The sequence below is a fragment of the Flavobacterium sp. SLB02 genome, assembly GCF_009664855.1.
Taxonomy (GTDB): domain Bacteria; phylum Bacteroidota; class Bacteroidia; order Flavobacteriales; family Flavobacteriaceae; genus Flavobacterium.
Genome location: NZ_CP045928.1, coordinates 2,523,062 through 2,580,732, shown reverse-complemented (window position 1 = coordinate 2,580,732; position 57,671 = coordinate 2,523,062). Strand labels below are relative to the sequence as shown.

The following is a 57,671-nucleotide window of genomic DNA, read 5'->3' as shown; positions in this document are numbered from 1 at the left end:
TCGCCATGGTTAACGAGAATTGCCTGTAGAAAACCCCAACCGGACCGCTCAGGAAAGCTACAGGAATAAATACGGCAGCCATAACAATAGTAATGGCAATAACGGCTCCGCTAATTTCTTTCATGGCGCTGATCGTGGCGGGCAGAGGATCCATATGTTCTTCGGAAATTTTTACGTGAACGGCTTCGACGACGACAATGGCATTATCGACCACAATTCCGATAGAAAGAACTAGAGCAAAAAGAGTTAACAGATTGATCGAGAATCCCATCATCGACATAAAAGTAAACGAGCCAATTAAGGCAACGGGAACGGCCAAAACCGGAATTAAAGTCGAACGCCAGTCTTGCAGGAAGATAAAAACTACAAAAGCCACCAGAATAAAGGCTTCGATAAGTGTTTTTAAAACTTCGTCGATAGAAGCATCAAGGAAACGCGAAACGTCATAGGCAATATTATAATCCATTCCCGGAGGAAAAGAAGTTCCTTTTAGTTCTGCCATTTTTTCTTTTACACTGGCAATAACTTCAGAAGCATTAGAGCCCGGACGCTGTTTCAACATAATAGAAGCCGAAGGTTTTCCGTCGGTTTTAGAAACCATTCCGTAGCTCATCGAACCAAATTCAATGTTCGAAATGTCTTTTAATCGTAAGATAGTTCCATCTGAATTGGCTCTTAGTGGAATTTCTTCATATTGTTTGGGTTCAAAGAATTTTCCGCCGTATTTAATTACATATTGCAGCTGATTGTCCAATTGTCCTGATCCTTCACCCACTTTACCCGGAGCGGCAGAAATGTTTTGTTTTTGAAGGGAACTGATCACTTCATTTGCCGAAATATTATACGAAAGCATCTTTTGCGGATCCAGCCATACACGCATGGAATATTCTTTTTGCCCCATAATTTCAGCACGTCCGACACCATCAATACGTTTTAATTCCTGAAGAATATTAATATCCGTAAAATTGAAGATAAACTGTTCATCCTGAGTTTTATCGGTACTGGTAATATTCAGATACATCAGCATACTGTTTACCTCTTTTTCGGTGGTAACTCCGGCACGAATTACTTCTTCGGGAAGTTCGTCAAGTATTGTCGTTACACGGTTCTGAACGTTTACAGCCGCTAAATCGGGATCGGTTCCTACTTCAAAGAAAACCTGAATCAGTGTTAAACCATCGTTTGAAGTTACCGTTGACATATACGTCATTCCGGGAACACCGTTTATGGCACGTTCCAGCGGAAGCGCCACAGCATTGGCAGAAACCTCCGCATTGGCTCCCGTATATTTTGCCGTAACCGTTACAGACGGCGGTACAATATCCGGAAACTGGGTAATAGGAAGCTGAAACAAAGCCAGTAATCCTAAAAGTACTATCATAACCGAGATGATTAATGATAATATTTTTCTTTTGATAAACATTTCTATCATTGTGAAATCTTTTAAATATGTATACTAATTACAGGGTTGCGTTTTGGGTTTCTTTTATATTGATTTTATCTCCGTCACGCAAAGACTGAATGCCTTCCTGAACAATTAAATCGTTATTTTTTAGCCCTTTGTTTAAAATGTATACATCGTCAAGAGTACTTCCAATGGTGACGTTGGTCATTTTTACAATGCCTTCTTTGCCCACCAGAAATACGAATTGTTTATCCTGAATAGAAAAAACAGCTTTTTGCGGAATTATAATCGCATTGGTTTTGGGTTCTGAAATAATCAGTTTTCCTGAAGTTCCGTGTTTGATAAATCCCTGCGGATTATGAAATTTTGCTTTGTATTGAATAGAGCCTGTTTGTCTGTCAATATCTCCGTCGGCGGTTTTTAGTTCTCCTTTTTGATCGTAAACTATTCCGTTGGGCAATACAAGTTTTATATCACCTTGTGTATGAAGGGTTTTGTCTTCCATCATCTGGAAATAGGTATTCTCAGGAATAGAGAAATACGCGTAAACATCGTCTAATTGTGAAACAGTTGTAAGTAAAGATCCGTTTTCGACCAGACTTCCTTCTTTAAACGGAATTCGGTCCACTGTACCGTCAAACGGCGCACGTATTGTAGCAAAACTAATCTGTTGGGTGATCGCTTTTTTTTCCGCGGAAGCGTGAGCTACTTTGGCAGAAGCCGCATCATGTTTTGCTTTAGATAATTCTAATTCCTTATCAGCAATTACCTTTTTGTTAAAAAGCGTCTGAGCTTGTTCCAGCTCTACGGTTGCGATTCTTAAATCGGCCATACTACTTTTGTAAACAGCCTGGGCTTTTAAGAGTTGTATTTGAAGTTCTACATCGCTTATTTGAAATAAAAGCTGGCCTTTTTTTACTTTTTGGCCTTCACTCACATATACTTTGTCGAGTAATCCCGGAATTCTAACGTGAATTTCTACATTGTTTTTGGCGTGCACATCGGCCACAAATCGGTTGGAAACGATGGTATCTTTTAAAGTTACCTTATAAACGGGAAGAGTTTTTATTTTGTCTGCATTCTTTTGGGTTTTATCTCCGCACGAGACTAAAACGAATAAGGATAAAATGGCGATAAAAAATAAATTGTTTTTAATTTTCATGATTAAATTTTAAAAAATGGTGTATAAATAGGTTCTCTTCCTGATCATTAATAGACAGGAAGACAAGGGAATAAGTATGGAAAATAATGGATGTGCCGGCAGAAGCCCTAAGAGCTATGCCATGTTTTTGAGAAATATTTTTATAAGTAATGTGGCCTTTATTAAAAATAAAAGACAATAGAACAGCGGTTCTTTACATTAAAAAATAAATTAAAATCTAGAAAAGTTGGTACAAGTGCAGGTGACTATGACACTGAATTTGATAAAACGTGGTTATACTATAAATTAGTTTATTTACTAAGATTTTGTAATGTAAGATCTTAGTAAAAAAAGGTGTTTTTAGTATAGTGCTATCCGAAGGTGTAGCCCTGTGTTTTATTTTATTTTTTACTATGAAATGAATTTCCAGATTTTTGGATAATGATAAATCTGAAGATAAAAAATACGGAATTTCATCAGCAGAAACATTATCCGGAGTACAATAATCAATAAGTTCTGGCTGATATCTATTAGACTCTGTACTTCTTATAAAAGAAAGCGAGAGTAATAAAACTAGACAAAAAAACTTAAAGTGTTTCATGAACAATATTCTTCGCCTCCTGAAAGGATTCATTAAAAAAGACAGGAGATAAATTTGATAGTGCGCCAAATATAGTAATTTGAAAAATAAGCAATTCTTAATTTTTTCTAAAAATGGTAAAAATTTAAGTTTTAATAACATTGAATGGAAGATAACTATTAGTCTGATTCTAATTTTAAAATGCCCTATTAATTTAAGAAGTTTACTTAGGGTTCGCTTTAAATCTTCAGAAATAAAATAGTAAATATTTGATCTTAAATCAGATATTAGCATTCTAAAATTTGACGGAGCGCTATAGAAAAACTAAAAAAAACAGGATAAATTATACAGCAAAGCTATTATCCAATTCTGGAATAAATTGGTAAAAATAAGAGTGATAGTGCAGGTTATTTCAATTTAAAAGTCCGTTTTAAAAATAAAATAATGTAAATAAAAGAATAAACTTACATAAAAGAATTAAGGAAGTTACTTTCCTCTAACAATCAATTTTATTTAAGATTTTTTGCATGCGTTTTATGCGTAATAAAAGAACTAAAATTATTCTTTTGTAATTGAGAAACTAAAATTCTTAAAAAAGTTTACGAACGTAAATTAAAATTCTGTTCTTTGCCAACTAAAATTTTATTAAAAAAAGGTAACGAAAACCAAGTCTTAGCGACCAACTTAAAACACAATATTATTAGGTATTTTAAGTTAAGACTAATCATCGTATTTGCGTTTATGGACAACAAGAAGTTTATATTAAGTTTAAAAAAAGGTAATGAGGCTTCTTTCAAAGAAGTATATCTCAATTACTACGATAAACTGATAAACATTGCCAGACGTTTCGATTTTACAGTGCTGACCCCGCAGGATTTTGTTCAGGAAACTTTTTTAAGATTGTATAATAAAAGAGAATTACTTAATGAAGACGTTTTATTCGATAAACAATTGTTTACGATATGCAAGAATATCATTCTCAATCACGTTAACAGAGAAAATAAAATAATTCAGCTTGATCCCGGGTTCGAAAAAATGGAAACTGAGGATACAGAAACCATAATTTTTGAAGAAAGAAGAGAAAAACTGCATAATTTCATCAATCTTCTTCCGGAACAGCAACAAAAAATATTTACTTTACATAAACTGGAAAACCTTAGCTATAAGGAGATTGCAGCAATTACAGATCTTTCTGAAAAGACAATTGCCAATCATATTTACCTTGCCAGTAAATTTATTCGAAAAAAAATCGAAGAGCATTAGGAACTTTTGTGTTCTCGTTTGTTATACTAATAAACAGGAACATAAAATGCATATCGAATCGTATAAAACAGATGTTACAACCAAAGAAGATGCAAGCTTTATTGTAGTGCTTCTGCAGTTTATTATTTCTGATTGTATCATGAAATTCGACTTAGAAAATAATAATCATATTCTAAGAATCGAAACTAACAGAGATATCAAGGAAATGGTTTACGGTGTTTTTAATAAACAAGGATTTTATTGTCAAAAAATATAATGCCCCAAGCAATGGATGAAAAAAAAATAGAAGAAGAATTAAAAAAAATCTGGGACGAAACTCCCATTTCGCATTCTGATAGCGAAAAAGAGGTTTCCTGGCAACAATTCCAGGCAAAGGCGTTTGCTCCAAAAAAGCAGAGTAAGCCTTGGCGTCATTATGCAGCAGCGGCAGCCATTTTACTTTTTGTTCTGGTAGGAACCGGACTTTATTTTAAGGGTCCGTCTTTAGTAAATAATACCGATATAAGTATTGCCGGAAATACGATAGAAAATACCAGCTCTATCATCAAAAGTATTGTTCTCCCAGATAGTTCAAGGGTAGAGTTAAGCCCGAATTCTAAAATTGCTTATGCTGATAATTTTGCGGTTAACAGAAAAGTTGAAGTTTCCGGAGAAGCTTATTTCAAAGTAAAAAAAGACAAAAAACATCCTTTTCAGGTGCTTTGCAACGAAACGACAACTACAGTTTTAGGAACTTCTTTTACCGTTACAGGACATAACCAAAATGGAGTAGAGGTTGCCCTTTATGAAGGAAGCGTACAGATGAATGTAAAAAATCAGGATAAAAAATGGATACTGAAACCTGGAGAAAAATTTACTTACGGAAATGAAACCGCTGTAGTAGCCGGGTTTAACAGATTTATGGATTTTGATGATGAAAAACTAAGCAATGTAAGCCTATATATTGAGTCAAATTATGGTTACAAAGTAATGCTTCCGGCAGAATATAGTAATCAGAAAATTACAGTACGCATTAATAAAAAAGAAGATCTAAAAACGATTCTAGAATTAATATCAGAAATGTATAACCTAAACTTTGAAATAAATGAAGATTTAAAACAGATTACTTTTCAATAGAAAAGAAAAGGATGCACTAGCCGCGAAACTAAACATCCTCCTCATTGTCAGGATAGTGTGAAGCTATCCTATTTAATAATATTCAAAAATACAAAATTTCATGAAGCATATAATTTCAGCATGCTTTTTTTTATTCAGTTGGTGTATGTTTTCCCAAAACGTAACCGTAACGGTAGACCAGACTGTAACATTAAAAGAATTTTTTAAGCAGATAGAAAATCAAACCGATTTTAAATTTGCCTTTACAGATCAAATTAATACGAGTCAGAAATATTTTACCCAAAAACGTACATTTAACAATACCGAAATAAAGGAATTAATCAGTGAACTTAATAAGAGTGCATCGGTTCAATTCTCGATCGTAGGCAATAATATCTTTGTAAAGCAAAAAACTACGAAAGCGTCATCGGTTAAAAAAAAAAACAAGCTAACCGGTCAGGTTCTTGATGATGAGAGAGAGCCAGTTATTGGTGCTAATGTTTATGTAAGAGAAGCGGGTACTGGCGCTACAACAGATGCGAATGGATATTTTTCTATAGAACTCGACAATGGCACTTACACCGTTGAGATTAGTTATGTGGGTTTGAAAAATAAAGAAAAGCGTATTACGATTTCTGATGATGAAAGAATGAAATTTAACATGGAGTCAGACAGTCAGGAATTGGAACAGGTAGTCATCACCACAAGCAAGGCAGTTGATGTAAAGAATACTCAAATGAGTGTGAATAAACTTTCGATGGCCGAGATTAAAAGACTTCCGACTGCTATGGGGGAACCGGATCCTTTAAAATCATTATTGACTTTGCCCGGTGTTACTAACGCCGGCGAAGCTTCATCAGGTTTTAACGTGCGTGGAGGTGCCGCTGACCAGAATTTGATTCTTTTGGATGGTGCTCCGGTATATGGGGATTCTCATATGTTTGGCTTCTTTTCTATTTTTAATGCAGATATCGTAAACGGATTAGATTTATACAAAGGAGGGATTCCGTCTAAATTTGGAGGACGCGTTTCATCAGTTCTTGATGTCACTCAGCAAACAGGAGATCTTAATGAGTATAAAGTAAATGGAGGTATCGGACTTATATCCAGCCGACTTTTAGTACAAGGCCCTCTAAAAAAAGACGTTGGCTCGTTTATTATTGCAGGACGTGCTTCTTATGCGCATTTATTTTTAAAACTGACTGATATTACAAGTTCTGTGATGTTTTATGATATTAATGCCAAGTTTAATTATCGTTTAGGAGCCAATAATACAATTTCTTTTTCCGGTTATATGGGAAATGATTTATTCGATATTAATAATTTCTTTGCCAGTACTTACGGTAATACGATGGGAACGTTTAGCTGGAAACATAAATTTTCGGACAACTTAAATACGAACCTTTCTGTTTTTTACAGTGATTATAAATTTAACCTGCAAATACCATTTCAAAAATTTGAATGGGATAGTAAAATCACCAACTACGGGCTTAAATACAACTGGAACCACACGATATCAGACAATTTTAAACTGAACTATGGTATTGATGGTTTATACTATGATTTTAATCCGGGAACTGTACAGCCGTATGGTGTTGATTCGCAGTTTAATTACAATCAATTAGATAAAAAATATGCTTTAGAAACTTCGGCTTATCTTGATGTTGAAAATCAGGTCACAGAAAAGCTGAATCTTCGTTACGGTCTTCGTTACAGTACGTTTTTGCGTTTAGGTAACGAAACTATCAATACGTACGAAAATGGACAATCTGTAGTATACAATCCGTTATATCATATTTACGAAGAAGCAGACCCAATTGGAAGTAAATATTACGGAAAAGGAAAAACCATCAGTAAGTTCGATAACTTTGAACCGCGATTGGCATTATCCTATGCTTTTAATGATGAAACTTCAGTAAAAGCGAGCTACAACAGAATGGCGCAATATATTCATATGTTGTCTAATACCCGTGCTCCGTTGCCTATGACGATCTGGACACCAAGCGGACCTTTTACAAAACCGCAAATACTGAATCAGTATGCAGTAGGATATTTCAAGAATTTCAAGGAGCGCGAGTATTCATTTGAAGGAGAATTATTTTATAAAAAAATAAAAAACCGCATCGATTACATTGATGGTGCAAATTTATTGGGTAACAACAATATCGAGCAGGATATTCTTAATGGAGAAGCGAGATCATACGGTATGGAGTTATTGTTCAGAAAAAATACAGGTCGTTTTACAGGATGGGTTTCGTATACTTTGTCTAAAGCTGAACAAAGAACGCCGGGAAGAACTCCTGAAGAACCGGGTATCGCAAATGGCGGCTGGTATTTATCAGGATACGATAAATTGCATAATCTGAATATTACTGCCAATTACGAGTTCAATCCTAAATGGTCGTTTAATGCTAATTTTACCCTGCAATCAGGTCAACCGGTAACGTACCCAAACGGTTATTATGAATTTGGCGGAAGAAATGTACCTAATTATACCTTGAGAAATTCAGACAGACTTCCTGCATATCATCACTTGGATATTGGCGCAACTTATACGCCTAAACCGGATAAAAAACAAGGATGGCAAAGCTACTGGGTATTTAGTATTTATAATCTTTATAACAGACAAAATGCTGCATCGATTACGTTTTCTCAAAATGATACTACGGGAGCAAATGAGTCCAAACAACTGTCTATTTATGGTTTAGTACCTGGAGTTTCTTATAATTTTAAATTTTAATAGTATGTTACGATTAAAAAAATACAATTTAAAAAGTAAAGCTTTTACTTTATTTAGTCTTCTTTTTGTTTTACTTCTTTCATCCTGCGACAAGGTAGTTGAACTTGATCTGGAAACTGGAGATCCTAAAATCGTGATTGATGCCGAGATCATTTGGGAAAAAGGAACAAGCGGAAACGAACAGTCGATAAAAATAACCAGAATGGCTTCGTATTACAGTCCAACAACACCAAAGGTTTCAGGAGCACAGGTAAGAGTTGAAAATAGTAATGGAGATATTTTTACATTTAATGAAGCTGAACCGGGTTTATATAAGTGTACTAATTTTGTTCCTGCAATTGATATGGAGTATAAATTATTTGTACAAGTTGATGGACAAACTCTAACCGCTACCGAAAAATTAGTTTCTGTGCCGAAAGTTGAAAGAATAGACCAGGAATTTATGGCCGATGTAACAGGAGAAGATCTTATTGTGGTAACATTTTATTATAAAGACCCTGCTGATCAGGTCAATTATTATCTGACAGATTATAAAACGGATATTTTGCCTTATCCGGAATACACATCGACAAGTGATGAATTTTTGAATGGAAATGAAATCAATGAAAAATTTACAGATGAAGATCTAAAGCCGGGAAAAGTTCTTGATATCACACATCGTGGTATTTCTAAAAACTTTTATAATTACATGAATTTGATTTTAGAGGTTACAAATTCGAACCCTTTTGCTGCAGTACCGGGCAATATCAGAGGAAATATAATTAATACTACTGATGCTAACAATTTTGCTTTAGGTTACTTCAGGCTTTGTGAAGCAAACCGTATGTCGTATACAGTAAAATAAGAATTTAATTGGAGGTTGATTTGTAAATACATCTGGCATATAAATAATTATGTCAGATGTATATTTTTTTTATATAAAAGAGAACTTTATTCTTTCTTCAAATTCATAATCTCTTCAGCTGAAACTTTTATCACCGTGCCGTGGCGAGTTCCCGAAGGAAAACTAACCTGATCCGAAATATCCTGCCAGCCTTTTGAAGTTTGTTTTACAGCACCATATTTCTTCAGCGTATATTTGTCAAAATACACCACCCATTGATTGTCTATTTGAATTGCAGTTGGTCCTTCTGACCAATAATTTCCTGTAATAGGTTCGCTGGCTTTGCTGTAAGGACCTGTCAGATTTTTACTGAAAGCAGTTTTTAAATTTTTCTGCACCGGATTGCGCGTTTCATCTTTAAGATACATCACATATCCCTGATCCTGTTTTACGATCGAGGCATCGATAACATTAAAACCCGGTTCGTACAATAATTTTGTTTTTTCAAACTTTTTAAAATCCTTGGTAGTCGTGTAATAAATTCTGTGATTGTATCCTTTTTCTTCATCGGATTTCGTTTCCGGAAACTTTCCGTCAATTGTCGAAGCCCAATAAATCATATAGGTTTTATTTTTTTCATCGAAAGTAATTTCGGGAGCCCAGGTATTTCTTGTTTTTTCCTCGTGTGCCATTACAGGAATAAATTCCTGTTTCGACCAATGAATTAAATCTTTTGATGAAGCGTAACCAATTCCTTTATCTGTCCAGCTTACCGTCCAGACCATATGATACAATCCGTCACCGCCTTTTATAACGCAGGGATCTCTCATCAATTTATCTTTGCCAACCTCAGGCGTTAAAAACGAAGTATCATTTTTTAAAGCATTCCATTGATAACCATCTTCGCTGTAGGCCAGATGCAGGCCGTCTTCGCCATTTCCTTTAAAATAAGTAAAGACATACCCATCGGCTTTTAGCGTATAATTATTGGCGTTAAGCCATTTTTCACAAGCTTTTGGCCAGGTTGCATTCGTTCCTTTTACGCCTAAACCAAAACCGTGACCGCCGTTTTCATACAAATGCATTTCTGCCGAAACCTTTTCTTTCTTTAAAGCCAAATAATAATTAATGCTGTTTTCTACAGGAACGTCCTTATCATCAGTGGCATGAACCAAAAAAGCTTTGGGCGTTGCAGTATTTATTTGTTTTTCATTCGAATATTTTTCGATGGCTTCGCTGCTGGTATTTTTGCCAAGTAAATTATCCCTTGAACCTCCGTGCGTGATTCCGTTTTGCATGGAAATAACAGGATAAATTAAAATAGAAAAATTAGGTTTTGCACTGGTAGTATCAGTTGGCGTGTAGACTTTATCATTATAATGCGTGCTCAATGTCGCTGCCAGATGCCCTCCGGCGGAGAAACCCATAATCCCGATTTTGTTGGGGTTCAGTTTCCATTTCACAGCATTTCGGCGTACCAGTCTTACCGCTTCCTGAGCATCCTGCAAAGGCCCAACGGTTTTATTTTTCATGATCATATCACTTGGTAATCTGTATTTTAAAACAAAAGCATTAATCCCTAAACTATTGAACCATTCTGCTACTTTATAACCTTCTTTATTAATGGCCAGCATACCATAGCCACCGCCGGGACAAATAATAACAGAAGTTCCGTTTGATTTTTCAGGTGCAGCAAAATAGGCGGTAAGGGTAGGCAAAGTAACCATTCGGACACCTTCTGAAATGTCGCCTTTTCTGTCTGTTACTTCAGCATATCCGGTTGCCTGAATCTCATCAGGAATTTTATCCCATAACGGAATATCTTTTTTTTGTGCAAATGATGCAATACTCATCCAAAAGGATATAAAAAGGTATAAGGCTTTTAGCGTTCTCAAATTATTTAATTTTCTCATAAAATTCTATTTCAACAATACGTAATTGTCCGGTTGCATCTACTGATGTTTTATCTTTATATAAATCTAGTTCTTTTGTGGTATCTACTTCGACAATTTTAGAAAAAATATCTTTTTCTTTGCTTGCGCCAATCAATTCAATAGTGATCTTTTCAGCAAGAACAGGCTTCAGTGCAATAGTAATATAACCCAAACTTTGAGTTGTATTGCCTTTAAAAACCTCTTTACCATCGGCCAAAATACAAATAGGATATATTTTGGTTCTCCAGCCCGTCATTTTAACCACGCATTCGTTTACCACACTTGGTTTAGAAAGCGTGTAGGTTATCGATCCTGTATTGCTGTTTCCGTCATTTCGCCATTCGGTCAATTCATTGTCATCATAACTTTTATAAGTCTCATTATTATTCGATGGCGAAACAGCGTTCAGGATATTTAAGGCAATTCTTTTTTGCGTATAAGAAGGTGTTTTTGGCGTTGGTCCGCGCTCCAGATTCGAAGGAAGATTTATTCCTGGCAGTTCTTTCGAAATTGCGTTTGTAACCGTTATAGGCTTTGTTTCGAAAGTAAGTTCGGCTTCTTTTAGTCCTTTCGCATAAGCGGTAATCTTTATTTTTCCGGCTTTCGCCAAAGATTGAATCATGACTCTGTTGACGCCATTTTCGACCGGTATTTCCTTTGAAAGAATATAATTGTTAGGCCCTTGTGCAATTCCTCCAAGCCAGTTAGCAGGACCATCAACATGAAAACTGATCAAATCATTACTGATCGGGCAACGGTTACCATTTTTGTCCACTACTTCAACATCAATCAGAGCCACATCGGCACCATCAGCCAGTATTCCCTGAGGTTGAGTATGTAATTTTAATTGAATTGATGCTGGTTCGTCAGCCGTTATTTTAGAATCTTCACTTAAAATAATTCCTTTTTCATCATAACCAATGGCTTTAATTGTTCCTGATTGCCAGACTATATTTTCGAAAGTAAACAAGAATTCACTGCTTTGTTTTCCAAAACCCTGCGAAACACCATTCACAAATAATTCTACTTTAGAAGCTGTCGAAACTATGTAAATGTTTTTGACAACTTTATCGGTATAATTCCAGTGTCCCATAATATGAGTGCGGCGTTTTTCGATATCTACCCAGCCATCCCACATGACCTGATGTGCCCAATAACCATCTTTTGGAATACGCATGGCATCGACTTCGCCGCTTGTTCTGTAATTTTGTTCACCACGATGGTGCGTATTCGAATCTGAAAATATGATATTCACGCCACCGGAATTCACTCTTTTTCCGGTTCCGGGTCTTTCCCTGTAATAATCACACCAGCGTATAATATTTTCGATAGCATGACGATCCTGATTGTGATTGTAATCCTGAGCAGGATTGCCGCGATACAAAGGACCGTCGCCTTCTTTATGAAACGGAGGAGAGAATTCATCCCAATATTTGCGTAAACCTTCATCTCTTGAATATTCCGTTGCCCACAAAGGTTTTCTGGCGCTTTTATTAATATAAAGCATTTCTCCGCCATATTCCGCTTCCTGACTGTCCAGCATTTCACGGGAACCAATCGCACGTCCTCCAAAAGGATCATAGGTATCCCTGAGGCTTTTCATTTCATGCATATGCGCTTCACTTATCGATTCATTGCCGCTTTCATAAAAAATAATACTCGGATTGTTTCGGTTATAAATAATAGCATCGCGCATCAGGTTTACCCGTTGTTTCCAGGTATCGCCCTGCGCATCTTTTTCGGCGTCACCTGCAGGCATTGCCTGTAGTAATCCAACTCTGTCGCAGGATTCAATATCCTGTTTCCAGGGCGTTACGTGCATCCATCGAATCAGGTTTCCGTTGCCTTCAACAATGAGTTTATTGCTAAAATCGCTCAACCACGGCGGAATCGACATACCAATTGCAGGCCATTCGTTACTTGTTCTCTGTGCATATCCTTTTACCTGAAGTACTCTATCATTCAACCAAAATTGACCTTCCCTAAAATCGGTTTTTCTGAACCCCGTTTTAGTCGAAACTTCATCAGTAATTTTTCCATCCACTTTCAAAATGGTTTTTACCGTATACAAATAACCGTATCCCCAACTCCAGAAATGCAAATTTTCAACTAGTTTATTGGCTTTAATAATTTTAGTTTCATTAGGCAAAATAGTAGTTTTTTCACCAGAGTAATAAGCGATTTGTTTACCATCGATATCTTCAATTACCAATTCGTATTCCACTGTTTTGGCCGTATTGAATTCATTGCGAATTTGGGTTTCGGCATTTATTACAGCGCTTGAAGCGGCAATATCAATTTTAGAAGGATAAATATAAACGCCCGTAGTTTTTAGAAAAGAATAGAGGGGAAGCGTCTGGTATAATTTACTCGTAATATGCAAAAAGACGTTTTTTGGAATCCCGCCATAATTAGCATTAAAATTAATATTGTTCCATTGGTAAGCTGCTCCGGTAGCTTTCTCTTTGTATTTCCAGTCATTATCAATTCGAAGCGCAATAGTATTTTCTGACGGATAAGGTTTCATCAAATCAGAAATATCAAACCCAAAAGCCATCACTCCATTTTCATGAAGTCCCACTTTTTGTCCGTTTACATAAATTTCTCCCGCTTGACGGATGCCTTCAAATTCAATAAAAATTTTATTGTCCTTAATTCCTTTAGGTAATTTGAACTTTTTGCGGTACCAGACAATTCCTGTGGTGAGATGTTCGATATCTTTTTCAAAAGCTTCTTCCTGATTGTAAGCGTGTGGCAGCGTTACTTTTTTCCATGAATTATCATTAAAATTTACAGCCGCGGCATCTTTAAAATCTCCGGTTTTTAGTTTCCAACCCGCATTAAAATTGAATTTTTCCCTCTTAAATTCCTGAGAGAATAGAACAGAATTAAACAGGAGTATAGTAAAATATATAAAAGCCTTCTTCATTGCGATTGTTTATTTATAATATTTTGAACCAGTTAGAACACTAATTCAATTCAAACTTTTCAAAATCTGAAAAATTACTAAAGTAAAAGTAGAAGCATAGAGTCAAATTGCCATCCTGTAGCATCCTGTTTAGAGAATTAAATACGCAGTAAATTGTAGTCTTTGTTTTTCAATCCATAATTTTTTATAGAAATAAATAGGAATAGTAAAAAAATAAATAATTATTTTTTTTGATATGATATTTCAGCGTGATCCTGTTTAAATACTGGTTGTAAATCAAGCTGTTGTGGATTTTTTCTGTTAAGATAAATACAAAAAATAATATAAGATATTGAAAGCTAACAGGATACTACAGGATACAGAGCATGGAGGTTCTCGATAAATTTGGATTAACTAAATAATTAACCAAATTTTAACTTTTATGAAAAACAAGCTTAATTTTTTGCTGATTTTTGCTCTGTTTGCCTTATTGCATACTACAGCTTATTCGCAAAACAAAGTGGTTAAAGGAACGATCACGGATGTATCTGGTTTACCAATACCGGGTGCAAATGTGCTTGTTAAAGGAACCAAGACAGGAACTACCACTGATTTTGATGGCAAGTTTTCTGTAAATGCAACTCAGGGCCAGGTGTTGGTTTTTTCTTCAACAGGTTCTAAAACTCAGGAAATAACAGTTGGTACAAATTCAGAAATCAATGTAAAACTTGCAGATGATATAGCACAACTTAATGAAGTGGTTGTAGTAGGTTACGGTACGCAGAAGAAATCTGATGTAACAGGAGCAGTTGCAAGTGTAAGTGCAGAACAATTAATGAACAGGCCTGTTGCTAATGCACTTGAGGCATTGCAGGGAAAAGCTGCCGGAGTTGATATTACCAGCAACGAGCGTCCGGGATCTATCGGTACAGTACGTATTCGTGGTACGCGTTCGTTAACAGCAAGTAATAATCCTCTTTATGTTGTAGATGGAGTTCCTTTGTTGTCTGATTCATCAATTGAAACGCTGAATCCAAGAGATATTGCGTCTATCGATGTACTTAAAGATGCATCTGCGACTGCTATTTATGGTTCAAGAGGTGCAAACGGAGTTATCATTGTGACGACTAAACAAGGAAAATCAGGAGTTTTTAGTTTAAACTATGCAGGAACATTAACGGCTTCTCAAGTTGTAGATCGTGCTCCTTCAATGAATGCAGCTGATTTTATTCAGTTCAGACGCTGGGCGGCATATAATCTTAATTCTACAACTTATGCGCATCCGGACTCTCCGACTTATGCAAATGATAAATTAATTTTTGACAGTGCATTAGACGGTCAGACATCAAGAGATAATGTTTTAAAGGGATGGCAAAGCGGTACCTGGGATGCTTCTAAAGTAACCAATACAGACTGGGTTGATCTTGTTACACAAGCAGGAATCAGTAAAGAACACGTTTTAAGCGCCAGTGGTGGATCTGAAAAAGTAAATGCTTACGGATCACTTGGATACCTGGATCAGGAAGGAACTCAAAAAGGACAATGGTACAAACGTTATACTGCCAAATTGAGTACCAATATTAATCCGGTAGAATGGTTTAAATTCAATGCTTCGTTAAATGCTTCATGGAGTGAGCAGGATTTTGGTATGTCGACCCTACAAGCAAGAAGCGGAACAGCGCCTAATGCAATTTTAGGAGCAGCTAAAAGTATTTATAACATTGCAGTTCCTTATGATGCAAATGGTAAATTGATTATTAACCCGGGAGGTGAGTCAGCTGTATATACAGTGATGGACGAATGGGATAAAAGCACGCAAAGATCACAGACATTGCGTCTTTTAGGTAATTTTTCTGCAACAATTGACTTAGGTAAATTGGCCTCGCCTTTGGAAGGGCTTAGTTATAAAATAAATTTTGGACCAGATTTCCGCCATTGGAGAGAAGGTGTTTATGTTGATGGAACTTCATCACTTAAAATCAATGCTGATGGAAGTGCGGGCGTAAATTATGCGCGTCTGCAAAACCGTAGAGATCTTTCGTGGACTTTAGACAATATGATTACTTATGACCGTACTTTTGCGGCTAAGCATAAAATAGGAGCGACCCTGCTTCAGACAGCTTCATCATGGAATGTTGAAAATTCTTCTATGAATGCCAATAATATCCCAAACAAATCTTTTTTATGGAATGCAATGGGAACAGTCGATCTTACCAATCCGGCTAATAATGGCCGTATGAGTTCAGGTCTTACAGAACGTCAGTTAAGTTCTTATATGATCCGTGCGAACTATGGTTACGACAATCGTTATTTATTGACAATGTCAGGTCGTTGGGATGGTGCTTCGCAATTGGCAGAAGGGTATAAGTGGGATTTCTTTCCTTCAGCTGCTTTAGCATGGAGAATTAACAATGAAGAATTCCTAAAAGGTGTAAACTGGATTGAAAATCTTAAACTTCGTTTAGGATTTGGTACAACGGGTAACTCATCTGTAGATCCTTATAAAACAAAAGGACTTGTATCTTCTATATACCTTCCTTTCAATGGTATGAGCAACCAGATTGGTTATACTACAAATGAGCCTTATTATACAGATACTCAATTGTCATTGGCTAATAAAGCACTTGGATGGGAAAAAACCACACAATATAATCTAGGTATCGATTTTAGTTTCTTTAAAAATAGAGTAAGTGGGGCTATCGATGTTTATCAATCCTATACAAATGATTTATTAATGGCGGTAAAAATCCCCACGCTAACAGGTTTTCCTTCGACTTTTGCAAATGTGGGTAAAACAAGTAATCGTGGTGTAGAGGTAACGCTTAATTTAATTCCGATTCAGACAAGTGGCGGATTTACCTGGGAAACAAATTTAAATGCGGCTTGGCAGAAAGATGAAATTGAGGAATTAGCCTATGGTAAAAATGATATGCCGGATAATACATGGTTTATAGGCGAGCAAATTGCTGTTCGTTATGGTTATGATAATTTAGGTCTATGGCAAAATACGCCGGAAGATCTTGCTGAAATGGCTAAATGGGGTACGAGTTACAACTTTACTCCTGGAAATGTACGTCCGAAAGATCAAAATGGCGACTACAAAATGGATGCTGCAGACCGTGTAGTACTGGGCAACAGTAATCCAACCTGGACAATGGGATGGAACAATAACTTTACCTACAAAGGAATTGAGTTGGGAATCAATATTTACGGACGTGCGGGTTATTTAACCGAGAAAGTCGAAGAAGCTCTAACAGCACATAGTAATCAAAGAGAAATTGATTATTGGAGACCGGACAACACAGATGCTCAATATCAAAAACCTATTTTGGGTCAGGCATCATCAGGATCAGCAGATAAATTTTCCGGACTTCTTGGTTTTCCAAAAGCATCTTTTGTAAAAATTCGTAATATTTCATTAGGATATAATTTCTCCAGAGATTTTACAAAAAATATTGGTTTATCAAACTTTAAACTTTATGTGCAGGCAGTAAATCCGGGTAATATTTACCAATCATTAGACTTTTATGACTTAGATACAAACTCAACCTATTCTAATCGAAGTTTCGTTATGGGTCTTGAAGTTGGATTTTAAAAATAATGTGTTGTAACGGAACTAAGTATAACAAAAAAAGTAAAAAAATGAATAATATAAAAAATATAGGAATAGGACTTTTGATAATGGTAGGATTATCAATTTCCTCTTGTTCGAAAGACTTTCTTGACGAAGAACAAAATAGCCAGTATTCGACTGATTATTTCGAAACATCAGAAGGTCTTCAGGCCCTGACAGTATCACTTTATGGAAATATAAGATGGCATTTTGGGTTTGAATGGTCTTATGCTAATACATTGTACGGAACGGATGAGTTTACCAATGCAAACGATCTGACCAACGAAATGTGGAACACTTACGACAACCGTTTTGGACCAATTGGCGCTACAGCATCTACAGGTGCAGCAAACGGAAACGCAACAAATCCTGCAGCACTTTGGGATGAAATGTATTACGGAATTGCTTCTTGTAATACCATTATTGCCAATGCAGAAAAAATTGATGACATCGCTATTCGTAATCGCTGTCTGGCACATGCTTATTTTTTACGTGGCTATAACTATTATCGTCTTACCGCTCAATATGGTGGCGTTGTACTGCAAACTGTACCGGCAACTGGTGTTGTTCGTAATTTTACACGTTCTACCGAAGAACAATGTTGGGAGCAGGTAATATCAGATTTACGTAATTCTTATAATCTTTTTGCAGGTGAAGTTTTTACTTATGGAAAAGGAATTACATGGACAAAAGCCACGGCTGCGCATTTCCTTGCAAAAGCATTATTATTCCGCGCCTCAGAACGCAATGACAAATGGAATTCAGCTTACAAAGCAAAAGATCTTGATGAAGCAATTCAGGCTTGTAGTTATGCTATTTCTGCCCGTGGACCATTAACGAATAATTACAGTGATCTTTATGCCAACTGGACAGGAATTGACTGCCCGAATGAGCAATTAAGCGAAATTTTAATGGCGGCGGGACACAACGGAGATGCTGCAACAGTTGGTCGTTTCGGAAACCGTACTTATAGCTATTTTGCCCCGCAATTTTCAAGTTTCTCAGGCGGATGGGTAAAACGTGGTGTCTGGATTGGAAGTATGGACTTTCAACGTTGCCGTCCAACTGAATATGCTTATGCAGTTTACGATCACGTAAATGATGCGCGTATGTGGAAAACGTTTAGAACTGTTTATGGAGCCAATACAGTAGTAACTGCAAATGCAGGAGTAAAAATTGGAGATCCTGGTATTGTAATGATATTAAATACTAAAGATGACAATACATATAACGGTGCTAAATTTGGGGCAAGCGTTCAGGCTCCGACATGGACAGATGCAAATGGCCGTTTACCGGAATGGACAACAGGAAAAAGACAAACTGCTACAGCAGGAACTTTGGCAGCTATTAAAGGACAATATGTTCCTAACTCATCAGTATTGTACCAAAACGGGACTTACGTAGCGCCTACATTCAAAAATCAGCCTATTTGTAATTTCTTTGCCGGAATCAATAAAACAGAAGATGGTTCAAGAACTGCCGAGAGAGGAGATGCACACCGTGATGTAATTATGGCACGTCTTGCCGAAACGTATCTTGTACGCGCAGAATGTTATGCCCGTTTGCAGCAATATGGTAATGCAATGCAGGATATCAACGTGATTAGAGCAAGAGCACAATGGAAAAGCGGTGAAAACAGATCTTACTATAACGACGGTTCTCAGGCATTTAAAGCAAATGCTTTGAATACAGGAACTGCAGCGACAAACTTTGCGGCTTCAAATTTAGATATGAACACGTATTATTTATCTAATCCAACAATAGCGGTTACCACTGCGGCATCAGATTTAAGATTAACATCATTTCCTGCTAACCTGCCAGCTGAAGATGAAGCTATTATTGCTAAAGTAGGAGCTGCAAGTGACTACGAACGTGCCCTGAACTTTATTCTTAACGAATATACTCGTGAATTACTAGGAGAATGGCAGCGTTGGGAAACACTTTCCCGTACAGGAATGTTAATCAAACGTGCAAAAGCATTCAATGCAGAAGCAGCACCTAATATTACTGCCAATAAACACGAACTTCGCCCTATTCCGCAATCATTTATTGATGGATTGCTGAATGATGATGGTTCTAATTTATCAGATGCCCAAAAGAAAGAATGGCAGAATCCTGGATACTAATATCTTTTAAATTTTTGTTTTTGAAACCGTCTCAAAAAAGAGACGGTTTTTTTAGGATGTATCTTTTTGTAATCTTTTAAGCAGGAAAGCGCAGGATACCAATATCGTCTGAATGTTTTAATTTTAAAGTCTATCATTCAATATTTTTTTTATTGTAATTAATTGAATTGTAGTAGATATAGTAGAAAACACTTCAATTAATAATTTAATTATTAATAGTGGGTCAAAAAGATACAATTAGTCTCGTTTAAGTATAAAATTAAATAGAAAAAATGTCAGGAATCAACCTCAAATGTCTCTTGTTAAACCTTGTAATACTGCTTTTTTCTCTTTCTGTTTTCTCTCAAAAGGATGCAGAAAAAGAGAAATCTCATATTGCAGCCAAACCTTTATATCGGGATCCTGTTTTTGACGGAGCCGCCGATCCCACCATTATTTGGAACAATAAAGAAAAGAAATGGTTCATGTTCTACACCAATCGAAGAGCAAAAGATGCCACAGCCAAAGGAATTACCTGGGTACACGGAACCCGAATTGGTATTGCTGAATCTACAGATGGTGCAAATTGGAAATACAGAGATACCTGCAACATCAATTATAAAATTAAAGATGTAACACATTGGGCACCAGATGTAATTCAGTACAAAAACCTGTGTCATATGTATTTAACGATAGTGCCGGGGATTTTTAACGATTGGTACCATCCGCGAACCATAATTCATCTGACCAGTAAAAATTTAATCGACTGGAAATTCGAATCTCAATTGAAACTGGCTTCGGACAGATGTATTGATGCTTCTGTTTTTAAATTGCCAAACGGTTCGTGGAGAATGTTTTATAACAACGAAAACGACGGGAAATCAATTTATTGTGCAGATAGTAAAGACCTCTATAATTGGGTGGATAGGGGAAAGAAAATTGTAAAAGACAGGGGCGAAGGTCCAAAAGTATTTCAGTGGAAGGGAAAAAACTGGATGATTTCGGATTCATGGCGAGGGCTCAATGTATATTCTGCAGATGATTTCCTGAATTGGAAGCGTCAGGAAAAAAACATCCTTCAAATTCCCGGAACAGGAGAAGATGATAAAGTAATTGGTGGGCATCCCGATGTTATTGTGAATAACGACAGAGCCTATATTTTTTATTTTGCGCACCCCGGAAGAACACCGGAAAACAAAGGTATTGATAGTTATGAAACCAAGAGAAGTTCTATACAAGTGGCGGAGTTAGAATACATAAATGGAGAAATCGTCTGTAATAGAGATCGGTCAGTTTATATTAATCTTAAACATTAATTAAAATTATTTAAATATCTTATTTTCAATTAATTATATATTTATGATAGAAATTATCTATTGAAGTAAATCATTAAAAAAAAGTTTTAAAATTGAATTTTCACCTTAAATAAAAAAACAAATATGAACTATAACCTAACCAAAATTATAACCGTTTTCGCAATCGGAATCTGTACCAATATAATTGCCCAGACAAACGATGTAACGGCACCATTGCATTTAATGAAACCCGATTATATAACACCATATGTTATTCCGGAGAAAAACAATATCGAAAGCGTATTGAGCAGGGTTTATACTTTTCTCGAAGAAAATACAGCTTCAAAAGCGATTTATGTAAGCGATAATTCAGAAGTAAAAGATTTTAAAAAAGCGAAAGGAAAAATTGCATTTTCTCCCGGTGCTTTTAGATTGACTAGTTACGAATGGGGCGTTACCTATGCCGGAATGCTTTTGGCAGCCGATGCTACAGAAAAAAAAAAATATGCAGAATACGCCAATAAACGCTTAAAATTAATCGTAGACATTGCTACCAATTATAAAACAGAAAATATCAAAGATTCCCCGGTTCACAGCGTTTTACAGCCAAAAGCTTTAGACGATGCGGGTGCTTTATGTGCAGCTTTTATAAAAGCAAAAAAGAAAGATCCAAATGCCGCTTATGATCCTGTTATCAATAATTTCATTCAATACATCAGTGAAAAAGAACATCGCTTAAAAGACGGAACCCTGGCAAGAAACCGCCCGCAGGACAATTCGCTTTGGTTAGACGATATGTTTATGAGCGTTCCCGCTTTGGCTCAAATGGGAAATTATACCGGCGATGTCAAATATTTTGATGATGCTGTGAAGCAAGTCAATCAGTTTTCTCAGCGAATGTTCAACTCTCAAAACGGACTTTATATGCACGGCTGGGTGGAAGCGATGCAGGTGCATCCACAGTTTCATTGGGCAAGAGCAAATGGCTGGGCAATAATGACAATGGTCGAATTACTTGAAGTATTGCCTAAAGATCATCCGGGATATCCTCAGGTTTTATCCCAACTGCAAAAGCACATTGCCGGATTATTGCAATATCAGGATGGTACTGGTTTTTGGCATCAGTTAATCGATCGAAATGATACGTATTTAGAAACTTCGGCGACAGCCATTTATGCCTATTCAATTGCCAGAGCAATCAATCGCGGTTACGTTGACAAACTGGCTTATACGCCTGCAGTTCTACTAGCGTGGAATGCAGTAGCTTCAAAAGTAAATGCAAAAGGCCAGGTCGAAGGAACCTGTGTAGGAACCGGAATGGGTTTTGACCCCTCTTTCTATTATTACCGTCCCATAAATTTATATGCCGCTCACGGTTACGGCCCTGTTTTATTGGCTGGAGCGGAAATGATTTTATTACTAAAAAACAATCAGTTCGAAATCAATGACAGCTCGATACAATTGAAGGTTAGGAGTTAGGAGTTATGAATTATAAGTTATGAATTATGAATTTTTGAAAGCTGGTTAGAATTAATCTCGCAAAGGCGCAGAGACGCTTTTATAATATAGCTCTTTAATATTTCTTTGCGCCTCTGCGCCTTTGCGCGATTAATCGTCAAAGTATATCAAAAAAACTTTGCGCTTCCGCGCCTTTGCGAGATTAATAGACAAAGTAATAAATAAAAAAAAAACTTAGCGACTTAGTGCCTTAGCGGCAAATAAATCAACAGTATATGAAATTAAAACCAATAATAAACACACTTTTCCTGTTATGCACAATAACAGCTTTCAGCCAGATTGGAAAACGATTCCCCTCTGAAAAAAAGATCATAAAAGATCCCGTAACAGGTCAGGAATTAATTTTCTTAACCACAACATCAGCGGGCGATTCTAAAACCTACCCAACACATCCGCAATGGACATCTGATGGCGAATGGCTTATTTTCAGAACCAAAAGAGCCAATGGAGAAGCCGTGGCAGTAAATGAAAAATCAGGTATAATGGTTCAGGTTACGGAAGGCGGTTATACCGGAACGTTGTGCATGGCACAAAAATCGATGAAATTGTATTTTATGCGTAAAGCACTGCAAGATAAAATGCAAATTATGGAAGTCAATCTGGCCGATGTTTTTAAAGACAGTCAGACCGGAAAAATGAAATCCGTTGCAGCCTATGAACGAGTTTGCGGTACAGCAAGTCCAGAAATGGGTGCTTCGGGAGATATGGCTTTGGATGCAGATGAAGAAAAGGTTTATTTTAGAATAGGAAAAGAAGAAGCCGCAAAATATCTGGACCCCAATATTAAAATCGAAAAGAGTTTTGGTCCCAGAAATATGGGTGCAGGACCAGGCGGAATTAGCAGTATGAATTTAAAAACAGGCGAATTTAAACATGTGATTTCCGTGCCTTTTCAGGTAGGACATATCCAGTCGAACGTATGGAATCCCGGCGAACTGGTTTTTTGCTGGGAAACGGGCGGAAAATCACCTCAAAGAACGTGGACGGTCATGGCCGACGCATCGGGGTTAAGACCTTTATATCCAGAATCCGATTATGAATGGGTAACGCATGAAGCTGTAATTTCTAAAGATGAGGTGGCAATGGCGATCATGGGACATCGGAAAATTGATATCCATAAAGAAAAACCGGTAGAAGTTACAGACAGCAATGAAGTACGTAATCCTGAAAATCCCGGACAGGAAAGCAATTGGGGAAATTCAGGAACGCGAGAAAAACCAACTGGTCTGGCCATTGTAAATCTCAGAACAAGAGAAATGATTATTGCCGGACAAACCAAAAGCGGCAGCGGTTTATGGCACGTACACGGTTCATCAGACGGAAGATGGGCGGTAGGCGATGATTTCTCAAGAAGTTTGTATTTAATTGATCGAAAAACAAACGAAATGATGATGCTTACCACAGGCCACAAAGAAACCGCAGCAGACCACATTCACCCAACTTTCAACAGAGACGGAACAAAAATTCAGATTCAGTCGGCGATGCTTTCTAAAGATAATCGTACCATGAATATTTGTATTGTAAATGTGCCTAAAGATTGGTTAAGAAGGTTTTAGAAAGGTTCAAAGGTTCAAAGGTTCAGAGGAACAAAGGAACAAAGGAACAAAGGAACAAAGGGAATCGTAGAGGCGCACTGCAGTGCGTCTTCTCGTGAACCATAATAATCTCGCAAAGGCGCAAAGGCGCAAAGTTTTAATAGCCTCCAGCTTTAGCTGGAGGTAAAATAAGTTAAAAGTGATTGGCTTTAGCCAAATAGAATTTTAAGTAAAAAACTTTGCGCCTTTGCGCGATTAATTAACCCAGTAAAGAAAAAAACTTAGTGCCTTAGCGCCTTTGCGACAAAAAAAAACAGCGTAAATCCGCCAAATCCGTTCCATCCGGGGGCCATTTTAAAATAATTCAAAATGAAGAAAATAGCAGCATTAATTTTCACGATCGCGACTTTAAGTTCTTATAGCCAGAAAAAAGACTTAGATGAATTCTCTATTGTAGATTCCAATGCAACAACAACCATTTATATCGATAAAAATACCGATCCCCTGATTATTTGGGCCGTAAATGAACTGGCGGATGATGTCAAAGAACTAACCGGAAAACGACCGGAAATTAGCACAGCAAGCACAATTTCTAAAAAAGGTATTTATATCGGGCAGGTTTCTTCCTTTCTTTTTAAATCGAAAACAACTCAGAAAGAACTTTTAAATCAATGGGAAAAATTTTCCATCAAAAAAGAGAAAGACAATCTTTTAGTGGCGGGATCAGATGTGAGAGGAACCTTGTATGCTATTTTTGAAATAACAGAACGAATGGGCGTTTCTCCCTGGAAATGGTGGGCAGATGTTCATTTGATCAAAAAAGAAACTCTAACATTTCAACTTCCCCGAAAGGGAATCATTGCATCGCCCTCTGTACAATATCGCGGTATTTTTTTAAACGATGAAGACTGGGGATTACAGCCCTGGGCAGCCAAAATTTTCGAAAAAGAAACAGGAGACATTGGTCCTAGAACCTACGAAAAGATATTTCAACTGTTATTGCGCTTAAAAGCCAATACAATTTGGCCTGCAATGCATCCTTCTACAAAAGGTTTTTTTACTATTCGGGGAAATAAGGAGACAGCACAAAAATACCATATCGTTATAGGGTCCTCGCATGCAGAACCTATGCTTCGCAATAATGTAGACGAATGGAAACCAAAAATTCATGGTGATTATAATTATTTCACCAATAAAACACAGGTCGATAAATACTGGCAGGATCGTTTAGACGAATTAAAACTGGCTCAGAACGAAACCATTATGACATTGGGCATGCGAGGCGTTCATGACAGTAAAATGGAAGGCGCTAAAGATTTGGCAGAATCTATTGTCATGGTTGAAAAAATCATTGTCAATCAGCGTGAAATGCTTTCGACTACTTTCAAAAAGCCTTTGGCAGACATTCCGCAGGCATTTGTTCCGTACAAGGAAGTTTTGGAATTATACGATAAGGGACTTAAAATTCCTGATGACATAACTTTGGTCTGGCCTGATGATAATTACGGCTATATTCGGCGTTTGAGCAATACCGAAGAGCAAAAAAGATCGGGTGGAAGCGGTGTGTATTATCATATTAGTTATTGGGGCAGACCTCACGATTATCTTTGGCTGAGTACAACACAGCCCGGTTTGATCTGGTACGAAATGACGAAAGCTTATGAGAATGGTGCCAAAAAAATGTGGATTGTAAATGTGGGGGATATTAAACCGGCAGAATATGGTACCGAACTTTTTCTGGATTTGGCATGGAATATTAATAGCATCAAATCAGACGGACTTAACCAGTATTTGAAAGATTGGATTTCAAGGGAATTTACTTCTGAAATTGCAAGTGATTTGAGTGTTGTTTTCGAGGAATATTACCGCCTGGCATTACTCAGAAAACCGGAATATATGGGATGGAGCCAAACTGAGCCGACAACGCCTGTAAAACTTTCTGATTTTTCGGCAGAAGAATCCCTGAACAGAATAAAAGTCTATGATAATTTGATTCGAAAAGTAGATAGTTTAGCAGCTTTTGTTCCGATAGAAAGAAAAAATGCTTGGTTTCAGTTGGTCGTATATCCAGTAAAAGGGGCGGCTTACATGAACCATAAATTTTTATATTGGAACTTGGAGGCCACAACTTCAGATGAAAATCAAAAGCATAAATATGAATTGTTAGCTTCAGAGGCCTATCAGAAAATCCAGGAACTAACGGATTTTTATAATACCAGATTGAGTGATGGCAAGTGGAATCATATGATGTCGATGCATCCCCGAAATCTGCCGGTTTTTGATTCGGTTAAAAAGAATCTTTTTTCAAAAAAAACTTCGATTAAAACAGACAGAATTTATATTCAGGCCAATCAGTTTAGTGCTAAAGAAGATACAAAAGAATACCAATGGAAAACCATTAACGGTTTAGGATACAGCAATAATGCGATCACTTTATTTCCGTTTGATCAGCATGTTTTTATAAATGAAAAACCGTTTGTTTCGTACGAATTTGACATTGATGAACCAGATAATTATACCATCGAAGTCCGTTTATTGCCCACGCACGCCAATAATTTCGATCATCAAATAGGAATACAAATGGATAAAAATGCATTTCAGTTTTTTAAAATCAATACAAAAGACAGGGAAAATACCTGGAAAGAAAATGTGTTGCGAAACAGCGTCATTGTAAAGCTTCCCGTTTCGAATCTTTCGAAAGGAAAACATACCGTTACAATAGAAGTGAATCAAACGGGAATTGTTTTGGATCAATTGGCGGTTTATAAAACAGCTGAAGGGAGTAGTTATGAGATACCTTTTAAATGAGTTATGAGTTATGAGTTACGTTATTTAAAATAGTATCAAGATTTAACCGCAAAGATTCGCAAAAGTTTACGCAAAGTACGCTAAGATTTTTTACTTGTTTTTTGTTTAGAAAAAAGTCCGCAAAGCTATATCAACATACAGCTTTGCGGACTTTGCGTTTGTATAAAATCCTAAAAGTAAAAAACCTTAGTGTTCTTTGCGGTTAAATAACCTTCTAGCTAGTTTCTAAAATCAAACCATAGATTCATTTTAATCCCATCATCTCCGCTTTTAATACGAATGTTGGTTGGCTGACTTTGAGGCCCTTGTTGTTCTAAAGGTTTAAAATCTCTCATGGCCGGAATTTCATACATAAACGAAATATCACCTTCTGGAAATACAGGTTGAGGATAACTTCCCGGGAAAGCATTTTTAGGTAAATCCGGTGTAAATAATCTTAGGAATAAATTATCAGACTCACTAAAAACTTTAAACGATGAAGCTCCGGCTTTTAGATTAGCTCCCAATAAATTCGCGTGATATCCTTTGAATTCAGGATAAATAAGATTCTCAAAACTTTCGCCGGTAATTGTATTGTTGTACTCTTTCTCCCAAATACCGTAAGTTGTTCCCTTAATTCTGTTTTTCCAAACATGATATGGGCCTCTACCAAACCATTTAATGCCTGTAACTTCTTTTTCAGGAAAACTAAAAGTGATTCCGAAAGAGTTGATTTTATCTTCAAAAAAAGCACCGTCGAAACCATCGCCGCCCGAAGCATTTTTTAAAGCTACTAATTCCATTTTAAATCTTCCGTCCGGTTCCATGATCCATTTTATAGAGGATAATCCGCCTGAATAGTTGACTTTGCAAACGGCTTTATCACCTTCCTGAGAGATTTGAATGTCTTTTAATTTGGCTTTCATGCCAATTGGGCGAGGACCATTGGTAAGCGGAATCGTTGCTGTTTTGTTTTTAATCGTTACAATTTCTCCGCTTGCAGCATCTATAGTAATCGTTACATCATTTCCTTTTAAAGTAATTTCGTTGCCTGTTTTAGTTCCGGATGCTTTGTTTTTTGTATCCTTAACGGCTAAAAACTTATCAGCATAAAATTTTGCTTTATGAATAGGCCAAGTCCAGGTATAAATTTCTTTATTGAATTGATCGTAAGCAGTTATAGATAAAATATCTCCTTCGGCAAAATTGCTAGGAACAGCGAATTGAATCTTACGTGTTTCTCCCGGATCAATGCTTGGAATTTCAATTTTACCGCCGCTGATTTCTTTGGCAACGCCATTAGTATACAGCACGTCGTTATCTGATTTTAAAACTTTAAATTCCATTTTGCAGGAATTCAAATTACTGAAAAGATAATCGTTGGTAATCAAAAAAGAACCGTCAAAAGCCTCTGTAACTTGTTTAGGCTGAAACTGAATAGGCGCCCAAACTTCTTTTACGGTATAATAACTGCCTTCTCTTTCACGATGCGGCCCCAAAATTCCATCAGCGGCAAGCGAACCTTTCGAATCAAATTTCACATCGCCCGTCCAGTCAGAGCGTTTTACGGCTTCGTCGAGCATTGCCCACATAAATCCTCCGGCAAACAACGGACTTTCCTTATAACGATTCCAGAAATCTTCAAGAGCCGCCCCGTGTCCATTATCGTAAGTTCCGTGCATAAATTCTGTAGGGAAAAATACATTTTCTCCGGCATTAAAACGGTGCATTCCGGTTAAATAAGTCGGGTAATGGTGTGTGTCCCAACCATTGAAATCAGCCCAAGGATGAATCACAATTCTTTTTTGCGGATCATTATCAGCAAAAACTTTATCTACATCATAGTTCCAGCCGCCTTCGTTACCATTGTCCCAAATAATTACCGACGGATGATTGACGTCGCGCGTGACCATCTCTTTAACCAATTTTGTACCGGTCTCTGTATCATATGAGTTTTGCCAGCCCGCCAATTCATTCAAAACAAAAAGGCCTAACGAATCGCAAACCGCAAGAAAGTGATCGTCCGGCGGATAATGACCGCGAACTGCATTTATATTCATGTCTTTCAGTAATTTACCGTCCAATTCGCTGATACGTTTGCTCGTGCTTCTTCCTCCTTCTGGCCAGAAAGAATGACGATTGATTCCTTTCATGATAATTTTAGTACCGTTTACATAAATTCCATCCTGTTTTTTAAACTCTAAAGTTCTAAAACCAATGCGTTTATTGTATTGATGAAGAACGGTTCCGTTTTGTTTTAAAACCAATTCCAGATTATACAAGTTAGGATTTTCAGGATCCCACGGTTTAATGTTATTCCATTTTGCAGCAATGGTTTCTTTGGTGCTTTTTGCTTTTACCGGAAAAGTAAAAGTTTGAAAACTCTCTCCATTCAAACCTTTTAGCGAAGCTTCCAGAATGGTGTTTTTAGGAATATTTTTCAAATTCAGATCCACCGTTATCGAACCATTCATTTTTGGGTTTACGGCAATATTTTCGATATGGGATTTTGGCGAAACTTCCAGCCAAACCGGACGATAAATACCACCAAATAACCACCAGTCGGCTCTTCTTTCAGCAGCATTAACAGATTTATTGGCAGAATGTTTCCAGACATGTACTTCCAGAATATTCTTAGCACCAAATTTTAGTAGCGATGAAATATCATATTTAAATTCATAAAAACCTCCCTGATGAATTGCTCCGGCCAGTTTTCCGTTTACTTTTACTTCGGTATCGGTCATGGCGCCGCCAAAAGCAATTACAACGTCTTTTTCTTTATAATTCGCAGGAACTTCAAATTCATATTTATATAAACCTTCTTCTTTGCTTGGTTCTTTTTGGTTCAGTTCTTTGTACCATCTTCCGTAGGTATATTCGCCAAAACCTTCTAATTCCCATTGCGACGGAACATTTATTTTAGACCAGACTTTACTGTTATTTCCGCCGGTACAATAAAAATCCCATTGTACAGGATTTTCAAAATCTTTTCCGGAGAGATAGACTTTATCTGTTTGCTGCGCCGTACTATTTTGGGCTATAAAAAGCGTAAAAGCAATAATACTAAACTTTTGAATGGTGTTTTTGAGCATCATAATTGGTTTGAATTCTTGGGTTGGTTAGTTGCCATCTGGTTTCATAATTTCGAAACGAGCACTCATAGGAAGTGTCCAGCTGGAAATAAAATTGGGTTTATTAGGATTGTAGTCCAGAGTTTCTTTTTTTATTTGTTTTTGTAACGGAATGTCAAGTTCGCGAATTCCCTTAAGAACGCAAAGAGCAATTTCGTTGGCCCCAAAACTATTAAAATGAGTATTGTCGTCCAGTGCTTTTTCCTGTCCCGGAAAAGTATTGGCAGGATATTGTACAAAAGCTTTTCGTGAAACTTCGTCGCCCCAGGCTTCGTACAATGTAGTGGTCATTTTGGTAATATCGATAATAGCAATGTTATTTCTTTGAGCCACAGCGCGCATCGCAGCAGGAAATTCGCCATGGGTTTCTTTTAAAGTGCCATTTTCATTAAAAAATCGGCGTTGAGTTGGCGTTACCAAAACCGGAATCGCTCCTTTATCTTTGGCCGATTGAACAAATTCTGTCAATAAATCCGAGTAGGATCCCCAGGCTCCATTTCCTTCGCCTTTAATTTTTTCGTCATTATGCCCAAATTCCACAAACAAATAATCTCCTTTTTTAATTTGCGAAAGTATCTTTTTTAAACGATTTGCTCCTTTAAAAGAACTCAGCGAAGATCCTGAATATGCATAATTGGCCACCACAACAGTATCATCAAAGTAATTGGTAATAAATTGTCCCCACGATGCCCAGGGCTCTACATCCTGATCTGTAACCGTCGAATCTCCTGCAAGATACACCACAGTTAGATGATCTTTTGGAGTGATTTTTATACTCTGAATCGTAACTTCTCCCAAAAATTCAAGGGTCAGTTTATCATCCCAATTAAAAATTTCTTTTTCTCTGTCTTTCAGGCTGATATTTGTTTTGTCATCGATTTTAATGCTTCTTACATTCACATTAAAAGTTTTGGTTACTTTTTGTCCTTTTTGTATGGTGAATTCCCTCAACATTAATCTTCGTGATTCTGCTTTTATGGTAACATTTGATGGACTATTAGAACTTCCTAAAACTATTTCAATCTGATAATTGCCTTCAGGAACTTTTACCAAAAAGTAAGTGGGTTTGGTGGTGGAAAAAGAATTGGAGTTGATGTTGACATTCGAAGCTGAATTAGAATCAAATCCATAACCTAAACTTGAATTATAAGATATGGCATTCTTAATTACGGTTCCTTTTAAAGTTTTTGCAGCAGTACCAAAATAAAACAATAAAGATTTTGCATCCTTATCATAAGCTGTCGAATTTACTTTTGGCTGCAGGGCAAATAAAAAAGCCGGTATGCAAAAACAAAATAGGAGTGTTCTGATTTTTATCAATTTTTCAGGATTTTAATTTATTTGATTTTCAAATCTAAAATTTCTGTTTCGATAAAGTATCCTGTACTATGATGTTAAAAAGAAATTATGAAATCGATTATTATAATGACTGTTCTTGAAATATACTTTTGTAATTTGATTGTTTATTTAATGAAATCTTTAATTTTTAATATAAAATTGATCAATAAGAAAGGATAGTACAGGACAGTTTTCTTTTTTTGATTGTATTATTTTACAAAAGCAAATTACAAAGGATAATTGCTGATGTATAAATGTATGTTGTTGAAAATGATATTGCCTGAAGTTTAATAAGGCAATTAAAGATAGATTGTTTAAGTTTTTAAGTTTGTTTAAAGCAAAAGTGGTTTTTTGTGGTCTAACGCCCGATATCCTTCGGGCGTTATATTTTTTAGCATATATAGCTATGTGCATTATAAATAAATGAAACGCCTTTTTTTAAGTAAACAAAAGCTATGTTTCTATGTGTAAAGTAAATTTTATAATTAAAAAAAATAAAACTCCGTCATGAAAAAAATAACGTTTTACTGTTGCCTTTTAGTCTCGCTTATTTTTTTATCCTTCAAAAAAGATTCAACTTCTATAACTCAAACAGAAGTCGTAGTAAAAGCGCCGTTTGAAATGCCGGTGATCAAAATTCCTGATTTCAGTAAATGCAAACAATTTTCGATTATAGATTTTGGAGCCATTAAAGGCAATAAAGGAAAAACGTCAGAAGCGATTAATAAAGCGATTGCAAAAGCCAATAAAGCAGGCGGAGGAATTGTTGTGATTCCGGAAGGGGAATGGCTTACAAAGAAAATTCATTTTAAAAGTAATGTCAATCTTCATTTGAAAAAAGGTGCCGTATTGCTCTTCTCCGAAGATCCAAATGATTATTCACCAGCCGTTCGTTCGACCTGGGAAGGATACGAATGTTACAATTATTCGCCTTTGATTTATGCGTACCAATGCAAAAATATTGCGATTACGGGAGAAGGTGAATTAAAAGCAAAAATGGAAGTTTGGAAAGAATGGTTTGCCCGCCCAAAACCACACATGGAAAGCCTGAAGCGTTTGTATTATCTGGCTTCGTACAATAAACCTATGAAAGAGAGGCAAATGGTTAATGATTCGGCACATTTTCGTCCGCAGTTTATTCAGTTCAATCGTTGCGAAAATATTTTAATGGATGGTGTTACGATTACCAACAGTCCGTTTTGGACTATTCATCCTTTTTTGTCGAAAGATGTGGTACTTAGAAATCTAAAAGTCTATGCGCACGGACATAACAACGACGGAGTAGACCCTGAAATGAGCCAGAATGTACTGATAGAAAACTGCGTTTTTGATCAGGGAGATGATGCTATTGCCATAAAATCAGGAAGTAATCAGGATGCGTGGCGATTAAATACGCCTTCAAAAAATATTGTGATGCGCAATTGTATCGTTAAAAACGGACATCAATTGGTAGCAATAGGAAGTGAACTTTCAGGCGGAATAGAAAATGTATTTATAGACAATTGCACGGTCGTGGATGGCGCAAAACTCAATCATCTTTTATTCATCAAAACCAACGAAAGAAGAGGCGGCTACGTGAATAATATCTATATGAGTAACATAACATCGGGCAAAATCGACGAAGGAATTCTTGGAATCGAAACGGATGTTTTATACCAATGGAGAAACCTGGTTCCAACAATTGAGCGCAGGCTTACACCCATAAAAAATGTGTATCTCGAAAATATAAAAGCAACGAATGTAAAGTTTATTTCCTGGATTTTAGGGCAGAAAGAGCTTCCTGTAGAGAATATTTTCCTTACCAATGTTACTGCTGATAAGGTTTCTGGCGAAAAATCCATTCATGAAAATGTAGTGAATTTTGTCAATAAAAATTGATTGGGTTAAAGTTTCTATTTTAATAAAACGCTTAAAAAAAAATGAAAATCAAAAGAAAGTATTGCCTAAAAACAACATTGATTTTTCTTTGTATTATCAATTTATGCTGCATTTATAAGGTTTCAGCGCAATTATTGAATATTAAAAATGATGTTTTTAGGTATACCAAAGACGGACAGCCTATTAATAGTCAGGGCGGAGGCATATTTAAATTTGCTGATCCGGTTACGGGAAAACAAAAATATTATTGGTACGGCGTTCATTATGTAGAGGCTGATATGTATCGTAATGATCCATCTGTGACCTTGCCTAATGCTACTTTTCAGTCGGTTACCTGTTATAGTTCTAATGATTTAGTGAATTGGGTTTTTGAAGCAGATGTTTTATCAAAAGAAAAAGTCAATCAAAATGGGAAAACCTGGGTGGGCCGTTTGGGAGTGGCGTATATAAAAGAATGGAAAAAATATGCCATGTTTGTTCAGCATGATAAAGAGGTATTAATTACTGTTGCAGATTCTCCAACGAGTCAGTTTGAATGGCATCAGAAAATAAATATGGAGAAAATGATCGGGACGAGTAATACGGGCGATCAAACGGTTTTTACAGACGAAGATACCGGAAAATCCTATCTTATTTATTCGTACGGAAGAGGCAGAAATAAAATATACGTTTCGGAAATTGGCATTAAAGAAGGAAAAATCAATTTACTGGATTGTACCGAAGTTTTTAAAGGCGAAAGCCGTGAAGGAAACTGCCTGTTCAAGTACAACAATAAGTATTATATGTTTGCATCGAATATTTATGGCTGGGACGGATCATTTGCTTATTACTTAACAGCTGATGATATTAGAGGGCCTTATCTTCCAACAAATGAAATGTTGGTAATGAATGGGGCTTCGGAGGATTTTGCGCATATATCGCAAACAGGATTTTTCTTTTCTGTAAAAGGAAATAAGCAGGAAACCATAGTTTTCTGTGGTGACAGGTGGGCCAATTTTGCCGGAAATGGATTAGGATATAACCAATGGTGTCCGCTTTCATTTCATGGTATAACGCCTTATTTTAATTCATTAAGTTCCTGGAATCTTGAAGAAAAAACCGGAATTTGGAAAGTAGCCGATGATAACAATTATATCAAAAACGGAAGTTTCGAAGCAGACCGCAGGCATATTCCGAGTCCTGTAAAACCGGTGCAAATACAACTAACGGGTTGGGCAAGTGAAGTCATTGAAGGCAACCCAATAGGATTAGACAGCATTACTTCGCCGGTTTTAAATCATTTTAATACCCAAAGCGAAAGAAAAGTAGTTATTGGCGAAAAGAGCCTGAATATCAGTGATAAAATTAATTTTAAACGAAAAATATTCCAAACCATTAGCTCTTCGCCCTACGTAAAACTCGAAAATGGCTTGTATACGCTAACCGCCAAAATAAAAAACAGTGATGATTTCAACAATCTGGAAATGTATGTTTTAAGTAACGGGGAAAAACTGCAATACAATATCAAAGAAAAAAATGAATCCTGGAAAATAATCATGATTACCAATATTCCGATAAAAGGAGGAAAGGCCGAAGTTGGTTTTATTGCCGAAGGAAAAGCAAAAGCATTTTGTTATATTGATGATGTTAGTTTGGTCAGGATAAAAAAGTGATTACTTATTGGCTTTTTTAGCCCGGTTTTGACTTCTCATTAAACTGTAATCACAGACTCCGTTTAAGGCATATTCGATTTTGTGCTCAGCCAAAAGCTGCGTCACTATTTCCATAGTAGCATTTTCGTCAAGACCAATTTGTGCACCAAGATCTATAACATTATGGTGTCCGTTACTTTTTATTAAAGCGTGCAGGAATCGATCTTTATCTCTCATTATTTTTATCTTTTTTTGAAATGCAGCGGTCATTTTTACTACACTATATAGAAGCTGTTTGCTTTTCATGTGAATAGTTTTATGCGTTTTAATTTCCATTAGCTTTTTCGAAAATTAAAGAAGAAAAACTTCTGACTCCGGTTTTTATGCATTCCTCATCTACAGTAAAATTAGGAGCGTGATTCATGGCAATAATTCCTTTTTTGAAATTAGAACCTCCAAGAAAAAAGTAAACACCCGGAATTTTTTGCTGGAAATAAGCAAAGTCATCATTAAAATAAGGAACCTGACCATAATCTGTCACTACGAATCCTTTACCGTAAATCGTATCAAGTGTTTTTACTGCGCCGCTGGTCAATTTTTTGTGATTAATAACGGTTGGGTTTTCCTGTGTAAATGAAATCGAAAGCAGCTGATTTTTAAGATTTTCAGCTTCTATTACTTGTTTCACTTTCGGAATAATGTTTTTTAGGTTTGAAGCATTCGTTTCATACAAATAAGTATCCAGAATCAATTCATTATTTTTAGAATGAATAGAGAATTTCTCGTCCATAATTAAGTAATCTTTAAAAATGGTATTTGCGTTTGCAAGCCCTATTTTTGGATCGGTCATATTTTGTATTTCCCATGGCTTGGTTCCTTCTGCATAGTGGGATAATGCATCTTGAATCTTTTTGGTTAGTTCTGTTGTCTGCTCTTTCGTCAGATCTTCTTTAAATTTAATTTGTATTCTTTTTTGGTACGCAAACATTTCATTTGGCTTGACCATTATTTGATCAGATGGTAATGCAGTAACGTGCAATCCGTAAATTTCATCCAGGTGTATTGTAGAAAATGAAGTGCTGTTGAGTATGTTTTTTGCACCCACAAATGTTTCTTCTTCCGGTTGAAAAATAAAATAAACAGTTCCTTTAAGGTCTTTTTTATGTTTCGAAAGTATTTCGGCTATTCCTAATGCGATTGCCATATGTACGTCATGCCCACAGCCATGCTGAATCCCTTTTGTTTTAGATTTAAAAGCAACGTTATCAGCGAAGTCATTGGGTAGTGCATCCATGTCGGCGCGCCAGGCAATATTTTTTCCTTTTTTGGTACCTTTTAAAATCCCAATAACGCCGTGACCATAAACATTGGTTTCGACATTGAGTCCAAGATCAAGTAAATATTGTTTGATTTTTTGTTGTGTGCGTATTTCATTTCCGGCCAATTCCGGATTTTCATGTAAGTCTCTTCTAATGTCAACAAGCTTATTAAAAATATGATCTGTTTCGGTTTTTATCGATTCATGAATTCCCCCTGCTTGTGTTTGCTGGCAAAAAGCCTTTTGACAAAACGCAAGAATGGTTAGTATGATGTATAACAAAAATTTTAAATTCATGATTGGAGTTTATTTACTGCTTGGTTAGGTCTAGGATAAGAGTACAATAGAAGAGACGACATTTTTTGAGAAATGTTACATTATTTTATTGATTGTTTTTTAGCCATTCTAAACGTCTTTGATCCGGAAGATGCGTAATTTTAAAATCTTCGAATGTAGCAGTAAAGCCTTTTCCGTCAGGACTTGCCGCCATCATACCCACTTGTACCGTTTTATGTTCCGGAAAATAAACCGTATTGGTCATGGTATAATTCACTGCGTCTATCGAATAAAAAATTTCTACTGCGTCCAGTCGGCGTACGGCTTTCATCCAGACATTTTTAGGTTTTTCTTTTAATCCCATTACACTCCACGAACTTTTATCGATGGTGTGTACAGTACTAATATTATAAACACCGTCTACATATTCTATACCGGTTTTGATGTAATTGTTTTCATCAATTCGCAGCATCAGGCAAACCTGATCGAATCTGGTTTTGTAAACGCCGCTCATTTTTACAACAGTTTCAAATTCGCCGCTTCTTTCTGTATACAAAAATGGTCCGTCGTAGACTGTAAATCCGTAATGACTTTTGTTCCAGTAATCAGATTGAGGCGTAACCTGCATAGTGAGTTTGTTGTCTTTTATTTCCCACTCAGCCGGCTCATTAAGCCAGTTCATTGAATTTAATTTTTGGGCATTTCCTTTTACTGCCATAATGCCTATAAAGATTAAAACTAAGTGCATTCTCTTCATGATTTCTTAAATTTGAATTTTATTAATAATCTACAAAGTAGGCGATTCGTTATTTTTACTGCAATAGTTATTTATAACCATTTTGAGGTTTAAAGAAATAATTGTCTATTTTTAGCCCTCTCTATGGTAGTTTCATACTATTAGAAAAAATGAAGTAGTGTTATGAATCCCATTTCCAAATTAGAAGATCAATTTTCCTTTGAATCTATTGACAGCCTGGATAAGCGAAAAGAAGCTTTACAGGAGGCCATTTATACAATGAAAGAATTTGTAAAAATCGATCATTCAGTAGCAGTATTGTCCGATCTGGCCGATAATAAAAGCTATATTTTTACGGGTGATTTTGGTAGTTTTTTCGAAATGGATACGTCCGGTTTTTTAACCATTGATTCTATTTGGGAAGAAGATATTTACCAACGCATTCATCCTGAAGATCTTTTTGAAAGGAATCTTTTAGAACTGGAGTTTTTTAATTTTTTAAAAACAATAGAACCTAACGAAAGACTGAATTATGCCACTAAATGCAAAATCAGAACCCTGAACAGTAAAAAGGAATATCAGCGTATTTTGCATCGCAGTTTTTATCTCAAAAACAGTTCCGAAGGCGGTTTGTGGCTGGCGGTTTGTCTCTACAATTATTTATTTGAGAAAAAAGAAACGCTAACCGGTATCGACGGTAAAATTATCAATACAAAAACAGGAGAAATCTTTTATGTGGATACGTATGTGAACTGTATCAATTTGCTGACATCGCGCGAAAGAGAAGTTTTATTATTAATAGGTAAAGGCGTTATCAGTAAAGAAATTGCCGATCAACTCAACATAAGTATTAATACAGTAAACCGACACCGACAGAATATCCTCGAAAAACTGAATGTAAGCAATTCTATTGAAGCTGTACGAACAGCGGATGCTTTGAATTTGTTGTAGGTCAATTTTAATTTGTAATTTTAATATAATATTTCAGCCATTTTTTTATAGAAAAGAAGATGACAAATTGCTGGTGGTGAGTGTTTTTATGGCTGTTCTTTAAAATAGTAAGAAAAATACCTGGTTTAAGACTATTTTGAGATAAAAAAAAGTCCTCATGTGCTATTATTGTGGCTCAGTTGATTTGAAAAAGGTTTTTAATTTGCATTATTGTTATAAAGTGCCGGATTTACTTTTCTTTAGATAAGTTGTACGGATAAGCTACATTTAAATATTGGAAGATCTCAAATTTGCTCTAGATAGAATTTAAGCTATTTTTTTAGCTACATATTTAAGCCTGACACTTGAAAATCATCGCCACGCAATTTAATTAATTACTTTATTTAGAGGTTTTTAATTATCAACTTTAGTAAAAACATCTATGAAAAAAATTACACATCATTATGGCGTAACGCTGGATTGGGTCGAACCTTTGGCTTTTAAGCTTGAAGGAAAAGTCGAGGGAAATTTTATTACCGTCCCGGAGCATATCCATACCGGCGACAGGTATTTTCTGGAATGCGGTTTTGGTATTTCAGTATTGTATCTAGATGTTGTGTATCATTCTGATATTCATTTTAGACAGGAAAATAGAAATGATGACTTTATAGGGATTTATTATAATTTAACCGAGGGCGAAGCAGTTCTGATGTCTGATGAACTCGCTAATCCAATTGGCCGTTGGAATTTTAATTTAGCAATTGTAGACAGTGCACTAAACTCTGATTATATCGTAACGGCTGGCAGTCATACATTTGCTGTTTGTATCTTTATTAAGAAGAAAGCAATAGAGAACTATCTTCTTGCAAATTCTTGTCTCCAGGAAAAAGTTGATCTTATTTTAAATTCAAAAAAGAATACAATTATCGAGTTTACCAGAATGAGTAATGAAAGTTATCATCTTTTAAATAAGTTAAAATCCAAAAATATCAGAAGCATATCTTTCAATCTTTATTTAAAAGGCACTGTAAATAGTTTACTGGCAGATTATATTGAGAAAATAAGTGTTGAAAAAGCTATAATAGATAATGTAAACGATAGTGATTTAACTTATATTATTCAATCTCAATCCTATTTAATTGAAAATTTATATCAAATTTTCCCCGGCATAGATTTTTTGGCTGATAAAGTAAATATGTCACAAACAAAATATAAAAATCTATTTCGAAAAATTACCGGAATGACGCCAAATTCGTTTTTTATCGAAAATAAACTGACAGAGGCTAAACGGCTTTTGAGCGAAGGACAGGCTATTTCCCAAATTTCAAAAGATTTAAATTTTACCAGTAGTTCTTACTTCGCTTTAAATTTTAAAAAATATTTTGGAATGCTGCCAAAGGATTTCGTAAAACAATTAGAGTAATGATAGTGCTTAAACATACCTATACAGTAACACCATTATGGCATCGCAAATTCGTAAAGAAGCTTGTTAAAAAACACAAGGCAGAACTAATAAATGAAAAATTGCTTATCATGCCCGAAGATATTGCTTCTGGAGGTTTTTTCTATACAGAGGTCACAGAAGGATTGTCGGTTGTGATATGGGATCTGACATTCAAAAAGCCAATTATCGTAAAAAGAGGAGCATTAGAAAATGACTTGCATGTTATTCATTTCGATTTTAGTGATGATATGAATTTGATACATGTACAGGGGGAAAAACATAAAATAGGATACAAAGCTAATTTAGGTCTCGGCGTTTTTGATAATGGTATTGCGAATGTTTTTGAGCCTGTTGTGGGAGAACGTGTTTATGCTATGAGACTTTTGGTAACCAGCGATTTGCTGGGGTTTGCGATCAATAATAAAAGTTTGAAAAAGTTATGTGATAATAAAAAAGAACACAGAAAAGCGCTTTTCTTTAACGATCACATTGATAGTGAAAGCAAACTAATAATGCATTCTATAAAAAATAAATCTTTTCAGGATCCTGCATTTGAAATTTATTTAAGAGGTGCCGCTCTTAGGTTATTGGCAAACTTTACAGATCGCTATTCAAATTTCACTCCAATTCATCATTATATTACAGAGAAAGAAAATGAATCTTTAAATGCTGTGAAGGACTATTTGCTTGAAAACCTGATGAAAAAGTTTCCCGGAATTCCTTTTTTGGCAGAAATGGCCGGAATGTCTAATACCAAATTTAAGATCATATTCAAAAAGAAATTTCTCATTACTCCTAATGATTTTTTCTTGAGAGGTAAGATGATTTTAGCAAAAGAACTATTAAATAGCGGCGAATTTAATTCTGTAAGTGATGTGGCTAATGAGTTGCATTATAGGGGATTAAAATGCTTTTCTGCAAAATATTTTGAACAATACAGAAGTTATCCACGGTATGATCTGGTCCGTAACACAAAATATTCGGTATCTCTATAATTTAATTTTATCATTTTAATTTTTCAATTTTTGAAGTAAAACATTTATAAGTCCTTGCAAAAAAAAGTCTTATTGTGGTATTATTTGGGCGTAGAAATTTTTAAAAAAGCAGTCTCTTTGTATCCTTAATTAAGATGTGATAGGGGTATAGAAGTGTAGCTTAATTATGCCTTAAATAAATAATCTTTTGAATTGACAGATTGAAAATTTAGACATGAAGGTACTAATTATCAAAAGAGTATAAAGTGAAAAAAATGATAAAAAAAGGATTGGTATATGACAGTCAAAAAGGGTTTTCAAGATTTTTAAAGTATGAATTTAAAGAAGACTACACGTTTGATGTTTATAAGAATTTTAAAAAATTTGATGATGTAATTAAGGATTACTATGTGATCATATTTGTGGTGTATTCTGATAATGAACTTCTTGATTTAATGAGAATATATAAAAAAGGTGTTCCACTTATTGTTTCGACAGTAAACAAGGAAATTAAATCAAAGTTGGAAAAGATTGAGGACCTGCTAATTTTTGATCCAACCAAAGTAAAATCAGAAATGAGATTACAATTAAAGTTTTATTTTAATATGATCTAGTTTCGGGTTGATTTATAATAGGCATAAAATGTCATGATTTAAAAATCATTAAAAATAATCCCATGGCAGAACACGATTTTCAAGGAAATTCCTGGCGCCCGGCAGGAACTCAAATTGACATTTCTTTACATAGAGAGAAGGAGATAAGTTTGATGAAAAAAAATGAAAAAATGTATAATCAGCAAATGAATAGGCTGATAAATTTTTCGAATATAATTTCTCATAATTTAAATACACATGTTGGTAATATTAAAATGCTTCTGGATATTACGGATATAAAAGAAGATCAAAGTAATGCCGAACTTCTAAAAACGCTTCGCATTGTATCAAATGATCTTAATGATACTATAAGTGATTTAACCCAGATTGTTAGAATTCAGAATAATACCAATATTATTGTAAAACCTGTAGATGTAAATTTTTACCTTAAAAAAGTAATAGATGTGGTTAATGGTTATAATTACAATGTTAAGGCTGAAATTATAAATAATGTAGCCGAAGGTTCAGTCGTACATTTTAATCCTGCTTATCTTGAAAGTATTTTGTTGAATTTTAGTACGAATGCGATAAAGTATGCTCATCCCGATAGAGTACCTAAAATTACATTCGATTTTTTTATTAAAAACGGAATAAAGACCTTAACAGTGACTGACAACGGTGTAGGTATTGATCTTAATAAGTATGGTGATGTGCTGTTTGGTCTTTATAAAACATTTCATAAAAATGAAAAGGCGAGAGGTTTGGGGCTTTACATGGTAAAAAATCAAATAGAAACAATGAAAGGAAAAATAAGTGTTAAGAGTAAAGTTGGAGAAGGAACAGTTTTTAAAATCAAATTTAATGACTAAAACTGAAGTTAATATGAATACGAAAAAAAGTGTTACAATTGAACCTATTGTAGACAAAGAAAAATATAGAGTTAACGGACATTTAGTTTATAAAAACCAATGGAGTAACTGGTCGTGCGAACAGGATTTGTCTGATGGAGAACTTTGGGCTTTTACTATTTACGAAAAGTTGATCATCAAAAATTCAAAAATAAAAAAACATACCAAGGCTTTGTATAGTATGCCTATTAAGAACAATTAGATTTCTGAGTTGATTTCTTTTTTTAGATTAAACAGCGGATGCTTTGAATTTGTTGTAGGTCAATTTTAATATTAGCCGTATAATAAAAGTGTTATTTTATAACTTTTAGAAATGATTGTATAAGCATTGATGCTGGTCTTTTAAGTAATTTTATTAAAACTTAAAAACGCATCACATGAAAACAAATAATCAAAATCAGAATACTGCTAAGCAAAGTGGTACTGATAATCGAAGTGACATGAGAAAACATCAATATAAGGATCATGATGAAGTTTTAACAAACGATGAAAATTACGATGTTGATACACACAAATTTAAAGGTGAAGAACCTGATTTCGACGATAAGTTGGATAATGAAGAAAAAAAATAAAAAAAAGAAAAACGTCTCAAATCCTAAAATTTGAGACGTTTTTCTTTTGATTACATTCTGAGTTTTAAAATAATTCGAGTTGATTTCCTGGATTTGGCGGTCTTTTTTTGGGAGGTTTAGCATCGCCAAAAATAGTTCGTCCTCCGTATTTGTGCGATTCATTCCGTTCTCTTTGAATAAGGGCATCAAAGTTATCATTGGGTGTAAAACTTTCTTCTGCTTTTCGAGAGATTTCAGATAATTTACGAATAGCATCAATCTTATCATTGTTACCAATTTTAGCACGGTTAATGGCTCTTTGCAAAGTATCAATGGTCTCGTCATAGATTTTTACCGGAACAGGAAACGGATGTCCGTCTTTTCCTCCGTGAGCAAATGAAAAACGTGCAGGATCTTCAAATCGGGTAGGAGTGCCGTAAATCACTTCGCTCACCAATGCCAGTGATTGCAAAGCTCTTGGTCCCATTCCTTTTAAAAGTAATAATTCTTCAAAATCTTCCGGTTTGTTTTCGTGAGTGGCCCAAAGCATGGCGCCGAGTCTTTTCATATTAACATCTTCCATACGTACATCATGATGTGCCGGCATCGAAAGATACTGCATCTCTTTCATGATTTTAGCTGGAGATTCTTTGGCCAATTCTAAAATACCGTCTCTTGATTTTGCTGCGGTTTGAGCAGTAAGGTTTAAAATCGTACCTTGATTTTCACCATATATAAAGGTATGAGGTTCTTCCACAAAAGATTTTAAATCCTGCGAATGCCAATGGTATCTTCTGGCAGTTTTAGAATTTGGATTCATTCCTTGCTGAATAACGGCCCATTGTCCTTTATTATCGACAATAAAATTATGCTGATACAATTGAAATCCGTCCTGAATGGCTGTGTTGTCTACCTTGGCTGTAAGTCGGCTGCAGTTGGCAAGATTGATGCCGTCGAGACCTGTTTTTTCGCCCACAAATAAAAGTTCCTGTGGCGTCAGCATCGAATGTTTGCCTTTACCTCCGCAGATATAAATTCCAAGTTCTTTAGAATGCGGATTTACGGATTTTTTTAATGCTCCAAGTACAGAAGTTGTTATTCCGGAGGAATGCCAGTCCATACCCATTACAGCGCCAAAGCTTTGAAACCAGAATGGATTACTGAGTTTGCTGATTACTTCGGCAGTAGAAAATTCCATTGCAATTGTTTCTACAATGGCAAAACCGAGTTTAGACATGCGTTCGGCAAGCCATAAGGGAACATGCCCATAATGTAAGGGAAGATCTGCTGTACCGGAACGTTTCATGTGATAGGATTGAATTTATACAAAAATACGAAAAAAATATCCGTAAATTTAGAGTTGCTTGATGATGGCAGTCTTCGCAAAAAACATTTATACAATAAATTAAATTTAAAATTCAATACTATGTTTTTATCCTCTAAGAAAATGCTGGCTATAATACTTCTTTGTTTGGGAGTACATTCGATACACGCTCAACAAAAAGACGACAGCCAAAAATGTCGTTATACAAAAACTACTTATGGCTATTTGATGGTGATGCGCGAAGGCGATAATGTTTTGGACTTAATTGAAAATATGGTAAAAGAACAGCAAATTCCGTCGGCCAACTTTACCGGAATTGGTTTTGCGCAAGAAGTGACGTTTGGTTTTTATGATTTTAATCAAAAGAAATTTAATCCCAAAACGTTCCATAAAGTAGAGATGGGAAGTTTAACGGGTTCTATCGCCTGGAACGAAGGCAAACCATCGATACACATACACGGTGTTGCAACAGATGATAAGTTTGATGCTTATGGCGGACATATCCTTGACTTGAAAGTAGGAACGGGTTCTATGGAGGTTTATATTACCGTTAATAACGAAAAGCTGGAACGAAAAATAGAACAGCCTTTGAATGCTAATGTGTTGCAATTGCCTTGTTTAAAATGATATATTGTGCTTTTGAGATTTTAACCGCAAAGCACGCTAAGGGTTACGCAAAGTTCGCAAAGTTACACCCAAAGCTTTGCGAACTTTGTGTTTAGTAAAACCAAAGTAATAAAATCTTAGCGCGCTTTGCGGTTAAAAATAAGCAGCAAGAAATTACCATGAAATCAGGTATTGTTTTACGTATCGGACGTTACTAAATTTGTTGTTAATCAAAACGTATTATAATGAAAAACAACAACAATAGTAATCGATCTTTAGCAGTAAAATCATCATTTTTCAAAAATAAAGCCTCAAGATTAGTGCAGCAGCTGTTTTATGTATCAGCTTTTATCGTATTATTTTCAGCATGTTCGAGTGATGATGGAGGATCAGATGAAAATAAATCAGACTACTATTTTAGAGCAAGTGTAGCGGGTAGAAAAATAGATTTTCGTACTGCAAAATTTCAGGGAGGAGGCAACGACGATCGTTTTGAAATGATTGTAGTTGGCGGATTTGATGGACCGCATCCGACTAAAGTGGGTGAGCAATTACCGCCATCATTAGATTTTGAAATATGGAGAGTAGGTGGCAACATTACAGCAGGCACTTATTCAACACCTGCCGAGCTTGAAATGATGGGCCGATATGCCATTCAGACTAAAGACGGAACCATACTTTATAACACCGCTATAGGCGACGATCTTTTTACGGTAAAAATTGAATCGATCAGTAAAAAATGCATCAAAGGCACATTTGAGGGAACAGTTCGAAATGTGTCATCAGGTGAAACGATTAGTATTACCGAGGGTACTTTTAATCTTCCGTATGATGAGATTGTGAATCCTTAATCAGGTAATTGTAAAGATGCACTGTTCATAGTAAGAGCAATTCTGGCGCTTTTTATAAATTCTATTAATTCATATTGCTTTAATGCCACAATTAGATTATTAATTTCGTCTTCCTGTCCCGTGACTTCAAATATGGTGTAATCTTTTTCGATTGTTATATATCGGGCGTTGTATTTTCGAAACAATGCATCTGTATTTTCGGGATGGATTACGCTAGAGGTTTTGACTTTGAATAATGCCATTTGTTTCCAGACGATTTCTTCGTTTTTACTATAGTTACACTGAAAAACTTCAATAACTTTTTCGATTTGAAGCGCTACATTCCTGACGATTTCGAAAGTTTCGTTTAGAACAAGGGTAAAACGATACATTTTATCGATTTCACAGGCAGAAATATTCAGGCTTTCCAGAGTTATTTTTCGTCGGGAAAGTATCACGGCGATTTTATGTATTAATCCCATTTGGTCTTCTGTGTAAACGGTTAAAGTGTATTCTTTTTTCATTTGAATCTAGTTATTATTAGAGTTTATTGGTTTGATATTTTAATGCCTGCGTTTGTCGGAAATAAAAAAGCCTTTCTCATTTTGACTGAGAAAGGCTTTTTATTAGTACACAATAGAATCCTGTCCCGTCATAAAAGACGAATAATAATAATAATTGTGCTAATAATATTTTGTACTGAATTTTTCATGTTTATTTTAAATAAAAAAACCTCCCAAAGAGGGAGGTTTTAAATGTACCTATGTACTTATTTATATAACATCCCTGATCATTATCGAATGATAATAATGTTAATAATAGTGATGTTAATTAAGTTTTTCATTTTTCTTATTGATGAGCGACAAATGTATTGATTTTTATTCAACGGTTTACTTTGAAAGAAAAAAAATTAATAATCGAGCCATAATTTCAAAAAGGAAGCTTTTGTCCTGCTCACAATCACAGCTTCGTCCTTACTATGTTTGATTTTTAGTTTCAATTTGCCATTAAAATAGTTATCGATTTTTTCGATAGAATTTATATGTATAATATACTGACGATTCGCCCTGAAAAAACTTTTAGGATTTAGTTCCTGTTCGAGAGCTTCGAGGGTATGCGGTACGACAACTTCTTCGCCATTAAATAAATAGGCATAATTAATATTCAGGTTCGAGTAAAAACAGGCAATATCCTCTACATCAATTTTTCGATACCCATCTCTGTACGGTATAAGAAAACGGTTCCTGTATTCTTTGGGCTGCATATACGCGATTAGTTCTTCAATCTGAGAATTGGGTTTGAAAGATTGTTTTAAAGATTTTTCTAATTTTAGTATAGCCGCTTCGAGTTCGGTTTTTTCAATTGGTTTTAGTAAATAGTCGACACTATTGTATTTAAAAGCCTTAATGGCATATTCGTCATACGCTGTAGTAAATATAATAGGGCAGGTGACAGTTGCGAGATTAAAAATTTCAAAACTCAGTCCGTCTGCCAATTGCACATCCATAAGGATGAGATCGGGAGATTGGTTTTCGGATAACCAGGAAACGGTATTTTTAACACTCGCTAAAACCCCTACAATTTCGGCATCGGGTTTTATTTTAAGAATCAAACGTTTAATTCTTTCCGAGTTGAGTTTTTCATCCTCAAGGATTAATATTTTTTTTATTGTATTCATTTAATGAGTGGTACTTTTATGGTAAAAGTCTCCTTATTTTCTTCGATAGAAACTTTTCGGTCGCTTAATAAAGCATAACGATTGATAATATTTTTTAATCCGATTCGTGTTGAAGGTGCTTTTTTTATGAGCGGTAAAATAGTGTTCGATACTACGATCTCCTCATTGTCATTAGAATAAATCTTAACCTGCAACGGATTTTCTTCTTCGGTACGATTGTGTTTCAGGGCATTTTCGATAAAAAGCTGCAATGTAATGGGCGGGATCTGCATGCTCAGTTTCGATTTATCAATGTCAATATAAAAAGTACAGCCATCGCCCATACGGTTCTGAATCAGAAAAAGATAGGCTTCCAGAAACTGCAGTTCTTCCTGTAACGCAACCAGTTTCTTTCTGGAATTAATCAGTAGATACCTATAGACTTTTGCAAAATTTTCGGTGTATTCATGTCCTAACTGCTGATCTTTTAGTATCAATTCCGAAAGTACGCTTAGGTTATTAAAAACAAAATGTGGATCAAGCTGTAATTTAAGGGCTTGCAGTTCGATTTCGGCTGTTATTTGTTTACTCTCGGCTGCTTTTACTTTATATTCTGCCGCTTTTATAGTAGCATTCTTCCAGTTTTTCAGCAAAAAATCGCCTGTATTAAGCGCGCTTATCATTAAAGCCCATAATATGATCGAAATAATTGTATATAATGCTTCCCGCACACCTACTTTGACCGGTGGAGTAACCGTTAAATAATCGCCATAATTATAATAAATGGTGCTTAAAGAAATAATGATTAATAATGCTCCAAAGCTTTGAAATATAATTTGAATGATTAGGCGTTTTACAGGATTTACCATCCATGATATTTTCTTGTTTAAAACCCTGTCAATAAAAAGACTGACAATCAATATTATAGTGCAGAAAATAATATTAGTTAGTATATCCAGAAGCATCAAATGAGCGGGTAAGTTAAAATAATCCCGCCAATACGAAAATGGAAATAAAATAAAGAGGGTTGCGTAAGAGCCCAAGAATAAAAACGTGATCAGGAGCAGACTCTTTTGGTAGCTCTTTTTGACAGGATCGGTTATTTCTTCGGTATGATGCACGGGATTTGTTTTTACAGGAGATCAAAAGTTGTCTGATTCCTTTTTGAGTGTGCAAATAAAAGAATTTTGAAGGAGTTTTAAATCAAATAAGAAATTTTTTTGAGTGCCTGTGCTTTATTTTATGTTATCTAAAGGTACTGTATATAAGGGATTTTCGATAAAAAGAGTACTTGCATTTTGGTTCAATAACCCAAATCGACGATTCACTGGACAGATTCGTCACTTCACCTAATAAATTCCCTTGAAAAGACAAACCGACAATATTTTTGCACCATAATTATAACAAATAATCTTTAAAAAAATGAAAAAAACAATGGTAATGACACGAGAAGATTTCAAAACGATAAAATCGAATTCTCGTTTACGAAATTATAGCATGAATGCCTTAATGCTTCTTTTTATGGTGCTTTTTACTTCTATGGCTTCTGCACAAAAATCAAAGGTATTAGATGCCTTTTTTAAATACGGAATTGATTCCAGCGTCCTTAATCCCGAGAAAACAAAACGACCTGATAATTTTGCTTTTGATTTTAAACAAACGATAATCACGAGCGCCAGCGAAGCCGTAACAATTGCAAAATTCGATCCTTCTAATGCCGGAGTTGAACAATGGACTGTGGTTTCTATAGACGGAAAATCGCCTTCTAAGTCGGCAACAAATTCTTTTAGAAAAAATCAGAGTAAAGCTTCGTCAACGCCGCCTACAGATGATACAAGTTATAAAATTGAGAAAGAAACACCGGATCAATTGGTCATTAGTTATAAGGTTGAGACGGCTTCTCTTACCAAAGAAAATGCTTTTGTAAAAGATTGTAGATTTTATATGACCATCAATCTTAAAACCAAAAAGATGGAGCAAATACAAACGCTAAACGAAAAGCCGGTAAAAGTGAATATTCTTACTGCAGATAAATTTGATATTGTAGTGAAATACAAGTGGAACGATGAGGCAAGACAATATGTTCCTGTAAATGAAAACCTTAATATGGAAGCTAAATTTATAGGACAGGCCACTAATATAAAAACGATTACAGAATATTCAAATTACACGAAGAAATAATTTAAGAAACGGCAGTTTTTTTAGATCTGCCGTTTCTACACAAAACAGTAGTACGGGATCGTATTATTTTAAATTAAAAAGATATTAAAAAATGAAAAATTTTATTATAGCCACAGCTTTATTCATGTCTATATTCGGTTATAGCCAGATACATGTTGGCGTGAAAGGCGGTGTAAATATGAATAAACTCGATGGTAAAAACTTTGATAGTGATTTTGAGCTGGGTTATCAGCTGGGTGGTTTCGCTTACTACAATTTTACGGATTTTGTAGGGCTTCAGGGAGAAGTATTATTCAATCAGACGAATACCAAAATAATAGATAATTATAAAGATATTTTTAATAATGCTTTCAAAAAAGACAAAACGCTAAACTATATAAGTGTGCCTGTATTGCTGCGTTTAAACGGTGAAGGATTAATTACTGTTGTAGCGGGTCCGCAGTTTAGTTTTCTGGCCAGTGGTAATGAAACAGTTTTAAATAATAGTAAAAAACTATTCAAAAAAACTGATTTTGCCTTTGTTGCCGGAGCCGAGGTCAATATAAGACCGGTGACGATTTATGCAAGATATGTTTGGGGATTTTCTGATGTGAGTGACTTTGGCGCAAAGGCAAACAGTCATCAGATTCAGGCAGGATTGTCTCTTCGTTTGCTTTAGTACAATGGATTTTTATAAAATACTAAAAGGCCTGCTTATCACTTTAGCAATCTTGTTTATCTCCTTATGTGTTGTAATTAGTATCGCAATTACTTTTGTTTTAAAGGCAAGAACAGAATTGAACGAAAAGATAAATAGTAGTTTAGGTATTGAAAAATGATGATTGGGTTGGCTAAAAAGTAAAAACTTTTTATTGGTCGTACAAAATGAACTTGTTTAGTTCGAAATAAAAAGTCCTCGGTAAATCTATATTTACTGAGGACTTTTTTTGATTCCTTATAATGGTGAAAATTAGAACGCCTGCGCAAAGCTGATGGTCAGGCGTGTCCCGTTTTCTTTTACATAATTCATACTATTAGACTGCCATTGCGAAATAACAGAATAATAGTCTTTGTTGAATAAGTTTTCGACTCCGAAACGAATGGTGCTTTTTTCTTTGAAAGTATAACTCGAAGAAAGATTAAAAGCCGTAAAAGATTTTATAGGCCCTGTTCCGTAAGTATAAGCACCATTTACAGGTTCGAATTTATCCCTGCCTGATGTATTGATCATTTGCAGGAAAACCGACCAGTTTTCTAAAGGTCTAAAAACGGTATAAGCGGTTAGTTTTGGCGGATTGATTCGGTCACCTCCTAAATATACTTTTTTGTCTGTAAGTTCACGTTTCCCTTCTGTAAAAGAATAATTTGCTCCAATATCGATTTTAGAATGAAGACGGTATTTTGCTGATACTTCAAAACCATAAATTTTTTCAGGCGAACGTGAAATCTGTGGATTACCGTCAATGTAAACGTAAGAAGCCCCTAGTTTAGAAGTACTGTAATACACAGCACCTTCATAAGAAAGCTTATCTAAAGCTCCTGAAAATCCAAATTCGTAATTATTGGCCGTAACTGCTTTTATCGAAGTATTGTTTACCGTATTTTCTTTGGCAGCACGAAGTACCAAACCTAAATCGGCAACGCTAAAACTCTGGGAGAAACTTACAAAAGGTTTAAACAAAGACCATTTTGTATAACGCAATCCGACATTGAACATTAGCGCATTAAAATCAAGAGCTCCGCCATTTACAGCAATGCCGCCGCCTACGTAAGTTCCGTTTACATAATTACGAATACCAATAGTTGTATAATCCGGAACATCGATATTTACATTTTCGAGTCTTAAACCCGTTTTTAAGACCAGATTTGGTCCAAACATATTTTTAAGCTGAAAATAAGGCGCTAAATTCGTCATATTCATTTCAGGAATTACTAATCTTCCATCAGTAAGATGTGTATCTGTTATATCCGAAAGAATATCCAATCCGTATGTTATATTACCTGATATCAGAGAACTAAATTCGTATGGCGTGTTCAAATTTAAACGAAAACCAAGCTTCTTACTTTGTGTAGCCGGTTGTCCGTTATTTTCAAAAAAGTCACTGTAGTTAATTAGCGTAAGGTAATCCTGAAAGTAAAGCGTAGCATTAACATCAGTATTTCCAATTAAATTTTTGCCGGTATAACTCAAACTGGCGTTATGGTTATAAGGTGTTCCTTCAGGAACTCCCGGGCGTTGTCCTTTTATTCCCGTAGTTGGCGAATCAAAATTACCATAAACTCCCGCTTTTGCAATATAATCAGTATGCTGCGTACTATTAAAATAATTGTACATTAACTCTATACGATTGTTTGTATTGATATCGTAACCAATTTTTGCGTAAGCATTCCAGTTTCTAAGATCATTCATTCCGTATTCCGGAGAAAGTACGCGTCCTTTGGCGTCGCGATACAATCCTGTTTCTTCATAACGTCCGCTTACCACATAATCGATCTTATTTACTTTTCCGGTAAATAACTGAGATACAAAGAAACCCGCTGTTCCTTTAGGTTTTACAAGAGAGAAATTAGTTCCCGCCTCTGTAGATCCACTTATTGCTTTGTCAACATTTGCTTTTTTGGTAATATAATTTATCAAACCGCCATCTGCGCCATTACCATAAATTGCGGTTGCTCCCTTAATTACTTCTAAACGGTCTAAAACAGTAGGATCAAGAGATCGCATATCTTTGGCACCATCTCTAAGCGGTGTCGATTGAGGAATTCCGTCGATCATAATCAACACGCGTCGGCCTCGTAAAGTCTGACCTAAATTTTGAGTTCTGTTAGTCGAAAAACCCAGACCAGGTACAGATGCGCCCAGGATATCGCTAAGATTAGAACTTATATTAAGTTGTTGCTGTAATTGTTTTTTAGATAATGTAGTAACCGATGAAGGGACTTCGTTTAAAATTTCCGGCTGTCTGGATGCAGAAACTACTATTTCTTTTAATTCATTATCAGTGCCCGAATGATCCGGTAAGATTGTATCCTGGCTTTTGATGTTTTGATCTTTTGTAGTAGTTGTATTTGTTTTGGAAACTTGCTGTGCAGAAATCGAACTTATCATAAATAGCATGAAAAGTAAGGGGGATATTTTTATCATTTCTTATTTAGATTTAATTTAAATAATCGCAAATATAGAAAATGAAACAAGAAACAAACGCTGCAAATTATCACTTTATGTGGTAGAGAAACTCAATTACACCTGATTGTGTTGATAACTAGTAAGATACGGATTTAAATAATTTCTTTAATTTTTGATTATTTTTTTTATTGAAATTAGTATCGAATGCTAACCGTAAAAAACAATCATTATAATTTTTGATAAAAGTTAAGAATCAAAAAACAACTATGAGTTGATTTTTTATAGATTTGTAAACTATATATTCGCCAAAAAAACATTGGGGAAACAATTATAAAATCTAAAGACAATGAAATTAGTTACTTCAACATTTTTATTTTTCATTTTTATTTGTTCTGCTTCTTATGCACAATTGAGTTCAGATCAAATATTTGAAAGCTTTAAACAAGGAGAACGCACCAACTGTTCATCAATTGCTTTTATCAAGGCTTCTTTGAATGTTTATGGATTAGACAATCTTTTTGTAACCGAAAAAATAAACGATAATTTACAAAGGATAACGCTAAAAAACGATGCCTCATTTGAGCTGAATAGTGACGAAATAAATAAAGCCAAAATATCTGCGGGTTTTATATTTATCAAAGACAATTGCGAGAGCGAAAAAATAACAGATTACGCTGTATTGACTTATGCAGTAATGGCAAAATACAAACAGATAATTGATAAGGAAGCTACTTTTGACAGGGCATTAGAAGATTTAGAAGATGGTGCAGTTTATACCCCAACCATCTATAAATATTTAGGATTTAAACTGGGCAAACAAATACAAAAGCTAAAGCGACAATCAGGCAGTGAATTTTGCGGTGTTGTGGCATGGTCAAAGGTGCATGCAGTTTTTGTGTGCGAAGAATTCATGGATTATTATGGCAACAAAAAAAGTATCTGGATTAAATATCCGGGACGTTTTAGAATAATCAAGTCATAAAAATTAACAGCAATAAGGCTAAAATTTCAGCATCTCACAAAAAATAATTAAATAGTTAGAATAGAGATCGATATAGTAAGAAATTACAACTATTAAATAAAAAAAGAAATTAATAAAGTTGTATTTTAAGTTAATTTATATATTTTTGTTTTTATCAACAACCAATTACATTTATACAATGAAGAGAAAAATTACTTTATTACTATGCGTACTTTTCTTCTTGACAACCGGTGCAATTTCTGCACAGGCAAAAAACGCCCCAAGAAGTATTATTAGCACAACAGCCTTAATCCGTAAATACCATGATCAGAAAGAATTAAGCGGTATGCAAAAGGGAGAACTTCTGGAACTATACATCGAGCGTATTAAAGTTTTAGTAAAAACCCTACCTTACATCGCTTTGGTTACTAAGCCAGGTGTTACTATGGCCGATTTAGGTATTCCAGACGATGGAGTTCATAAAAAAATATTAGAAAACCAGGCACTTGGTACTACAACTTTCCTGGATACTACAGTAGAGTTTCAAAGAAAAATGATGCCATACTCAGACAAAGGAAATCTTGTTGCGGCAATCTTATTTTACGAAAACACATTAAAATCTTTACACGAGTTCAATGAATTGAACGAAATGTAATTTATAATTTTAGAGCAAAAAAAAGTTTATACTGAAAAGTATAAACTTTTTTTTTGCCTAAAAACCAGTTTCTTTATTTATGCTGGTTCATTTCTTTGCAACTAATTATCCCTGGCAATACAAATACTTAATTAAGTTTCAGGATCATTAGTTTCTATTTTACTTCTTTCGATAAAGACGCTTTTCTCTTTCTTAAAATTATTGTTATGCTTCTTTTAAGCATAGTTCGTTAGTGTCTGTAGTTTTATTTCATTTTAGATTGGATTTTTCATCATCTAAAAACTTTTTTTAACACTTTTTCAGGTAGTAAGAACCTCTGGTAATAATCATTAGAAAAGTTACTTTTTCAATTTTGATGCTATCTGTTTTAGAAAAATTCCTACACGCAATAAAAAAGACTAAACCGTTTAACTGTTTTGTTTTTAGTGCTTTAAAAATGATACTCAATTTAATTAACATTTTTTTTTCAAAAAATTCGGTTAAAATTTTGGAACTAATATTTTTAATTTACCTTTGTTCTATCGATTTAGTAGAATTTATAGTAAAATAAGGCTTTAACAGTAATTTACGTAGTTTTCTTAGAAATATCAGAGTTTAATTTCTGCACTAAAATCTTATAAGTCTCACACAAATAATAGTAATCAAAAAAAAAATAAAAATGAAAAGACGAATGCATAGCTGAAAAAAAAAGACCATTTCTGTTGCAGCAGAAATGGTGAAGCTTAAAGAAATTGTACATCTCTATAAGGAAGCAGGAGTGGAGTAAATCTGTCCTTGACTTTCTTATTTATTAAACTAAAACAAAGTAATGAAAAAAAAATTAAATAGATATGCATATTTATGCATTTTGTTGATTTCCATAGGGGTTAAAGCACAAGAGACCAAGCCGTTAATTCAATCTAAACTTGAAGGAATCGTAGTTGATGCTGTTACAAAAGAACCAGTGATAGGCGCTTCGATAAACATTAAAGGTACTACACACGGAGCTGTAACAGATTTTGATGGAAAATTTTATTTCCAAACAGGACAAAAACTTCCTTACACACTAATCGTAAGTTATTTAGGATACAAAAAAACCGAAGTAGTAGTTACTGCCAATCCGGTTACTGTTAGTATCGAGCAGGAACAAAATGCGTTGTCTGAAGTAGTGGTAACTGCATTAGGTATTACAAAAGAAAAGAAATCTTTAGGATATACCACTCAGGCACTTAAAGGCAAGGAATTATCAGATACAAAAGAAACGAATTTTTTAAATAGTCTTAGCGGTAAATTAGCCGGTGTACGTATCACGAATTCTCAGGGAGATATGGGATCGTCACGTATTATTATTCGTGGAGAAACTTCAATTTCAGGAAATAACCAACCGTTATTTGTGGTTGATGGTATTCCGGTAGATAACTCGCAGTTGAACTCTGCTGGGGGAGCTGCGGCTTCTCGTGATTTTAGAAATGCAGTTTCTGATTTGAATCCTAACGATATTGAAACATTAACAGTACTAAAAGGACCAAATGCTGCAGCTCTTTACGGATCACGTGCTGCGCATGGTGTGGTACTTATTACAACAAAATCAGGCAGAAGTCAGCAAGGACTTGGTATCACTGTTAGTTCTGGTATAACCATTTCTCAGGTGGCTACTTTACCAAGTTTTCAAAACTCATTTGGACAGGGATCAAACGGAAAGTTTAGCTATGTAGATGGTAAAGGTGGCGGAGTGAACGATGGAGTTGATGAAAGTTGGGGGCCTAAACTAGACGGACGTCTTATTCCTCAGTTTTATTCTAAAGGTGTAGCGGTTCCTTTTGTGGCGCATCCGGATAACGTGAAAAACTTCTTTAATACAGGACTTACTTACGATAATAGTATCTCTATTGCAAAATCAGATGATAAATCAGATTTTCGTTTGGGAGTAAATAATCAAAAACAATTAGGAACAGTGCCTAATAGTGAAATAAACAAAACTAACTTTACGGTTAACACTAATTACCAATTATCTAAAAACATAAAAGTAGGGGTAACGGCGAATTATATCGTGACAACTGCGCCAACTTTGCCGGGTGGACCAACAGGTAACCGTGCAGCGGGTGTAATGCTTCAGTTTCTTTGGTTCGGACGTCAGGTAGATACTGATGAATTGCGTAATAACAGAGATGTTAACTGGAATAACAGTTACTATAGTAATCCTTATTGGAATGCATATTACAATACTACAAGCCAACAACGTAACCGTTTTATAGGAGATATCCATTTAGAAGCAAAAATTATCGACGGGCTTACTTTTAGATTCCGTACTGCCGTTGATTATTATAATGATCGCAGAAAATACCAGATTAAATATGGTACAAACGGAACTCCTTTTGGTTCGTATGCTGAAGATGCTTACACTGTAGATGAAAGAAATACAGAAGGTATTTTTCAATATGTTAAAAAAATAAACGATGATTTTAGTATAGATGCTCTTGCCGGATTCAATGAACGTAATCATAGCGATGCAAACAATTATCAAAAAGCACCTCGTCTTGCCGTACCTGATTTATACACATTGACTAATTCGCGCGATCCTTTAACGTCATCGAATGTATTCTCAGAATTAAAAGTATACAGTGTCTATGCATCGGCACAATTAGGATATAAAAATTATGCGTTTTTGAACGTAACAGGACGTAATGACTGGTCATCAACATTACCAAGCAGTAACCGTTCTTATTTTTATCCTTCTGTTAGTGGAAGTTTAGTAGTATCTGATGCCTTGAATTTGAAAAGCAATACACTTGATTTCTTAAAATTACGTGGAGGCTGGTCTGAAGTAGGTAACGATGCAGATCCATATCAATTGAATACAGTTTATAATTTTCAGGCTGCATTTGACGGAAATCCAATTCAGACTTCTTCTAAAAAGAAACTTAACGAGAACCTGAAACCGGAAACAACCCGTTCTACTGAATTAGGTTTAGAATCTTCTTTCTGGAAAAACAGATTGCATTTTGATTTTGCTTATTATAACACGAACAGTTTCGACCAGATTCTGGAAATAAAAACAACTACAGCGAGTGGTTATGATTCACAATTAATCAACGCAGGTAAAATAAACAACCGTGGTATCGAAATTCAATTGGATGGAACACCTGTTCAAACAGAGGATTTCAAATGGAATGTGGGTGTGAATTATGCAAAGAATACAAGCAAAGTACAGGTTCTTGACTATGACAGACTGATTAAAAACTATACCATTGCAAGTTCAGGTGGTGTTGATGTGCTGGCTTCTGTAGGACAAGCTTATGGGGCGCTTTATGGAACAGCTTATCTACGTGATGCAAACGGAAATATAGTTGTAGGTGCGAACGGATTACCAAAAGCTGATCCGCAAAAGAAAGTATTAGGACATTATACTCCGGACTATTTAGGTGGTATCACAAACACGTTATCGTACAAGAATTTTGAATTTTCGTTCCTTGTTGATGCGAATGTAGGTGGAGAAATTTTTTCAGGAACGAACAGAACAGGTACTTATACAGGTGTATTAGCTCAAACGCTTCCGGGTCGTGATGCAGCAAATGGGGGATTAAATTACTATGAAGTAACTACAGGTGCAGGAAAAGTAAAAACCTTATTACCAGCTGGTGCAACTGCTCCTGCAGGCGCAATAGTATATGATGATGGTATGATCTTTAAAGGAGTATACGATGACGGAACTCCTAATACTCAGGTTTTAAGTGCGCAGGAATATTACAAAGCATCATATAACATTAGTGAAGCTTATATCTACAGTTCGACTTTTGTAAAATTAAGAGAAGTAAAACTTAGTTACAATTTTGATAGAAAATTTATCAAGAAACTTGGTTTCCAGGCTGCAAGTATCACTGCTACTGGTCGTAACTTGTTTTTTATCTACAAAGATGCACCA

The 57,671-nt window shown here is 35.4% G+C and carries 41 protein-coding genes (2 of these 41 running past the window's edge); 27 read left to right on the top strand and 14 right to left on the bottom strand.

What is annotated here, in order from left to right; translation table 11 throughout:
• Nucleotides 1–1,432, bottom strand: partial view of an efflux RND transporter permease subunit gene (locus GIY83_RS09755; RefSeq protein ID WP_208686658.1) — the beginning only. 1,685 nt of this gene lie to the left of the window's left edge; 1,432 of the gene's 3,117 nt are visible here — the first part of the coding sequence; it begins with the start codon at nucleotides 1,430–1,432; its stop codon lies beyond the left edge, outside the window.
• A gap of 28 nt (nucleotides 1,433–1,460) precedes the next feature.
• Nucleotides 1,461–2,567 (bottom strand): efflux RND transporter periplasmic adaptor subunit, encoded by a 1,107-nt coding sequence (locus GIY83_RS09750; RefSeq protein ID WP_194614863.1) that lies wholly within the window; start codon nucleotides 2,565–2,567, stop codon nucleotides 1,461–1,463.
• Nucleotides 2,568–3,867: 1,300 nt separating this feature from the next.
• Here GIY83_RS09750 and GIY83_RS09745 point away from each other — a divergent pair.
• The 5 genes from GIY83_RS09745 (at nucleotide 3,868) to GIY83_RS09725 (ending at nucleotide 9,068) form a co-directional block, all read left to right on the top strand.
• Complete coding sequence (locus tag GIY83_RS09745) at nucleotides 3,868–4,389, top strand: RNA polymerase sigma factor (RefSeq protein WP_194614964.1); 522 nt, start codon at nucleotides 3,868–3,870, stop codon at nucleotides 4,387–4,389.
• Nucleotides 4,390–4,435: 46 nt separating this feature from the next.
• Nucleotides 4,436–4,645: a hypothetical protein gene (locus GIY83_RS09740; protein ID WP_194614862.1), complete on the top strand. Its 210-nt coding sequence runs from the start codon at nucleotides 4,436–4,438 to the stop codon at nucleotides 4,643–4,645.
• An 11-nt stretch (nucleotides 4,646–4,656) separates the two neighbouring features.
• Nucleotides 4,657–5,505 (top strand): FecR family protein, encoded by an 849-nt coding sequence (locus GIY83_RS09735; RefSeq protein WP_208686656.1) that lies wholly within the window; start codon nucleotides 4,657–4,659, stop codon nucleotides 5,503–5,505.
• A gap of 100 nt (nucleotides 5,506–5,605) precedes the next feature.
• Entirely contained in the window at nucleotides 5,606–8,224 is a 2,619-nt protein-coding gene (locus GIY83_RS09730; protein WP_208686654.1) for a TonB-dependent receptor, read from the top strand.
• A gap of 4 nt (nucleotides 8,225–8,228) precedes the next feature.
• Nucleotides 8,229–9,068, top strand: coding sequence for a DUF4249 domain-containing protein (locus tag GIY83_RS09725; protein WP_194614859.1), 840 nt, complete (start codon nucleotides 8,229–8,231; stop codon nucleotides 9,066–9,068).
• An 86-nt stretch (nucleotides 9,069–9,154) separates the two neighbouring features.
• On the opposite strand, the gene GIY83_RS09720 is transcribed toward GIY83_RS09725, so the two are convergent.
• Nucleotides 9,155–10,960 (bottom strand): alpha/beta hydrolase fold domain-containing protein, encoded by a 1,806-nt coding sequence (locus GIY83_RS09720; RefSeq protein ID WP_208686652.1) that lies wholly within the window; start codon nucleotides 10,958–10,960, stop codon nucleotides 9,155–9,157.
• Nucleotides 10,944–13,910: a sugar-binding domain-containing protein gene (locus GIY83_RS09715; protein WP_208686650.1), complete on the bottom strand. Its 2,967-nt coding sequence runs from the start codon at nucleotides 13,908–13,910 to the stop codon at nucleotides 10,944–10,946. The genes GIY83_RS09720 and GIY83_RS09715 overlap by 17 nt, the downstream gene beginning before the upstream one ends.
• Nucleotides 13,911–14,331: 421 nt before the next feature.
• Here GIY83_RS09715 and GIY83_RS09710 point away from each other — a divergent pair, with 421 nt between their 5' ends.
• The 6 genes from GIY83_RS09710 (at nucleotide 14,332) to GIY83_RS09685 (ending at nucleotide 26,763) form a co-directional block, all read left to right on the top strand.
• Nucleotides 14,332–17,484 (top strand): TonB-dependent receptor, encoded by a 3,153-nt coding sequence (locus GIY83_RS09710; protein WP_194614856.1) that lies wholly within the window; start codon nucleotides 14,332–14,334, stop codon nucleotides 17,482–17,484.
• 47 nt (nucleotides 17,485–17,531) lie between these two features.
• Nucleotides 17,532–19,628, top strand: a complete 2,097-nt coding sequence (locus GIY83_RS09705; RefSeq protein WP_208686648.1) for a RagB/SusD family nutrient uptake outer membrane protein — start codon at nucleotides 17,532–17,534, stop codon at nucleotides 19,626–19,628.
• 272 nt (nucleotides 19,629–19,900) lie between these two features.
• Nucleotides 19,901–20,923 (top strand): family 43 glycosylhydrolase, encoded by a 1,023-nt coding sequence (locus GIY83_RS09700; protein ID WP_208686646.1) that lies wholly within the window; start codon nucleotides 19,901–19,903, stop codon nucleotides 20,921–20,923.
• A gap of 123 nt (nucleotides 20,924–21,046) precedes the next feature.
• Nucleotides 21,047–22,381 carry a glycoside hydrolase family 105 protein gene (locus GIY83_RS09695; RefSeq protein WP_208686644.1) on the top strand — a complete coding sequence of 445 codons (1,335 nt, stop codon included), beginning with the start codon at nucleotides 21,047–21,049 and terminating at the stop codon, nucleotides 22,379–22,381.
• A 254-nt stretch (nucleotides 22,382–22,635) separates the two neighbouring features.
• Complete coding sequence (locus tag GIY83_RS09690) at nucleotides 22,636–23,976, top strand: hypothetical protein (RefSeq protein ID WP_208686642.1); 1,341 nt, start codon at nucleotides 22,636–22,638, stop codon at nucleotides 23,974–23,976.
• Nucleotides 23,977–24,324: 348 nt separating this feature from the next.
• Nucleotides 24,325–26,763, top strand: coding sequence for a glycosyl hydrolase 115 family protein (locus GIY83_RS09685; RefSeq protein ID WP_208686640.1), 2,439 nt, complete (start codon nucleotides 24,325–24,327; stop codon nucleotides 26,761–26,763).
• A 218-nt stretch (nucleotides 26,764–26,981) separates the two neighbouring features.
• Here GIY83_RS09685 and GIY83_RS09680 read toward each other — a convergent pair whose 3' ends face one another.
• A complete protein-coding gene (locus GIY83_RS09680) occupies nucleotides 26,982–29,837 on the bottom strand; it encodes a glycoside hydrolase family 2 TIM barrel-domain containing protein (RefSeq protein WP_208686638.1) in 2,856 nt (951 codons plus the stop codon).
• 24 nt (nucleotides 29,838–29,861) lie between these two features.
• Nucleotides 29,862–31,193 (bottom strand): rhamnogalacturonan acetylesterase, encoded by a 1,332-nt coding sequence (locus GIY83_RS09675; RefSeq protein ID WP_194614849.1) that lies wholly within the window; start codon nucleotides 31,191–31,193, stop codon nucleotides 29,862–29,864.
• Between the two features lie 525 nt (nucleotides 31,194–31,718).
• Here GIY83_RS09675 and GIY83_RS09670 point away from each other — a divergent pair.
• On the top strand, nucleotides 31,719–33,089 hold the full coding sequence (locus tag GIY83_RS09670) for a glycoside hydrolase family 28 protein (protein ID WP_208686636.1): 1,371 nt from the start codon (nucleotides 31,719–31,721) through the stop codon (nucleotides 33,087–33,089).
• A 41-nt stretch (nucleotides 33,090–33,130) separates the two neighbouring features.
• Complete coding sequence (locus tag GIY83_RS09665; protein ID WP_208686634.1) at nucleotides 33,131–34,741, top strand: family 43 glycosylhydrolase; 1,611 nt, start codon at nucleotides 33,131–33,133, stop codon at nucleotides 34,739–34,741.
• Here GIY83_RS09665 and GIY83_RS09660 read toward each other — a convergent pair whose 3' ends face one another.
• The 3 genes from GIY83_RS09660 to GIY83_RS09650 all read right to left on the bottom strand — a co-directional run bounded on the left by GIY83_RS09660 (nucleotide 34,742) and on the right by GIY83_RS09650 (nucleotide 37,071).
• The gene (locus tag GIY83_RS09660) at nucleotides 34,742–35,026 is read right to left on the bottom strand and encodes a hypothetical protein (protein WP_229029271.1); all 285 of its coding nucleotides are present in this window, start codon (nucleotides 35,024–35,026) and stop codon (nucleotides 34,742–34,744) included. It lies immediately after the preceding gene.
• Between the two features lie 19 nt (nucleotides 35,027–35,045).
• Nucleotides 35,046–36,335, bottom strand: coding sequence for a M20 family metallopeptidase (locus tag GIY83_RS09655; protein ID WP_208686632.1), 1,290 nt, complete (start codon nucleotides 36,333–36,335; stop codon nucleotides 35,046–35,048).
• A gap of 85 nt (nucleotides 36,336–36,420) precedes the next feature.
• Entirely contained in the window at nucleotides 36,421–37,071 is a 651-nt protein-coding gene (locus GIY83_RS09650) for a DUF1349 domain-containing protein (RefSeq protein ID WP_208686630.1), read from the bottom strand.
• A gap of 162 nt (nucleotides 37,072–37,233) precedes the next feature.
• Between GIY83_RS09650 and GIY83_RS09645 the strand changes: the two genes are divergently transcribed.
• The 7 genes from GIY83_RS09645 (at nucleotide 37,234) to GIY83_RS09615 (ending at nucleotide 42,471) form a co-directional block, all read left to right on the top strand.
• The gene (locus GIY83_RS09645) at nucleotides 37,234–38,001 is read left to right on the top strand and encodes a LuxR C-terminal-related transcriptional regulator (RefSeq protein ID WP_208686628.1); all 768 of its coding nucleotides are present in this window, start codon (nucleotides 37,234–37,236) and stop codon (nucleotides 37,999–38,001) included.
• Between the two features lie 421 nt (nucleotides 38,002–38,422).
• On the top strand, nucleotides 38,423–39,403 hold the full coding sequence (locus GIY83_RS09640) for an AraC family transcriptional regulator (RefSeq protein ID WP_208686626.1): 981 nt from the start codon (nucleotides 38,423–38,425) through the stop codon (nucleotides 39,401–39,403).
• Complete coding sequence (locus tag GIY83_RS09635) at nucleotides 39,403–40,419, top strand: AraC family transcriptional regulator (protein WP_208686624.1); 1,017 nt, start codon at nucleotides 39,403–39,405, stop codon at nucleotides 40,417–40,419. Before GIY83_RS09640 ends, GIY83_RS09635 begins: the two co-directional genes overlap by 1 nt.
• A 254-nt stretch (nucleotides 40,420–40,673) precedes the next feature.
• On the top strand, nucleotides 40,674–41,012 hold the full coding sequence (locus GIY83_RS09630) for a hypothetical protein (RefSeq protein ID WP_208686621.1): 339 nt from the start codon (nucleotides 40,674–40,676) through the stop codon (nucleotides 41,010–41,012).
• Nucleotides 41,013–41,074: 62 nt separating this feature from the next.
• Nucleotides 41,075–41,860 (top strand): ATP-binding protein, encoded by a 786-nt coding sequence (locus GIY83_RS09625; RefSeq protein WP_208686619.1) that lies wholly within the window; start codon nucleotides 41,075–41,077, stop codon nucleotides 41,858–41,860.
• A gap of 13 nt (nucleotides 41,861–41,873) precedes the next feature.
• Nucleotides 41,874–42,101, top strand: a complete 228-nt coding sequence (locus tag GIY83_RS09620) for a hypothetical protein (protein WP_208686617.1) — start codon at nucleotides 41,874–41,876, stop codon at nucleotides 42,099–42,101.
• A gap of 175 nt (nucleotides 42,102–42,276) precedes the next feature.
• Nucleotides 42,277–42,471 (top strand): hypothetical protein, encoded by a 195-nt coding sequence (locus tag GIY83_RS09615; protein WP_065449850.1) that lies wholly within the window; start codon nucleotides 42,277–42,279, stop codon nucleotides 42,469–42,471.
• 64 nt (nucleotides 42,472–42,535) lie between these two features.
• Here GIY83_RS09615 and GIY83_RS09610 read toward each other — a convergent pair whose 3' ends face one another.
• Complete coding sequence (locus tag GIY83_RS09610) at nucleotides 42,536–43,756, bottom strand: DUF763 domain-containing protein (protein ID WP_208686615.1); 1,221 nt, start codon at nucleotides 43,754–43,756, stop codon at nucleotides 42,536–42,538.
• Between the two features lie 120 nt (nucleotides 43,757–43,876).
• Here GIY83_RS09610 and GIY83_RS09605 point away from each other — a divergent pair, with 120 nt between their 5' ends.
• Together GIY83_RS09605 and GIY83_RS09600 are read left to right on the top strand one after the other, a co-directional pair.
• Nucleotides 43,877–44,401, top strand: a complete 525-nt coding sequence (locus tag GIY83_RS09605; RefSeq protein WP_208686613.1) for a PPC domain-containing DNA-binding protein — start codon at nucleotides 43,877–43,879, stop codon at nucleotides 44,399–44,401.
• 224 nt (nucleotides 44,402–44,625) lie between these two features.
• A complete protein-coding gene (locus GIY83_RS09600) occupies nucleotides 44,626–45,231 on the top strand; it encodes a hypothetical protein (RefSeq protein ID WP_208686611.1) in 606 nt (201 codons plus the stop codon).
• Here GIY83_RS09600 and ilvN read toward each other — a convergent pair.
• The 3 genes from ilvN to GIY83_RS09585 all read right to left on the bottom strand — a co-directional run bounded on the left by ilvN (nucleotide 45,228) and on the right by GIY83_RS09585 (nucleotide 47,736).
• On the bottom strand, nucleotides 45,228–45,734 hold the full coding sequence (gene ilvN, locus GIY83_RS09595) for an acetolactate synthase small subunit (RefSeq protein ID WP_208686609.1): 507 nt from the start codon (nucleotides 45,732–45,734) through the stop codon (nucleotides 45,228–45,230). The two genes, GIY83_RS09600 and ilvN, sit on opposite strands and share 4 nt — an antisense overlap.
• A gap of 386 nt (nucleotides 45,735–46,120) precedes the next feature.
• On the bottom strand, nucleotides 46,121–46,888 hold the full coding sequence (locus GIY83_RS09590) for a LytTR family DNA-binding domain-containing protein (protein ID WP_208686607.1): 768 nt from the start codon (nucleotides 46,886–46,888) through the stop codon (nucleotides 46,121–46,123).
• The gene (locus GIY83_RS09585) at nucleotides 46,885–47,736 is read right to left on the bottom strand and encodes a sensor histidine kinase (RefSeq protein ID WP_208686605.1); all 852 of its coding nucleotides are present in this window, start codon (nucleotides 47,734–47,736) and stop codon (nucleotides 46,885–46,887) included. Before GIY83_RS09585 ends, GIY83_RS09590 begins: the two co-directional genes overlap by 4 nt.
• A gap of 553 nt (nucleotides 47,737–48,289) precedes the next feature.
• Between GIY83_RS09585 and GIY83_RS09580 the strand changes: the two genes are divergently transcribed.
• Nucleotides 48,290–49,048, top strand: a complete 759-nt coding sequence (locus GIY83_RS09580) for a hypothetical protein (RefSeq protein ID WP_194614837.1) — start codon at nucleotides 48,290–48,292, stop codon at nucleotides 49,046–49,048.
• A gap of 91 nt (nucleotides 49,049–49,139) precedes the next feature.
• Nucleotides 49,140–49,706, top strand: coding sequence for a porin family protein (locus GIY83_RS09575; RefSeq protein WP_208686603.1), 567 nt, complete (start codon nucleotides 49,140–49,142; stop codon nucleotides 49,704–49,706).
• 291 nt (nucleotides 49,707–49,997) lie between these two features.
• Here the strand turns inward: GIY83_RS09575 and GIY83_RS09570 are convergent, their stop codons facing one another.
• A complete protein-coding gene (locus tag GIY83_RS09570) occupies nucleotides 49,998–52,172 on the bottom strand; it encodes a TonB-dependent receptor (protein WP_208686601.1) in 2,175 nt (724 codons plus the stop codon).
• A 328-nt stretch (nucleotides 52,173–52,500) separates the two neighbouring features.
• On the opposite strand from GIY83_RS09570, the gene GIY83_RS09565 reads away from it, so the two are divergent.
• The 3 genes from GIY83_RS09565 to GIY83_RS09555 all read left to right on the top strand — a co-directional run.
• On the top strand, nucleotides 52,501–53,136 hold the full coding sequence (locus GIY83_RS09565) for a hypothetical protein (protein WP_194614834.1): 636 nt from the start codon (nucleotides 52,501–52,503) through the stop codon (nucleotides 53,134–53,136).
• Nucleotides 53,137–53,314: 178 nt separating this feature from the next.
• On the top strand, nucleotides 53,315–53,770 hold the full coding sequence (locus GIY83_RS09560; protein ID WP_065449857.1) for a hypothetical protein: 456 nt from the start codon (nucleotides 53,315–53,317) through the stop codon (nucleotides 53,768–53,770).
• 808 nt (nucleotides 53,771–54,578) lie between these two features.
• Nucleotides 54,579–57,671, top strand: the 5' portion of a protein-coding gene (locus GIY83_RS09555; protein WP_208686599.1) for a SusC/RagA family TonB-linked outer membrane protein. 108 nt of this gene lie beyond the right edge of the window; only the first 3,093 of its 3,201 coding nucleotides appear in the window; the start codon lies at nucleotides 54,579–54,581; its stop codon lies off the right edge, out of view.

Excerpts from the sequence above, each read along its gene's own strand:
- GIY83_RS09750 (WP_194614863.1), bottom strand. The coding sequence starts at position 2,567 with ATGAAAATTAAAAACAATTTATTTTTTATCGCCATTTTATCCTTATTC.
- GIY83_RS09745 (WP_194614964.1), top strand. The coding sequence starts at position 3,868 with ATGGACAACAAGAAGTTTATATTAAGTTTAAAAAAAGGTAATGAGGCT.
- GIY83_RS09740 (WP_194614862.1), top strand. The coding sequence starts at position 4,436 with ATGCATATCGAATCGTATAAAACAGATGTTACAACCAAAGAAGATGCA.
- GIY83_RS09735 (WP_208686656.1), top strand. The coding sequence starts at position 4,657 with ATGGATGAAAAAAAAATAGAAGAAGAATTAAAAAAAATCTGGGACGAA.
- GIY83_RS09730 (WP_208686654.1), top strand. The coding sequence starts at position 5,606 with ATGAAGCATATAATTTCAGCATGCTTTTTTTTATTCAGTTGGTGTATG.
- GIY83_RS09725 (WP_194614859.1), top strand. The coding sequence starts at position 8,229 with ATGTTACGATTAAAAAAATACAATTTAAAAAGTAAAGCTTTTACTTTA.
- GIY83_RS09720 (WP_208686652.1), bottom strand. The coding sequence starts at position 10,960 with ATGAGAAAATTAAATAATTTGAGAACGCTAAAAGCCTTATACCTTTTT.
- GIY83_RS09715 (WP_208686650.1), bottom strand. The coding sequence starts at position 13,910 with ATGAAGAAGGCTTTTATATATTTTACTATACTCCTGTTTAATTCTGTT.
- GIY83_RS09710 (WP_194614856.1), top strand. The coding sequence starts at position 14,332 with ATGAAAAACAAGCTTAATTTTTTGCTGATTTTTGCTCTGTTTGCCTTA.
- GIY83_RS09705 (WP_208686648.1), top strand. The coding sequence starts at position 17,532 with ATGAATAATATAAAAAATATAGGAATAGGACTTTTGATAATGGTAGGA.
- GIY83_RS09700 (WP_208686646.1), top strand. The coding sequence starts at position 19,901 with ATGTCAGGAATCAACCTCAAATGTCTCTTGTTAAACCTTGTAATACTG.
- GIY83_RS09695 (WP_208686644.1), top strand. The coding sequence starts at position 21,047 with ATGAACTATAACCTAACCAAAATTATAACCGTTTTCGCAATCGGAATC.
- GIY83_RS09690 (WP_208686642.1), top strand. The coding sequence starts at position 22,636 with ATGAAATTAAAACCAATAATAAACACACTTTTCCTGTTATGCACAATA.
- GIY83_RS09685 (WP_208686640.1), top strand. The coding sequence starts at position 24,325 with ATGAAGAAAATAGCAGCATTAATTTTCACGATCGCGACTTTAAGTTCT.
- GIY83_RS09680 (WP_208686638.1), bottom strand. The coding sequence starts at position 29,837 with ATGATGCTCAAAAACACCATTCAAAAGTTTAGTATTATTGCTTTTACG.
- GIY83_RS09670 (WP_208686636.1), top strand. The coding sequence starts at position 31,719 with ATGAAAAAAATAACGTTTTACTGTTGCCTTTTAGTCTCGCTTATTTTT.
- GIY83_RS09665 (WP_208686634.1), top strand. The coding sequence starts at position 33,131 with ATGAAAATCAAAAGAAAGTATTGCCTAAAAACAACATTGATTTTTCTT.
- GIY83_RS09660 (WP_229029271.1), bottom strand. The coding sequence starts at position 35,026 with ATGAAAAGCAAACAGCTTCTATATAGTGTAGTAAAAATGACCGCTGCA.
- GIY83_RS09655 (WP_208686632.1), bottom strand. The coding sequence starts at position 36,335 with ATGAATTTAAAATTTTTGTTATACATCATACTAACCATTCTTGCGTTT.
- GIY83_RS09650 (WP_208686630.1), bottom strand. The coding sequence starts at position 37,071 with ATGAAGAGAATGCACTTAGTTTTAATCTTTATAGGCATTATGGCAGTA.
- GIY83_RS09645 (WP_208686628.1), top strand. The coding sequence starts at position 37,234 with ATGAATCCCATTTCCAAATTAGAAGATCAATTTTCCTTTGAATCTATT.
- GIY83_RS09640 (WP_208686626.1), top strand. The coding sequence starts at position 38,423 with ATGAAAAAAATTACACATCATTATGGCGTAACGCTGGATTGGGTCGAA.
- GIY83_RS09635 (WP_208686624.1), top strand. The coding sequence starts at position 39,403 with ATGATAGTGCTTAAACATACCTATACAGTAACACCATTATGGCATCGC.
- GIY83_RS09630 (WP_208686621.1), top strand. The coding sequence starts at position 40,674 with ATGATAAAAAAAGGATTGGTATATGACAGTCAAAAAGGGTTTTCAAGA.
- GIY83_RS09625 (WP_208686619.1), top strand. The coding sequence starts at position 41,075 with ATGGCAGAACACGATTTTCAAGGAAATTCCTGGCGCCCGGCAGGAACT.
- GIY83_RS09620 (WP_208686617.1), top strand. The coding sequence starts at position 41,874 with ATGAATACGAAAAAAAGTGTTACAATTGAACCTATTGTAGACAAAGAA.
- GIY83_RS09615 (WP_065449850.1), top strand. The coding sequence starts at position 42,277 with ATGAAAACAAATAATCAAAATCAGAATACTGCTAAGCAAAGTGGTACT.
- GIY83_RS09610 (WP_208686615.1), bottom strand. The coding sequence starts at position 43,756 with ATGAAACGTTCCGGTACAGCAGATCTTCCCTTACATTATGGGCATGTT.
- GIY83_RS09605 (WP_208686613.1), top strand. The coding sequence starts at position 43,877 with ATGTTTTTATCCTCTAAGAAAATGCTGGCTATAATACTTCTTTGTTTG.
- GIY83_RS09600 (WP_208686611.1), top strand. The coding sequence starts at position 44,626 with ATGAAAAACAACAACAATAGTAATCGATCTTTAGCAGTAAAATCATCA.
- ilvN (WP_208686609.1), bottom strand. The coding sequence starts at position 45,734 with ATGAAAAAAGAATACACTTTAACCGTTTACACAGAAGACCAAATGGGA.
- GIY83_RS09590 (WP_208686607.1), bottom strand. The coding sequence starts at position 46,888 with ATGAATACAATAAAAAAAATATTAATCCTTGAGGATGAAAAACTCAAC.
- GIY83_RS09585 (WP_208686605.1), bottom strand. The coding sequence starts at position 47,736 with ATGGTAAATCCTGTAAAACGCCTAATCATTCAAATTATATTTCAAAGC.
- GIY83_RS09580 (WP_194614837.1), top strand. The coding sequence starts at position 48,290 with ATGAAAAAAACAATGGTAATGACACGAGAAGATTTCAAAACGATAAAA.
- GIY83_RS09575 (WP_208686603.1), top strand. The coding sequence starts at position 49,140 with ATGAAAAATTTTATTATAGCCACAGCTTTATTCATGTCTATATTCGGT.
- GIY83_RS09570 (WP_208686601.1), bottom strand. The coding sequence starts at position 52,172 with ATGATAAAAATATCCCCCTTACTTTTCATGCTATTTATGATAAGTTCG.
- GIY83_RS09565 (WP_194614834.1), top strand. The coding sequence starts at position 52,501 with ATGAAATTAGTTACTTCAACATTTTTATTTTTCATTTTTATTTGTTCT.
- GIY83_RS09560 (WP_065449857.1), top strand. The coding sequence starts at position 53,315 with ATGAAGAGAAAAATTACTTTATTACTATGCGTACTTTTCTTCTTGACA.